The sequence below is a fragment of the Corynebacterium casei LMG S-19264 genome, from assembly GCF_000550785.1.
In the GTDB taxonomy this organism is placed as follows: domain Bacteria; phylum Actinomycetota; class Actinomycetes; order Mycobacteriales; family Mycobacteriaceae; genus Corynebacterium; species Corynebacterium casei.
In genome coordinates this window covers 2,756,624-2,814,294 of record NZ_CP004350.1, presented here as the reverse complement: position 1 = coordinate 2,814,294, position 57,671 = coordinate 2,756,624, and the positions used below count along the sequence as shown (strand labels likewise).

Sequence of the window (57,671 nt, the reverse complement as noted above, 5' to 3'; positions counted from 1 at the left end):
GTCTGCGCCGCGACCGCCCGGTGATTGTCTATGACGAAGGCCGTGGCCTTTTTGCCGGCCGCACCTGGTGGATTCTGCGCTGGGCTGGCGTTAAGAACGTGCATATCCTCGATGGCGGAATGGCGAATTGGCGCCGCAATAAGCTGCCAACGCTCACTGGTCCGGGCAATATCTCCGTCGAATCCGACCAGGTGGTAAACCCGCAGCATCACATGGTCGCGAACTTCAATGATGTAAAGAACCACTCCGGCCTGCTCATTGACACCCGCGAAGCCAACCGCTTTGCTGGTCGCCGTGAAAACCTTGACCTCAAGGCCGGGCACATCCCGGGCGCGGTCAACGTACCTGAGCGCAACCTGCACCACCCGGACCGCACCTGGAAGACGAAGGAAGAAATCCTCGAGGTCTTCAACCAGGCTGGCATCACCGCGGACAATGTCAAGGACGCGATTGTCTACTCCGGCTCCGGCAACCACTCAGCCCTAGCGCTGGCCGCGATGGAGTGGGTTGGTCTGACTGGTGCTCGCCACTATGTCGGCGGCTGGTCCCAGTGGTCTGCGGACCCATCAAACCCGGTGGAACGCGGCGACCGCACGGCGCTCAACGTCTAATCCCCACCCACGCAGTAAAGTGGGAAGGCGATGGCTACAGTACTTCTCCTTCTCTCCCTCGCCACGGCCGCAGCGGCCGTGGTCTTGTGGCGCGCTGCCAGCAAGCAGGAGCAGCCCGCCCCAGAGCTAGAACCTGCGCCCGAGTCTCAATCAGTAGCTCCCACCCCAGAACTGGCATCAGAGCCCGCGTTAGAGCCTGAGCCCGCGCCCGAGCTCACCGCAGAACCAGAACCGGAACCTGCGCCAGCGCCCGAACTCGAACCTGAGCCAACTCCGGAGCCAGAACCAGCGCCGAAGCCTGAGCCGGAGCATCACGCGCGGCTGGTGCTGCCGGGCGCGTTCAAGCGCGAGCGGCGCAGCTGGGCGGAGGCCAAGAACTTCGAGTTCCTCAAATCTGATGAGTACCTCGAGGATGAGTGGGCGCGCGGGGCGGCATCGAATGGTGCGTCGCCGAAAGACATCGTGGCAGGCAACGTCTTTGGCCACGAAATGCTGCTCATGGACCTTGGCGGTGTCAACGTCATGGCCATGCGCACCGGCTCTGCATCGGAGGAAGTCATTGACTTTCGCCGCCATGGCGCGCTGCAGCAGGAATCCTCGGAGGACCTGCTCGAGGCATTTTCCACCGAAGAGTTCACAGCCCTTGCCACCGATACTGCCGTGGCGCAGCGCATGCGCGATATCCGCGTGAACGTCGCACTCGAGCGCATGCCCAAGGACGTCACCGGCATCTGGATGGAATCTGAATGGGTGCTCGCCCAGACCACCAAAAACGCCTTCTCGCAGGTATGGGATGACATGCTCGCCCCGCTTGCCTTGCTTGCCGATGCCGCACGAACCCTCCCACCACGACCTTCAGCCAGCAATGCGCTGCGGATGGAAGACGGCGACCCCACCCGGCCCGCACCACCCACCGGGCCGGTCGAGCTATCTGGCCTGCCGGCGATTCGCACGGTCACTGACCACTTCGAACACCCGCCCGTGCAGCGGCCCGAAGAACCCATCGTGTTGCCGACACGCGCCATTGATGACTCCCGCGGCGACTTCAATGAAGAAGACACCACCGCGCATGACATCGGCGCGGATGATGTCGACGCCATCGGTGACAACACCCCAGATAGCCCGCAGAAAAACGCCAACGATGTGCGCATTACCCGCCAACAAGGCACAGATGCTTCAATCTTTGAAGACTATTCCGAATAATTAACCTGCATACCCGCAAAACAGAAAGGCCCTACTTCCCATGAGCTTGGACCCACAGCTAAAGAACCGCCTGGCAGAACTGGTCAAGGAATTAGCCGTCGTGCACGGCAAAGTCACCTTGTCTTCCGGCAAGGAAGCTGATTACTACGTGGATTTGCGCAGGGCGACGTTGCAGCATGAGGCGTCACGGATCATCGGCAAGCTATTGCGTGAACTGACCTCCGACTGGGACTACGTTGCCGTTGGCGGCCTGACCCTGGGCGCTGACCCGGTGGCGACCTCGATCATGCACGCTGATGGCCGCGACATCGACGCGTTTGTCGTGCGCAAGGAAGCAAAGAAGCACGGCATGCAGCGCCGCATTGAAGGCGCGAATGTTGTGGGTCAAAAGGTGCTGGTTGTGGAAGATACCACCACAACCGGCAACTCCCCGCTGACCGCCGTGGCTGCCCTGCGCGAAGCCGGCGCTGAGGTGGTTGGCGTGGCCACCGTCGTCGATCGCGCCACCGGTGCCGCTAATGTTATTGCAGCAGAGGGCCTGGAATACCGCTACCTGCTCGACCTCGCGGACCTGGGCCTGTAAATGACAGGGCCTACCGAATGGAATGAAGGCCGCCACGGTGTCGGGCCGTGGGAAGGCGAGCTGCCCACCGATGAGCGCTATGACGCCGAGTTGCTTGCCGATGGCGACCGCCGCAACGTTGTTGACGCCTACCGCTATTGGACGCGCGAAGCGATTGTGGCTGACATTGATAGCCGCAGGCACACGCTGCACATCGCCATTGAGAACTTTGAGCACGATGCCAACATCGGCACCGTGGTACGCACCGCTAACGCATTTGCCGTGGATACCGTACACATTGTGGGGCGTCGGCGCTGGAATCGCCGCGGCGCAATGGTCACCGACCGCTACCAGCATTTGATGCACCACGACTCCGTCGGTGAGCTGATGGAGTGGGCACGCGAGAACGACTTAGCTGTGGTGGCCATTGATAACACCCCCGGAAGTGTTCCGCTGGAAACCGCCGAACTACCCGAGCGCTGCCTGCTGCTTTTCGGCCAAGAAGGCCCCGGTGTTACCGAAGAAGCGCAGGCGAGTGCCAAGATGACCTGCTCCATCGCACAATTTGGTTCCACTCGCTCCATTAACGCGGGTGTAGCTGCGGGGATAGCCATGCACGCCTGGATTCGCCAGCACGCAGATTTATCGCGCGCATGGTGATATAACTTTTGTAACGATTACAACACGAGGAGTGATAATACCGCCGTGGAAGAAAAATGGTCGCATCGCGCTGACCTCGCTGAAGCCGCAATTTACGAACGCCATGCATCGGCCGTCTGGTCCTTGCCGCGCACAAACCTGGCCGTCGTGAGCTGGCCCCCCGTGTCCAAAGAGCGCCTGTTTGTGCACTGGCACTACTGGTGGCAGGCACATTACGTGGATTGCCAAGTGGACGCGGCGCAGCGCAACAACACCAAAACACGGCGCAAGCGCATTGCTGATACCCTGCGCGGCATGCGGCGGCGCAACCTCGCCGCGCTGACCAAAAACCGTTACTACGATGACAAACTATGGCTCGCGTTGGCGATGGGGCGTGTGGCGAAGCTGCCGAAGATGTCGCGCCCGAAGGCGCTGCCGGCGCTGCAAAACAACATCCTGGACGGCCGAGATAAGACATTCGGCGTGCTGCCCTGGCGCGAAGGTGAGACCTTCCTGAACGTGCCAACCAATGGGCCTGCGGCAATCATGCTGGCGCGCATGGGCCGCATTGATGAGGCCCGGCACATCGTGGACTGGATTTATGACAATTTGGTCGATGATGACGGTTTCATCATGGACGGCATGCGCATGCGCATGGACGGCCCGGAGCTGGTGCGTAACATCCACCCGTATTGCCAAGGCGTTGTGCTGGGCGCGTGTTTGGAGATTGCGTTGGCGTTGCGTGAAGAGGCCGGAGTGGGCTCGTTGGAGCAAATAGATTCAGTTCGCGACGCAGAGCTTGCCGATGAAACAATGCGCTATCTCACCCGCATCCGCGGCCTGGTGCAGGCGGTGGCATCGGACATGGCAACCCCTGCCGGCGTGATTGATTGGGACACCGGCGACGGCGACGGCGGGCTGTTTAAAGGCATCCTGGTGCGTTATCTGGCGGACGTGGCGGTGCGTTTGCCGGCGGATTCTCCAGCGAATCGCGCGACCCGCAAATTGGCGGGCAGGCTGGTGATAGCCTCGGCGAACTCGGTGTGGGAGCACCGCCTGGAAGTAGACGGTTTGCCGATCTTCGGCACCGACTGGACCGCTGACGCGCGCCTGCCCCACAACTACGGCATGGGTGCGACGTCACTGGGCGAGAAGGTCGGCGTTATCCGTATCGCCGAACGTGATCTTTCGGTGCAGTTGTCGGGCTGGATGCTACTGGAAGCGGCCGCGCGCGTGGCCGGATCTTTGGAACAAAGCTAATCTCACAGCCGATCAGGCGGCGCAAAGTGATTCACACAGGCATACTAGTTGGTGACATTTCGTTCCACGCGTAAGAAGGAAGATTTCATGCCAATTGCAACTCCTGAAATTTATAACGCAATGCTTGACACCGCCAAGAAGGACGGCTTTGCGTTCCCGGCAATCAACTGCACCTCTTCGGAGACCATCAACGCAGCGTTGAAGGGATTCGCGGAGGCAGAGTCCGACGGCATCATTCAGTTCTCCACCGGTGGTGCCGAGTTCGGCTCCGGTCTGGGTGTGAAGAACAAGGTTGCTGGTGCGCAGGCACTGGCGGCTTTCGCCCACGAGGCAGCGAAGCACTACGGCATCAACGTCGCGCTGCACACTGACCACTGCCAGAAGGAAGTACTCGATGAGTACGTGCGCCCGCTGATCGCTATCTCCCAGGAGCGCGTTGACCGCGGCGAGTTGCCACTGTTCCAGTCCCACATGTGGGACGGTTCCGCAGTTCCTATCGATGAAAACTTGGAGATCGCACAAGAGCTGCTCGCCAAGGCGAAGGCAGCGAACATCGTGCTTGAGGTTGAAATCGGCGTCGTCGGCGGCGAAGAGGACGGCGTTGAGGCGAAGGCCGGCGCGAACCTGTACACCACCGAAGATGACTTCGCGAAGACCATTGATGCGCTCGGCACCGGCGAAAACGGCCGCTACCTGCTGGCCGCAACCTTCGGCAACGTGCACGGCGTATACAAGCCAGGCAACGTGAAGCTGCGCCCAGAGATTCTGGACATGGGCCAGAAGGTCGCTGAGGAAAAGCTCGGCCTGTCCGCTGGTTCCAACCCATTCGACTTCGTCTTCCACGGCGGCTCCGGCTCCGAGAAGGAAAAGATCGAGGAAGCACTGCGCTACGGCGTCATCAAGATGAACGTGGACACCGATACCCAGTACGCGTTCACCAACCCAATCGCGCGCCACATGTTCGGCAATTATGACGGCGTGTTCAAGATTGACGGCGAAGTAGGCAACAAGAAGGTCTACGACCCACGCTCCTACATGAAGAAGGCAGAGCAGTCCATGTCCGAGCGCATCATCGAGTCCTGCCAAGACCTGAAGTCCGTTGGCAAGTCTGTTTCTAAGTAAGTTCTAAGTAAGAACCTTCGCTAGTTGTTCGACTAAGCTCGTTGAACATGGCAGGAAAGGGAAAAGGCACGCACGGCGGCAAGATCAACACCCGCGAGAGATTGCAGGTTGTTGAGCATTCGCTTCGCTCACGCATCAACCGTGTGCGCACCCGCTTTCCGTACATCATCCAGGCCACCATCGGTGCTGGCCTGGCCTATTGGGTGGCCCACGAATTGGTGGGCCACCCACAGCCGTTCTTCGCCCCCATCTCCGTGGTCATTATTCTCGGACTCTCCGGCGGCGACCGCTTGAGCCGCGCTTTTGAGATGGCGTTCGGCGGCATCATGGGCGTTGCGGTGGGTGACTTGCTGTTCCACTCCACCGGATACACCGGCGCGCTGCAGATCACGCTGATTGTGCTGGTCGCGCTGATACTTGGTTCGCTGCTGACAAAATCTGTGCTGGTGAGCAACCAGATTGTCATCGGCTCGATTTTGATTGCCACGATATTACCGCCCGATGTCTCCAATGCTGGTTTCGACCGCGCGATCGACGCGCTCATTGGTTGCATCATCGGTATCGTGACCATCGCGCTGCTACCTAGCTCGCCGCTGACCAACGGGCGCAATGAGATTTCCAAGGTCCTGGCTATTATTTCCTCGGTCCTCGACGATGTCGTTGAAGGGCTGCGCAACAAAGACCACGCGGTTATTGACCAAGCGATGGAAGCCGTCGAAGGCTCCCAAACCGAAATTAACTCCATGCTGGCGGCCGCCAAGTCCGGCAAGGAAGTCACCAACGTCTCTCCTCTGATGTGGAGCTCGCGCCGGCAACTGCGCTCCTTTGAGCGGCTGCTGGAGCCCGTGGGCAACTGCGTGCGCCTGGTCCAGGTGCTGGCGCGCCGGGCCGACGTGCTGTGCGAGGACGGGGATAAAGTCAGCGAGAAACAAATCGAGCTGCTCGAAGAACTCGGCGACATCGCGCTTGGCCTGTCCACCGTCTATGAGAAGAAAACCAAGGTCATCGAGGCCCAGGAAATCCCTGCACTCATTAACCGCCTCCGCGACGTCGCCGCCGAATCCGGCACCGAAGTGCTGGATAAGCATTCAGTACTCTCGGCCTATGCCATCCTCGCGCAGACGCGCTCGGTGGCAGTTGACCTGATGATCGTCTGCGGCATGTCGCGCGAATCCGCAGTCGCGCAGCTCAAGCCGACCTCCAAACACCCAGCCTTCCCGCCCGAAGTATAAAAGGCGCCGCTATTCAGGGCGGATGATTTGCAGGTCGCGCAAGTGCCGGTAGAAGGTCGAGCGCTGAACGGGACGCTTGCCTGAAACACCATCGACAATCACGCGCAGCTCGGGGCCACCAGCCTGCAGGGCACGGCCCGTGCGTGCTGAGGATGGATCCAACTGGCCTAGCTCCGGGGTCTTGGCGAATTTGCGCTTAAAACGCGCAAGAAGGCCGGTCTCGGCGGTGTCCTCGGTGACATCCAGGCCCAGCGCGCGGGGGTTAGCGACCGGCGAAATAGCGGTCGCGGCGAGGATACCGGGCGCATCCACCATCGGCACCAAACGTGCGCCAAAGGGCGAATTCTGATCTGATTCACCGCGCGCGATGGTGGTGTCATCCACGATGATTTCACCCATCATCGGCCCGTTATCCCACGCGCTAACCGTCGCGGAACCGGCCACGGCAAGGCCGGTGTCATTGCGAATCAACGGCACCGGGCGCACCGCACCTTCCAGCGCGAGCTGCATCGCTGCATCCACGTCGGTTGGGATATTCCAATTCTGCGCGGCAGTGCTTGCCAACGCCGCACCACCAGAAGAGGCAGGGACATAACCCACCTCAGCCCACATATAATCCGCGCGCATCATGCGCGTAAGCACCGCCGATAGCGCGGCGTCGTTGCCAACAACAATGATGCGCAAGGGATCATCGATAGGCTGTGGCGCGAACTGCGGCGCACCCAAGTGCGAGACATCAGGCTGCCGGGCAATCTCATCCAATGAGGGCGTGGGGTCCTCGGGCAAAATAGCGGCCGCGGCGGCATCGATAGACTTCAGCTCCTGGCGCGTCGGAATAGCCGACACCTGCGAAAACTCCACATCAGGAATCTCTACCTCACCACACCGCAAAATATGGACGTGCATGGCTAAATACACTATCACCCGTCGATAAAGGTAGAGTTAACGCGTATTTAGCCTCAAATGTAGGAAGTGAATAACCATGGCAGCAATCGTTATCGTCGGTGCCCAATGGGGCGACGAAGGCAAAGGCAAAGCAACTGACATCCTGGGCGGCCGCGTGGACTACGTGGTCAAGCCCAACGGTGGTAACAATGCTGGCCACACCGTGGTAGTCGGCGGCGAAAAGTACGAGCTCAAGCTCCTGCCCGCCGGCATCCTCTCCGAAAACGCCGTGCCCGTGCTTGGCAACGGCGTAGTTATCAACCTCGAGGCACTCTTCGAGGAAATCGAAGGCCTCGAAGCCCGCGGCGCCGATGCCTCCCGCCTGCGCATCTCCGCCAACGCTCACCTCGTTGCGCCTTATCACCAGACCCTGGACCGCGTGCAGGAACGCTTCTTGGGCAAGCGCGCCATCGGCACCACCGGACGCGGCATCGGCCCGGCCTATGCCGACAAGGTCGCACGCGTAGGCATCCGCGTCCAGGACATCTTCGACGAGTCCATCCTGCGCCAGAAGATTGAATCCGCGCTGGACATCAAGAACCAAATGCTGGTCAAGATGTACAACCGCAAGGCAATCGACCCTGAGACCATCGTCGAGTACTTCCTGGCATACCGCGACCGCCTCGAGCCAATGGTCATTGACTCCGAATTCGAGCTCAACGCAGCACTCGATGCCGGCAAGCACGTGCTCATGGAAGGCGGCCAGGCCACCATGCTTGACGTTGACCACGGCACCTACCCATTCGTGACGTCGTCGAACCCGACGGCGGGCGGTGCATCGGTAGGCTCTGGCATCGGACCAACCCGAATCACCAGCTCCTTAGGCATCATCAAGGCGTACACCACCCGCGTGGGCGCCGGCCCGTTCCCCACCGAACTCTTTGACAAGTGGGGCGAGTACCTCCAGGTCACCGGCGGTGAGGTCGGCGTCAACACCGGCCGCACCCGCCGCTGCGGCTGGTATGACTCCGTGATTGCCCGCTACGCCACCCGCGTCAACGGCTTCACTGACTACTTCCTGACCAAACTCGACGTGCTCACCGGCATCGGCGAAATCCCAATCTGTGTGGCCTACGACGTGGACGGCAAGCGCTTCGACGAAATGCCACTGACCCAGTCGCAGTTCCACCACGCGCAGCCAATCTACGAAACCATGCCAGCCTGGGAGGAAGATATCACCGGCTGCACCACCTTCGAGGAGCTTCCACAAAAGGCCCAGGATTACGTCCTGCGCTTGGAGGAGCTGTCCGGCACGCGCATGTCCTACATTGGTGTCGGCCCGGGGCGTGACCAGACGATTGTGCGCCACGACGTGTTGGATGAGAAGTAAGGAGCAGCCTTGGATTCCTATATCGGTAGCCCATTAACGTCCAACGCTGTCCGCGTGCTGATGCTCGGCGGCGGTGAGCTGGCTAAGGGCCTGGTGGGGGCGTTTCAGAACTTGGGCCTGGAGGTTCATGTGGTTGACCGCTACGAGGGATCGCCGGCGCAGCAGGTGGCGCATTTTAGCTACACCGCGGATATCGATAATGAGCAGGCGGTGCTTGACTTGGTTGAGCACGTCAAGCCGCAGTTCGTGGTTCCGGAGGTAGAAAGCGTTGCGGCAGAGGCATTGCGGGTGCTTCACGATGACTCCGCGGTCACCGTTGTTCCCACCGCCCGGGCGTGTGAGCTTACGCGCGACCGCAAGAAGTTGCGGGAGGTCGCTGAGCGCATTGGCTTGCCGACGACTGCCTACAAGGTGGTTGAGAACTTCGCCGATTTAAAGGCGGCGGTGGATGAGTTGGGTGTTCCTTGCATCGTGAAGCCTGATGTGATGACCTCGGGCCGCGGCCACGTGCTGGTCAAGGACAAAGACCAGCTGAAGGACGCGTGGAATAACGTGCGCCGCGGCACGAAGAATTCGTGGGTTGTGGCGGAGCAGTTCGTTGATTTTGACTATGAGGTCATCATCATGGCGGTGCGCTCCATTGACCCGGAGACCGGCAAGCTGGCCACGTGGTTCTCAGAGCCGATTGGTTATGAGCATGACCGCGGCAATCTGGTGGAGTGCTGGCAGCCCAAGCGTATGAGCCAGCGCGCGTTTGAGAATGCGCGTTCGGTTGCGGCGCGTATCTCGAATGAGCTGGGCGGCCGTGGAATTTTCGCCGTTGGGCTGTTTGTCGCCGGTGATGATATTTACTTCTCTTCTGTCACGCCGCGCCCGTCGGACAAGGCGATGCTGACTGAAGCCACGCAGCGTTTCTCCCAGTATGAGCTGCATGCGCGCTCGATTTTGGGTCTGCCGATTGACATCACGCTGACCTCGCCGGGCGCGAGCTCGTTGATTCACGCGAATGATGAAATCACCGAAGTCACCTACACCGGCGTGGAAGACGCGCTGCAGGTTGCCGAGACGGATATTCGGTTGTTTGGCAAGCCTTCGGCATATCCGGGTCGCCGCATGGGCTTGGTCATGGCCACGGCTGACAATGTCTCCGAAGCCCGCGACCGCGCCGCCATCGCCGCCTCCAAAATCGTCGTCGGTTCCGCGCCCGTCCCCGCCGCCGCGGATCCGGCAGAGTCTGAGGACGGGTCTGAAGCAGAGCCACAGCCAGACGGGCAGGCAGGTGCGCAGGCTGAAGCGAAGGCAGACGCGCAGGCTAATGAGCAGGCAGAAGCCACGCCTGAGCCAGGCTCGGAGCCATCGGCTGGGACTGAATCTGGAACCAAGCCAGCATCAGATGAGGCCAAACGCTCCGAGTGAGCTGTTGAGGTGCGTGTTTTCTAGCTCCCGGCCACCGGGGCTGCGATAGCGCACCCTGCCGCCTTCGCGGTGGACGCGGCCGTTGCGCGGTGGGGCTTTGGGGTTATCGTCGTTGACGCCGTTGTGATACTTGCACAGCATGGTCAGATTGGTGGGTTTGGTGTGCCCGCCCAGGTTATGCGGGTGGATGTGGTGGACTTGGCACCTATCGGCCGGCACGTTGCAATCGGGCCACGGGCACACGAGGTTTTCGGCGGTGGCCAAGATGCGCTGTTTCGCCGAAGCGAAGCGCGCCGAATACAGATTCACCGGGCCATGGACCGGGTGGAACAAGCCGGCGAAGATTTCGCTGCCGAGCTGCCCGGCCATAAGCGCGGAGAGCATCTCGGCGCCGGTCATGGTGGTGCCATCGGAAAGAGCGATGATGACATCGTTGCCTTCGCCACGCAGAACTTTCACGCAGTCTTCCAGCCCGATTGCAATCACCGTGCGATACGCCGGCGTCATAAGCCCGGCACCTGAATCCAGATGCTCCCACAAGGAGTCTAAAAGCTCCCGCGAGCGCTTCTTGGCTACGGTTTGGCTCCCTGGGGCCGCGTTGGAAGCGCGGACCTCGCTAACGGCGTCGAGCGTCTTCTCAAAGTCCGTGATGCGCCGCTGTGTGTCCGTGACGGTAACTGTGCACATGCCGTCCTTGGGCCGGCTAAAGCGCATGCCGGGCTTCTTGGGCGTTGGCCCCAAAAGCTCGGCCACGCGCGCGGTTGCATAGGCGTTGACTTCCTCATGCGAACCGGTCATCGCGACGAGCTCCGCGCGCAACTTCCACGCTTGCCCGCGGGCGGTGAGACGGGTGGTGTGGCGGTTTATCATCGTTAAGCGAGCAATGCTCAATCCCGCCCGCTCGGCCGCGGGGATTGTCTCGCGCTGCAACCGCGGCGAATCCGCCGGGGCCAAAAATGCCTTGCCGGTACGCTTCCACGATTTCACTTCCGAGAGCGAAAATCCCAAGCCCGCAATGTCATACGCGCTGCGCTCATGACACAGGCGCATGACTGCCACGCCGTTGGCGGCAAACTGCGAAAGTACTTGGAAGATGTCCATGTCTTCGACCCTAAACCGCACGCGCAAACTACGTCTAGTCCCAATTCGCCAGCCTGTGGATAACTGCGTTGACGCGTCACCTAACTGGCCTAGTTATCCACAGGCCGGGGTAAAAACGCAGGAAAACGCAAAAAGCGCGGAAGACCGCAAAGTCTCCCGCGCCTAACCGAGCTGAGGTTTAAGCCTGTGGTCCAGCGTGACGAACCATGTCGTCCCACTCCACAATCTTCACGCGCTCGCGCTCAAACTCTTCACCAGCCGCGCGCTCAGCAGCATCCAGTCGGCCCCAGCCTTCCCAGGTGGTGACCGGAACGCCGCGGATCTCCAGCAGGTTAATGATGTCCTCTGGGTCGCGCTTATCAGCAGCGGTGAGCTTGCCGGAGGTGTAGTCCTCCACCAGCATGGTGGTGGTGTCCTTCGCATCCGACTTGGTGTTACCAATCAGGCCGATTGGACCACGCTTGATCCAGCCGGTGGCGTACAGGCCAGGAATGGATTCGCCGGTGGAGGAGTCGATGACGTGGCCGCCGTCGTTCGGGATGACCGACTTCTTTTCATCGAAAGGTACGCCGTTGACATGCTGTGGGTGGTAGCCAATCGCACGGTAGACGGCCTGTACTGGCCAATCGGTGAACTCGCCGGTGCCGGTGACGTTGCCGTTGCCGTCGAGCTGAGCGCGCTCGGTGCGGATTGCTACAACGTTGCCGTCCTCGCCCACAATCTCGGTTGGAGATTCGAAGAAGTGGATGTAAATCTTGTGCGGAGCATCGCCTGGCTCGCGCATGGCGTAGCTTTCCAGCGTCTGGCAGACCAAGTCAACGGACTTGGTTTCGCGGCGTGCAGCCTCGGAAGCAGCGTCGTAGTCGATGTCTTCTGGTGCGACGATAACCTCGATGGTTGGGGACTCGTCGAGCTCCTTGAGCTCCTTCGGCGTGTACTTCGCCTGCGCTGGGCCGCGGCGGCCGAATACGTGAACTTCCTTCGCCTTGTTTGTCTTCAAAGACTGGTAAACATTGTCCGGAATCTCGGTGACCAGCAGCTCATCCGCGGTCTTCGCCAGGATGCGGGAGACATCCAAAGACACGTTGCCCACGCCAATCACAGCGACGGACTCGGCGCTGAGGTCCCAGTCGCGGCGGAAGTTAGGGTTGCCGTCATAAAAGCCCACGAATTCGGCGGAACCGAAGCTGCCGTTGAGTTCCTCACCAGGAAGACCCATGGCCTTATCCTGGGTAGCGCCGGTCGCGAAAATGATCGCGTCGTAGTATTCGTGCATTTCATCGACAGTGATGTCGCGACCAACCTCAATGTTGCCGAGGAAGCGAATCTCGTTCTTCTCCATTACGTTGTGCAGCGACTGCACAATGCCCTTGATGCGTGGGTGGTCAGGGGCTACGCCGTAGCGGATGAGGCCGAAGGGGGCCGGCATCTTCTCAAACAGGTCAATCTGAACATCCAGGCTGGACTTGACCAGCAAGTCAGAGGCGTAAATGCCGGCTGGGCCGGAGCCAATGACAGCGATTCGGGCTGGCTGATTGGACGCTTGAATGTCCGCGGTGGTGCTCATCGGGGTGTTCGTCTCCTTGAATTTGCGAATAAATTTTAAGTTTACGTTGTAGATTAGGCTACGTCTGTGGTAACTATCACGTCTCACCTAGGCTTTTAGAGCCAGCCAGGCACTGTTTAGCCAGTGTATTGGCGGTGTGAGCGGGGTGCATAAAAATCCGTGAGCTTTTCGTTTCTCACGTGCGCTTCGGGCTACTCGGATAAGATTGAACTCGTTGCTTCACGCCATGATACGAAAGGTCTACTTCCAATTATGCCTGAAACCCGTTCGGCGCTTTTGAGTGCGCTTGGTTTGAGTTTTGAAGAGATTGATACGGCCGCGTTGGTCGCTGAGGCGGGGGTTCCGCTGATGCGCTTGGCGGATGCGCCGCCGAAGGTTGCAGAGATTGTTGCTGCACAGCCGCTGGCTGATGGCCCAAAGTTGGTTGAGGGCTCGGGGGACTCGCATTTTGACGCGGTGGTTGCCGCGGCGTTGGGTGTGCCGCTGGTGATTATTGCCCGTGATCATAGCCGGGCGGCGATGTTGGCGGAGCGGCACGCTAAGGATGTGCACGCGACGGTGGCGGGTGTTTTTACGCCAGAGCAGCTTGCCGATGTCCCTGCGTTGCTTCGCGCCATCAACCTGAATGTGCAGCCGGTGATGTCGGCGCCGGTCTTTGAGCACAATTTGCTGGCGCAGGCCAAGAGCATCGGCGCGCATGTGGTGCTGCCGGAAGGCGAGGATGACCGTATCTTGTTGGCGGCCGGCGCGCTGTTGGGTAAGGGCGTGGTGCGGTTGACCATCCTGGGCGACCCGGAGGATTTGGAGTCGCGCGCTTCGCAGCTGGGCGTGGACCTGCATGATGCGACGCTGCTGGACCACACGCGCTCACCGCTGCTAGAGGAGTTCGCAGCGGAGTTCGCGGAGCTGCGCAAGTCCAAGGGCGTGACCTTGGAGCAAGCGCGAGAGACGATGAAGGATATTTCCTACTTCGCAACCATGATGGTGCACCGTGGGTTGGCAGATGGCATGGTCTCCGGTGCGGCGCATACAACGGCGCACACGATTAAGCCGTCGTTTCAGATTATTAAGACGGTGCCGGAAGCGTCAGTTGTGTCCTCCATTTTCTTGATGGTCATGCGCGGGCGTTTGTGGGCCTTTGGCGACTGCGCCGTGAATCCAAACCCGACTGCGGAGCAGCTGGGGGAGATTGCGGTGGTTTCAGCCCGCACGGCGAAGCAGTTTGGTATCGATCCGCGTGTGGCGATGTTGTCTTATTCCACCGGTTCTTCCGGCGCTGGCCAGGACGTGGAGCGCGCGGTTGTGGCGGTGGAAGTGGCAAAGGCGTTGGATCCGGAGCTCAAGGTTGACGGTCCGCTGCAGTTCGATGCCGCTTGTGACCCAGGTGTCGCTGCGAAGAAGATGCCGGGCTCCGAAGTCGCGGGGCACGCGAATGTGTTCATTTTCCCTGACCTGGAGGCAGGCAACATTGGCTACAAGACTGCACAGCGCACGGGCAATGCCCTGGCGGTCGGACCAATTTTGCAAGGGCTGAACAAGCCGGTCAATGACCTCTCCCGCGGTGCGACGGTGCCGGATATCATCAACACGGTGGCTATCACCGCGATCCAGGTGGGAGGCCAATAATGTATTGCCTTGTCATTAACTCGGGTTCTTCGTCGATCAAGTTCCAGATTGTAGATCCGCAGTCCTCGGCCACGGATGAGCCGTTGGCTTCCGGCCTGGTGGAACAGATTGGGGAGCCAACGGGCGCGATTAACGTCACAGTCAAGGGTGAGAAAACCCGCGAGGAACTGGAAGTTCCTAACCATACGGCGGGCCTGAAGCGCGCGTTTGAGCTGCTCGATGAAGCGGGCGTTGGCCCGACCCAGCTGGAGTTCGTTGCGGTGGGGCATCGCGTGGTGCATGGTGGCAAGCTGTTTTCGGAGCCAGTGCTTATCGATGATCAAATTGAAGCCATGGTCGAAGACCTCATTCCGTTAGCGCCGCTGCATAATCCAGCCAACCTGGATGGCATTCGCGTGGCACGAGAGATTCTGCCGGACCTGCCGCACGTGGCGGTGTTTGATACGGCATTTTTCAACCACATGCCGCCAGCGGCAGCGCTGTACGCAATCAACAATGAAGTTGCGTCGAAGTACGACATTCGCCGTTATGGTTTCCACGGCACTTCCCATGAGTTTGTCTCCCAGCAGGTTCCGCAGGTACTGGACCGCGACTCGGAGCACACGCGGCAGATTACGTTGCACTTGGGCAATGGTGCATCGGCAGCCGCGGTGCACAACGGCCGTGCGATTGATACCTCGATGGGCTTGACGCCGCTGGCAGGCCTGGTCATGGGCACGCGCACGGGTGATATTGACCCTGGCATCATCTTCCACCTGGCGCGCGAGGCGAAGATGAGTATCGATGAGATTGATATGCTGCTTAACAAGAAATCTGGCGTGAAAGGCCTGTCGGGAGTCAATGACTTCCGCGCGTTGCGCGAGATGATCGAAGACGGTGATTCAGACGCGTGGCTGGCGTACAACATCTACATTCACCAGCTACGCCGGTTTATTGGCTCTTACATGATTGCGCTGGGCCGCGTGGACGCGATTAGCTTTACCGCAGGCGTGGGCGAAAATGACATCGAGGTCCGTGCGGATGCGCTGGCTGACCTGGAGGTCTACGGCATCAAAATTGATCCGGAGCGCAACGCGGTGCGCTCTAGCGAGCCGCGCGTGATTTCCACGGATGACTCCACCATCAAAGTCCTGGTGGTTCCCACCAATGAGGAACTGGCCATCGCGCAGAAGTCCGCAGCGCTAGCTGGCGCTCGCTAACGCTCGCGCCGGGAAGAGCGAGGAATCGTTTGAAGCCCGTTCTAGGAAGCTTTAGCTGACTAGAACGTTGTAACCGGGCGGACCTGGTTGGCCAGGTCCACCAGCGCGTAGCGGTGGCGGCTAAATGGTGCCTGGCGGGCAAGCGCGCGCAGCGTATCGGCTAGGCCGTAGCGCAGGCCGCGCTCTGTGAACGCGTACTCGAACAGGTCATTAGGCGAGGCGGCTGCCTGCAGCTTGGAATCGCGCAGGAAGCTTAAGCCCGCGGTGATGACCGCGATCTTGATCTGCAAAAAGCGCGGTTCATTCGTCGGGATTTCTTCCAGGCGGCGCGCGGCACGGCGCACGCGGGATTCGTTGACGTCTTGGGAAATCAGCTGCACAATCGTGGTCAACCGCGCCATGCGCTGGTGGCGCGAGGCATTGGGCACGCGATCAAGCGTTGCCACGGCCATCTCCACCTGGTTTTCTGCGCGCAGCAGGCGCGCGAGGCCAAAGGCTGAGGACACCGTCGTCGGGTTGGTGGCCCACACCGTGCCGTACAGGCGCAGCGAGTTAAAGCGGATGCGCTTCGGGTCTGAGGAAATGTGCTCCCAGATGGTCTGATCCACGAAGTATTCATCGTCCAACTCGTACAAGTTGGACGTAATATTTGCACACGCGCGTGCCACGGCTGGCTCCAGAAGCTGCTGCTCGGAGTAACCCATCGACTGCAAAAGCAGCTCATTGACCGCTGCTAGCGCCAGCTTTGGTGCCGCCTCGCCCGGCAGAATCTCCAGCATGTTAGAAAAGTGCAGCTGCGAGGCCGTGAAATCTTCCAACAGCAGCTGGGTAACACCGGAATACCACTGGAAACGCCAATCTTCGCCCAGCCGGGACTCGAGCTTTTCCAGCCACTGCTTCGCCTGGCCCGTGTAACCCAAGTCCAGCATGGAACGCACAACGCCGAATGGAATCTCGGCGGATTCTTCATACTCCACCGTCTGCATCGCCTGGCGCAGCGTCTCCAACGCTTCCTGCGGCTCGGTGTAGGAATAGCCCTGCAGCAACGCGGCACCCACATCGTCTCGGTCTAGAAGCGGCGTCGGCAGTGCGGAGACTACCTCGGGGGCGGTGATGCGGACGGTGCGCTCAATGCCATCGATAAGCTGGTCTGTGCGAAACACCAAGTGCTTGGTGCCGAACGTCGAACGCGCCGGCGAGAACAACGAATGCTGCGCCGGATGCTGAATCCCATCGCGGATAGCAATGATTTCGCGCAACACCCCGTAGAGCTGCGTGCGCATCTCGCTGATGTCCTTGAAACGCTTCTTCGGATCCGGGTTCGTGGCGCGCTGCAACAGGCGGTAGAAAGACACGTGCCGGCGCAGACGCGGCTCCTGGGTGGGGTTGGGAATCCCCGGCAAGAACACGCCGTCTTCGTGCGGCAGCTTCAACGTCAGCGCCGCGAGCGTGCGGCCGATGGTGTAAATATCACTGGAGACCGACGGGCCTTCCGTAGGGACTTCCGGCGCCTGGAAACCCTTGGTGCCGTAAATATAGCCAAATGCGCCGATACCAGACACCGCGCCTAGGTCGATGAGCTTGACCTGGTCCTCGGTGACAATGATGTTGTCCGGCTTGAGGTCGTTATAGACCACGCCGCGCGAGTGCAGGTAATCCAGCGCGGGCAACAGTTCCAGGATGTAGGCAATCGCGATGGTAAACGGAAGTCGGCGCTCTGGCAGCGCATTGCGGCGCTTGCGCAGCGAAGGCCCGCCGACATACTCCATGACAATGAACCCGCCGGGCACGCGGGCGTCGTCGATGAAGTTAAAAATTTTCACGATGCCCGGGTGTGTAATATCCGCCAGGAATTCGCGTTCGGCTTCGGCGGCTGCGGTTTCATCGGCAGACTTGTGCGCCTGCATGCCTTTGAGCACCACCACGCGTCCGGACACGAAGTGGTCATTGGCCAAGTAAATCCAGCCCATGCCGCCGTGGGCAATAACGCCCAAAATCTCATACTGGCTGGCCACAATGTCGCCGGGTTTAAGCTGCGGCGGTGCGAGCTTCTTTTCTTTAGTGGCCTCCGTCGGGTCCATCAGGGCGTATTCGGGGTCGGTGGGGACCACATAAGGCAAAGACACCATACCGTCGGCGACTTCGCGGTTGGTGCGCGCGGCCAGGCGCAGCTCACGGAAAGTATCCAGCGCCTGCTGGCGGGAGCGCTGCGAGGTGTCAATCAACGCCGAGGCATTCCCACGTCGCTTTTCGCGCTTATCGCGCAGCACGCCGAGGTCTTTAATAAGTGCTGCAATGTTGTCGGAGTCGGTGAAAGATTCTTCGGAGTGCCCATCCGTATCATCATCGTCATCGGCGAAAGGGTCAAAGGCAACGGCGGAGGTGCCTTCGTCTTCGTCCTCGAGCTCATCATCAGCAAACGGGTCATAAGCTACGGCTTCGGTCGCAGCAGCGCCTTCCGATGCCCCCACCTGCTTCAACAGCGCCTCAATCTCTACATCGTCGCGCTCTTCTTCGGCATCGGCAGCAGCTGCTTCTGCCGCGGCCGTGGTGTTGACTTCCTCTTCGTCATCATCGGCGAAGGGGTCGAAGGCGACTGCCTCGGTGCCCGGCTGTTCCTTGCCTTTTGCGGGGTCGAGGTAGTTGAGTTCATCATCAGAGAAGTTATGAGTCATGACTCGTCCTCTTCATCACTATCTTCATCGGTATCTTCATCGATGTAGGTGGGTGCCGGAAGCGTCGGCGTGGGCAGGTATTCGCCGAACCATTCATTAAATAGCGATTGCCAGGTGCCATCGTCCTGGATTCGGTCGAGGGTGGAATTGACCTGGCGGATTAGTCCGCGCGAATCATAGTGCTGATCTGGCTGGCGCACGCCGATGCCATACATTTCGGTATCCAGCACTTCGCCGACGATGGAAGAGTAGGGGTCCTGCGCCATCATTCCGGACAGCAGCGTGTCATCCACGATGACCGCATTAGCCTGCCCGAGCTGCAGCGACATCAGACAGTCACCCCAGGAACGGGTGATGAGTAGGTTAGAATTGGGCGCGAAGTCCGTGATTTTATCCAGCGCGGTAGAGCCTTCGACAGAACAAATCGTGCGGCCGGAGGTTTCGCGGATGGAGGTGATACCGGAGCTAGTCAGCACCAGCATGCGAGTGTCAGTGGCCATGTAAGGCTGGGAGAACGCGATGTCTTTTTCGCGGTCGGGTGTAATGGTCATGGTGCGAATGACAATATCGACGGTGCCGTTGGCCAGCGCCTGGGTGCGCTCAGCGGATTCGAGGAAACGGAAGTCCACGCGGTTGCGATCCCCGAAGATGTCCTCGGCGATTTCATAAGCCAAGTCAACTTCAAAGCCCTGGAGCTCACCCGTGGCCGCGTCGCGGTAAGACAAAAGGTTGTGCGACTGGTCCACGCCGACAATTAGCCGACCGCGCTCGATGATATTCGGCACGCGTTCTTCCGGATCTTTGTCATCGGGGCGGTAGGTGCCTTTCAGCTCCGCGTCGAAGTTGGTTTCTTCCGGGGTGTATTCGGATGCCGGAATCCAGCGGGAGCTCACTGGAAGCGGCGGGCCGGCAATCGGCGCGGTCAGCGGGTCGGAGTTCATGGCGCGGGGCAGCTCGTTGGTTTCTTCGTCTTGCTGTAGCGCGGGGTCCGGCGGGAGTTCTTCGGCGTCGCGGGACACGCACGCGGTCAGCGTCAAGGACGTGGCAAGAAGTGCTGCGAAGATAGCGCGTGAGGTTTTCATTAGAGGTACTCCTGCAGACGCGGGCGAATGCCCAGCCACACGGCGAAAATTGCGAGCACGGTGAGCACCATGACGGCTGAGGCCACAAAGGTCATAGCGGCCAAACCGTCGGAGATATACGCGCGCATGGTTTCACGCGAATCCGCAATCAGCTTGGTCAGCGCATTATCCAACGCGTTAAACGCCGATGCCGCGGTAGCTTCCTCACCGGCATCCGGGTTCGGCGCGGTGGCTAAGTGCAAGGCGTCATCGTAGCGGCCGGTGCGCAGCGCGGAGACAAATTCATCGTGGGTTTCGCTCCACGCGGTCAAGGACTCGCGCGCGGTGTTCACGGCAATCTGGGAGCTGCTCAAATCCTCAGTGTCGGAGGAGGCGGTGGCTTCGAATTCTTGCAGTGCCTCGCGGATGGAGGTTTCAACCTGGCTAAACGGTACGGAGTCGGTGTCGGATCCGCGGCGTACCAGCGCCAGGGTTTCGGCGGTGCGGGCTTGCTGGCCGGCAATTCGCGAGGCAGTTAGGGAGCTCCACGGGTTGGAGGCTTCCTCGAAAGCTTGGGAGCCGGCGGTCCAGGTGGCGACATTCGCGATGGAGACCCAGAAGATAGCCAGTGCCATCAGCGAGGTTGCGGTGACAAAACCGCGGTTGAGCCGGCGCCGGGTAACGCGCCACAGCCACCATTGTGACAACAGCAGGAAGAATACTGCCGCGAACAGGCCGGATAGTGGCACCCATTGCGGCGCGGTCAGGCTGCGTTGTTCATCGGCGACTTTGCCGGAGGTGATGGTAAACAGCCGGGAGGCAGCGGGCAGAATTTCTTCACGCATGACTGCCGATGCATTCGACATGTATGCCGCAGACACCGCATTGGACATGCGGTGGTTGGCGCGCGCGGTTTCCACCATGCCGGTGTAGACGGGCAGCTCGCGCTGGATGAATTGCACGAGCTGGCGGATTTCGTGGTCATCTGCCCCGGCGCCTTGCACGGCTTGGGTGGCGGAGACGGCGGCGCGGTCAATGGCTTCGTTGTACTTTTGCCGGCTTGTCGATGACTCGACGCCACCTTGCACGAATCCCGTCGACGCGACGGTGTCCGCGAGGGAGAGGGAAGTGTACAAATTGTGGGCGGCATTCGCAGTGGGCTCGGTGACCGTGAGTAGCCTGTCGAGGTCGTCTTGGCGCTGGGCCGAGGAATTAGACATCGAAACACCCGCGGCGGCAATCGCGACCGACAGCAACACGGTGACAGCAAACATGCGACCTGGGGTGGTGGTCATGAAATTCCAGATGCGGCGAATCATCCGCGCCGGGCCCGCAAAGGTGGACAACGCGAGGTGCGTCGCCGGATTAAATACAGGATTTGAGGGTTCGGTGACCTCATCCAACCAGTGGTCGTGAGCGCCAGGATCGGCGGAACCACCAGAGGAGATTCCCTCCTCAATCTGCTGTATATCCCGCCTAACGGTCATTGCTTAAGACTAACGCAATCAAAGTGTGATATTCCACCCACCGCAGCGATTTTTGTGAAAGTTGGGACTTGCGTGACTTTCCTCGCGGGTCAACGGTGCTCGCGTAGGATGTAGAACTATGGCAGGAAGGCAATCGCTACACGCAAATGGTGATGGTTGGGCAGCTGGACCGGGTGGCGCCCGTATGTGGGGACGCTACGGCGCGGCTGGTTTGTTTCTTGTAGCTTCATCCGACCGCGGCCCGATGGTGCTGATGCAGCACCGTGCGGCGTGGACCAATTTTGGGGATACGTGGGGTATTCCCGGCGGCGCACGCGACTTGAATGAGACCGTCGAACAGGCGGCAGTGCGCGAAACGGTAGAAGAATGTGCAATTGATCCGGAACACATTGAGGTAGTCGGCGCAGAGGTCACCGCTGGCCCTTTTGATGCGGCAGCAGGACTACCAGGTGGCTGGACCTATACCACCGTTATTGCGCGTAGCAAAGATGGAAAAATGCTTTCTACCACAGCGAATGAAGAATCTTATGAGCTGCGGTGGGTGCTGATTGAGGAATTAGAAGACCTTCCACTGCTGACACCTTTTCGGCAGGCATTGCCGCGGATTAGGCAATTAATTGAGCCGCTAATTTAAGGGGTAAACGGTGGGGCACATGGTCATGGCCGGGCATTTTATGGCAACGTTGGTCGCATGATTGAAGTACAAGGATTGACGAAACAATACAAGTCAGTCCGTGCGGTTGATGACCTCTCTTTTGAAGTCAAGCCCGGGAAAGTTACTGGGTTTCTAGGTCCAAACGGCGCGGGCAAATCAACAACCATGCGCATGATTGTTGGACTTGATGAGCCAACCGCAGGTAACGCGCTCATTCATGGCACCTCTTATTCGAAGTTGAAGAACCCGTTGCGCACCATCGGTTGTTTGCTCGATGCCAAGGCGGTGCACCCTAACCGCTCGGCGGCAGCGCATTTGAAGTGGATGGCGCAGTCCAACGGCATTCCGACCTCGCGCGTTAATGAGGTCCTCGAGCTGGTGGGCTTGAGCGATGTGGCCAAGAAGAAAGCCGGCGGCTTCTCTCTTGGTATGGGTCAGCGTCTGGGCCTGGCCGGCGCGATGTTGGGGGATCCGGAGATTTTGATTCTGGACGAGCCAGTCAACGGCCTGGACCCGGAAGGCATTCGCTGGGTGCGTTCGCTGGTGCGTGCACTCGCAGCAGAGGGCCGCACGGTGCTGATTTCTTCGCACTTGCTCTCGGAGATGGCGCTGACCGCGGACCACTTGGTGGTCATCGGTCGTGGCCAGCTGATTGCTGACCAGCCGACCTATGACTTTGTGAAGGAACACTCGGCATCGAACGTTATTGTGCGTACTGATTTCCTTACAGAGTTCTCCGGCGCGCTCGAGGAAGAAAGCGTGGAGTTTTCAACATCAAAGGATGAAGAAGGCCGCGAGACGCTGATTATTCCGGAGCAGTCCACGGACTTTGTGGGCAACCTGGCCTACTCAGTCGGCGTGCCGCTGACGGAGCTCACACTCAAGCGCGCTTCTTTGGAGGACGCGTTCATGGACATGACCAGTGATTCTGTGCAGTACCACGCTGAAGCTCCAGCTGGAAAGGAACAAAATGATTCTTAATACTTTCCGCTCAGAGCTGACCAAGCTCTTTTCCACTCGCTCGGTGTGGTGGACCACGGCTGTGTTCTTCGTCCTCGCTATCGGCTGGACGTTGATTATGACGTTGACTACCAACTCGCAGCCGGCGGATATGCAGATTCCATTGCCTCCGTCCACGCTGCTCACGGTGGTCTACACCCTGGCGATGCCAGTGCTGCTCATCCAAGCGGTCATGATCATCACCACCGAATACCGTTTCGGCGTGCAGACCAATACCTACATGGCGAATCACAACCGTGCCATGGTGGCGCTGGTCAAAGCGGTGATGTACAGCATTATTGCTGCCATCCTCGTGGTGCTGGGAATCCTGAGTACCTTGGTGATGGCGAAGATGACGCTGGGCGGCGAGATGGGTGAAAATTTCGAAATTTTCGATGACTTCACCAAGCGCGCCTTGTGGGTCTTCCCACTGGGTATGGCCATGCTGGTGTTCTTCGGCCAAGGCCTGGGTCTGATCATGCGCCAGACCACCGGTGCGGTGGCTATCTCCCTGATCTTTCACTTGGGTCTGGACTCGATGGTGCAAATGATTCCCAAGATCGGTGAGGACATTGTGTACTTCATGCCGTTTAGCGCGCTAAACACCTGGATCATGGATGGTCCGGTTGATAATGCACTCTGGGATTCCAACACGGGATCCGCGCTGGTCTTCGCAGCCTGGGCTGCGGTGGCCTGGATTGTGGGTGTAGTTATGTTGGTCAAACGAGACGCATAGATGGCAATCTCTTTACTTCTCGCACTGGCGCTGTTGTCCGCAACAGCGCCTTTTGCGACGGATATGTATCTTCCTACGCTGCCGGCCATCAGCGAGGAATTCAACGCACCTGACTCCGTGGTGCAGCTGACCTTGTCGGGATTCTTCGTCGGCATGGCCGTGGGCCAACTGACGGTGGGCCCGATTTCGGATGCCATCGGCAGGCGCAAACTGCTCATCGGTGGTGCGATAGTGGCGCTGGTCGCCTCAGCCATGGCGGCACTCGCGCCAAGTATTGCCGTGTTCGTTATCGCGCGTGTGCTGCAAGGTCTCGGCGGCGGCGCCTGCGTGGTGCTCTCCCGCGCGATGGTGCCCGACCTGCTCTTCGGCCGGGAAGCCGCGAAGACTTTCTCCATGCTGATGGCGATTTTGGCCATCGCGCCGGCGATTGCGCCGATTGCGGGTGGTCTGCTGGCTGAGCCTATTGGCTGGCGCGGTATCTACTGGGTGCTGACCGCACTGCACGCAGCGCAGCTACTGGTCGTGCTGCTCATCGTGCCGGAGACCGGCGGAAAAAGCCCCGCCGGCGGGTCTTTCCTGCGGCGCGTGCTGGGCAACTACGCCAGTGTGCTCAAGAGCTTGCGCTTCTGGGGATTTTTAACCTCCATGGCCTTCGCGTTCGCGTCGATGTTTTGCTACATCGCCGCCTCCGCGTTCGTCTTCCAATACGAGTTCGGGTTTAGCCCGCGTGCCTATGCCGCAGCGTTCGCCCTGAATGCTGCCGGTATGTGCGTGGGTAGTTTTGTGAATTCGCGCTACATCGACAAGCTAGGCACCAAAAAGATGCTGCTCGGTGGCGTTGCGATGGCTGTCACCGGCAACGTCTTGCTGTTTATCGTGGCGATGAGCGGTGCTGGCGTTGGCTGGCTGATGCTCGCGCTGCTGCTGTGCGTCTCGCCGAACGGTGTCATCATGGGCAACTCGACCGCCATGGCTACCGGTGTCATGCGTGAGCGCGCCGGGTCTGTCACCGCCATCATGGGCTTCGGCCAGTCTGTGCTCGCTGCTGCGGTCGGGCCCATCATGGGCTTGGGCGGCAACACGGCGCTGACGATGAGCATCGGTATGTTTATCTGCATCCTCATCTCCGGCTGCGGCGCGCTGCTTGCCACCCGGGGCTACAGCGATTAGTCGACGCAGCGTCTATTCGCTGTAACGAGTATCTGAAACGAGCTTCTATTATTCGCTTCAGTAACAACCTGCTTCTACTCGCTTCAGTAACCATCTGCGATAGCAGTGGTTACTGAAGCGCGGAGGTAAGCCGCATGACGTTATCGATGTAGCGGCGGAAGAAGCCGCGCTTGTTCCACTCTTCGAGCGTGAGCTCGTGGGAGACGGCGCGGTAGTTGGCGGCGAGCTCGTTGAATTCGGTGATGAGGTCGCCTTGGGCAACCAGCATGGTGGACTCATAGTTGAGGCCGAATGAGCGCATGTCCAGGTTAGAGGAGCCGAAGGCGGCGAGTGGGTGGGACTTAAGCCGGATGCCTTCATCGGTTTCCTCTGGGTCGGCGCGGCCGGCATCGGGGTCTGCGAGCACGAACTTGGAGTGCAGCACAAAGGGCTTCGGGAACTGGTAGATGTGGATTCCGGCTTCCAGCAGGGACTGGTAGTAGGAAGATTGCGCGTGGTCGACCATGAACTGGTCGGCGCGCTGGGAGACATAAAGCTCCACACGCACACCGCGGTAGCAGGCGGTGGTCACGGCATCGAGCAGTGATTCATCCGGCACGAAATACGGCGAGCAGATAATCAACCGACTTTTCGCGTGGTGAATAAGCGAGATGAACATGCGCAGGTTTGGCACCGTGGAATAGCCGGGCCCGGATGGAATGAGCTGCACATAGTTGGTATCGGGAGTCTCACCGGTGTCTTCGAGCTCGGTGAGCATCTCAATATACTCGCCAGATTCGGTGTACCAGTCCACAGCAAAGACCGCCTGCAAGGAGACCACGATGGGGCCGGTGAGCTCCACCATGTAATCAATCCAGTAGCGGTCGGTGGTCTTGTACTCGCGTTTGATCAGGTTAAGCGAGCCGATGAATCCGCGCTCGCCGTCGATGACAACCAGCTTGCGGTGGTTGCGCAGGTCAGGCCGGCGAAAACGCGCCTTGTGAATCTGCAGTGGCAGCATAAGGCGCCAGTCCACGTCGATTTCACTGAGTCGCTTGCCGAGTGTGCGGTAGCCCTTATATTTGAGGCTGCCGATTTGGTCGAAGAGGAACTTCACCTCCACGCCGCGTTGACGCGCGCGGGCGAGTGCTTGGAAGAAAGGATCGGTGGTCTCGTCCCAGCTGGTGATATAGATTTCGACGTAGACGTAGCGCTGCGCTTGGTCGATGGCATCGGCCATGGCTTGGATTGACTTGCGGTAATCGGCATGGATGCCGAGGTTGTGTCCGATAACGGCTGGGAAGCCGGTGAGGTGTCGGTTGAGCTTGATGATGGATTCGACTTCCGCTTCGAGCTCTTCGAAGGGGTGGTCGGTGACGTCCTTGTGGGCGTCCTCGATGGCATCATTGGCTTCTTGCTGAATACGGTGGCGGCGTCGGTTGATTTGCGGCGAGCCCATGAGCAGGAACAAGGGCAGGCCGATGAATGGCAGCAGCAAAATTGCGAGCAGCCAAGCTGTTGATGAAGAGGGGCGGCGGCCTTCGGGGACGAAGCCGATGGCAAAGATTTTGATGGCGTAGTCGAGGACGAAAAACGCCATCTGCCAAGCGCTTAGATCCAAAAATGGGGACATAGGAATGTGTTAACGGACGGAGTCGAAATCGGGCAGGTCATAATCTGCCCACAGCAGGAGGTGGTCTGAGGTGCCTTTTTCGGCGCGTTCTTTCCTGTCGACACCGGCACCGGTGACCTTGTCCGCCAGTTGCTGGGTGGCCAGATGGAAGTCGATGCGCATGCCTTCGTCTTTTTGGAAGCGCAGGGACTTGTAATCGAAGTAGGTCCAGCGGTCTTTTTCGGTGAATTGGCGGGTGACCTCGGACAGTCCTGCTTCTTCGAGACGCTGGAAGGCAGCGCGCTCAGGTTCGGTGACGTGCGTCTTGCCGCGGAATAGTTCCAGGTCCCAGACATCTTCGTTGCGCGGAGCGATGTTGAAGTCACCGGTCAGCAGCAGCTTCTCGCGCTTTTTACCGTCGGCGTAGCGGGCTAAGGCGTAGAGAAAGTCCAGTTTGTAGTCATAGTGACGCTGAGTGATTTCGCGGCCGTTGGGGACATAGAGCGACCAGATTTCTACGCCGCGAATAACAGCGCCCATGGCACGCGCCTCAGGTGCCTGCTCGGTGGCTTCATCATTGTGATAACCCGGCTGGCCAGGAAAGCCGGTGAAAACCTCGGCGGGTTCTTCGCGGCTGACAATCGCGACACCGTTCCACTGGTTAAGGCCGTGGAAAACCACGTGGTAGCCGGCGTCCTCGAACAATGCGCGGGGGAATTTGTCATCGGCGACTTTGGTTTCTTGCAGGCACAACACATCAATGTTGTGCTTGTCCAATAAGTTTAGTGCCCGCTCCCCGCGGGTACGTACCGAGTTAATATTCCACGTGGCAATCCGCATGATTTACAGGTTACCTGGATTGACCTTGATGTAGCGATGCCGGTGGTGCTCAAGCAGCCCCAATTTTTCATACAGGGCCACCGCGCCATCGTTACCGAGGCTGACTTGCAGGTACGCCTTGTCCGCGCCTTCGGTCTGACCCCACTTCAGCGCGGCGGAAACTAGGCGCGCTGCTAGACGCTGGCGGCGCGCTGACTCATCTACCTTCACGCACGCGATGCCCAGCCACTTCGCGCCGTCATCGGATTCTGTGATTGTTGCGCGAAGTACCGCGCCCAGGGCGGTGTGGAAGAAGGCGAGGGTGGCATCGGCAGGCGACTGCGTCGCAAGATCACGTGCTGCGTGGTCAGAGATGTCCAACCACTCGGGCGTTGCGGTCTTGGTGATGTCCACGTCTAGGCCCTCATCGAGATAAGGTGTGATGTCGCTGAGATCCCCCAGCTCGCGGGTCATGACGATCTTTTCCACATCGATGTGCTCGTGCGGCAGCTTCAATGCTGAATTGCCAATGCGCTCTGGAACCAGCAGGACGCACGGCTGGTTGTGGCTGGCGTAAAAGGCCATCATCTCCGCTATTGGTGCTGGTTCAAAGCCCGCGGATGGGCCCAGCGGAACCGCAGAATTGGTGCGCATGGTGGTGCCATCACCGGAGCGCATGAACCACTGGCCATTGGACGTCCACTGGTTGTGCGCACCCTGATAGGACAGCGCGGAGGCGACCTCGACGTGGCGGATATCGGAATTTCGCACCGTGCGCGGCGAAAGCTTCTTCACCACGTAGAGCTCAACGGCCGGGATGATAACCTCCGGCAACGCGGACGGGAACCCGCCGACCATCTGCGGGCGGATGGTCAGGGGCTCAACCGCCACGACATGACCGATGACATCGCTGTGCCCGCCGCCTTTAAATTTGCGGCGCGCAACAACGCGGTCATCGACGCGTATGGGATCGGAGCGAAATGCCTTAGCCATAATAATGTGGTGTCTTAATCTTCGTCGTCGTGGCCGAAAGGATCGGCGCCTTCGCCGGGCAGCCAGGTCAAACCCGGAACATTCCAGCCATTGGCCTTAATGGTCTTCTTAGCAGCGCGCTTGTTACGGCCAATCAGAGTATCGGTGTAGACGAAACCATCCAGGTGGCCGACCTCGTGCTGCAGACAGCGCGCGAAGAAGCCGGTGCCCTCGACCTCTATGTCCTCGCCCTTCTCATTCAGGCCGGTGACCTTTGCCCAGTCCGCGCGGCCGGTGGGAAAGCCCTCTCCTGGGACGGAAAGACAGCCTTCGTCTTCGCTGCCGTCATCGGCTGGCATGGTCTCTGGGATCTCTGAGGTCTCCAGCACGGGGTTGATAACGCAGCCGCGGTGCATGTGGCCGTCATCATCAGGGCAGTCATACACAAACAGGCGCTTGCTAATGCCAACCTGGTTGGCTGCAAGCCCTACGCCGTTGGCTGCGGCCATGGTCTCATACATATCTGCAATGAGGGTTTGCAGTTCAGGGGAATCAATAGGTTCGGTGACTGGTTCAGTGGGGTTATGAAGAACAGGGTCGCCGTGGATCACAATTGCGCGGATAGTCATGGCATACAGTTTAGGCATGACTAGCGCACACAACAGTAACGGGCTTAATGATTTGAGCGCGATTGATCAGCAGATCCTGGACTTTGAGGCGCGCGCCCCGAAAACCATCGCCCTGAAAGAAAAAGCTATTCGCGCTGAGCTGGATATTTCGCCGGTGCGCTACCACCAACGGCTCAATGTGATTGTTGAGCTGCCGGCTGCGTTGGCTTATAACCCGGTGTTAGTGAAAAGGCTGTTGAGAAAACGTGGAGAACGCGAGGATATTCGGCGTGCCGCACACGGAAACCCTCAACCTGAGCATTAGTGTTACTCATGTGACTAATGAGACTGTAGATAATTCCGCACAAGAACCTACCCAACCATCTGACGGCGCTGAAGGTGGCACTGCTGCTGGCACCACGTTGCCGTTGCGCGGCTTTGCGATGGTGCTAATCGCCGTCGCCGTCATGTTCGGCCTGTGGGCGCTCTACGCCTTTACCCAAGATAATGGTTCTGAGCAGGCGGCTGAAGACACCAACCAGCAGTCTGAGCAGCAGGCGGGCGATGCAAATGCGCCGGAACCAGGCACCGTTGGTGCTGATACCGCGCAGCAGTCCGCGGAGGCGATCGCTCCTGAAAACAACGAGGGTGCTGAGGGCGCCGGGGCTGAAGGAGCAGAGGGTGCTGAGAGCGAAGGCCAGCCCGCCGATGCTGAGCGCGAAGGTGAAGGACGCGAGGGGGCATCGGGAAGCACTGGCTCCGGCAACGCTGCTGCGCCCGCACCGTTGAAGATTAACGTGCTCAATAACTCTGTTACCCAGGGTCTGGCGGCTGATGTCTCCGACCGCCTGCGTGCTGACGGCCGCGAACTGGGCGAGGTGGGTAACTTCGCCGACGATGTTCTACCAGAGACTACTGTGTTCTTTCCCGCTGGTAACGCCGACGCAGAACGCGTTGCTCGCGAGATTGCTGATGAATTCAACGGCGTAGCACGCGAGAACATCGACACTCTGCCTGATAACACCCGCGATGGTGTCACCCTGGTTCTGACGGAGAACTAGCAAAGAGGAATGTAATCCGGCCCGGAAGACCCGCGGCTGGGTACGATAGACTAGTGAGTAACACGGAATACGCCGAAGAGACCTTCGCCCGCTCCCCGCAGCCAACGCTGGGGGTCGAGTGGGAAGTAGCGCTGGTTGACCCCTCAACCCGCGACCTTGTCCCCCGTGCGTCCGAAATTGTGGATGCCGTTGCGCAGTCCGCGCCGGAGATCCACCTGGAGAAGGAATTTCTCCAAAACACCGTTGAGCTAGTCACCGGCATTTGCCACAGCGTTCCTGAGGCAATAGCTGAGCTTCACACCGGAATCCGCGCGGTTCAGGCCGCAGCGGAAGAACGCGGAATGCGCGTGTGGGCATCCGGCGGGCACCCGTTCTCGGATTTTCGCAAGAACCCGGTCTCAGAAAAGCAGACTTATTCGGAGATTATTAACCGCACCCAGTACTGGGGGCAGCAGATGCTGCTGTGGGGCACGCATGTGCACGTGGGCATTTCCCACGAGGACCGCGTGTGGCCAATTATTAACGCGTTGATGACCAAATATCCGCACCTGTTGGCCATTTCGGCGTGCTCACCGGGCTGGGACGGGATTGATACCGGCTATGCCTCCAACCGCACCATGCTGTACCAACAGCTGCCGACCGCCGGCATGCCGTACCAGTTTGAGAACTGGCAGCAGTGGCAGGACTACATGCGGGACCAGTCCATTTCCGGCGTGATTAACCACACCGGTTCCATGCACTTTGATATTCGCCCTGCCTCCAAGTGGGGCACTATTGAGGTGCGCGTCTCGGATGCGGCGTCGAATCTGCGCGAGCTTTCCGCTGTCGTGGCGCTCACGCACTGCCTGGTGGTGCACTATGACCGCATGATTGATGCCGGTGAGCAGCTGCCAACGCTGCAGCCTTGGCACGTGGCCGAAAACAAGTGGCGCGCTGCGCGCTACGGCATGGATGCTTTGGTGATTGCCTCGCGTGAAACCGATGAACGCTGGGTGGAAGATGAACTCACCGACATGGTGGAGCAGCTAACACCGCTTGCGTGCGAGCTGGGCTGTGTGCGGGAGCTGGAGTTGGTGCTCGAAATCATTGAGCGCGGCGCCGGTTATGAGCGCCAGCGTACGCAGTTTGAAACCAGCGGCGACTGGAAGTCCGTTGTGGATATGACCTGTGATGAGCTGGATACGCTCACCCCGCTTGGTTTCTAAGCGTGATACTTAGAAACCGGAAGGATCTTGCTTAAGCCGAACGCTTTTTAACAGCGTCCAACAGTCCTGTCAGGGCGTAGCAGGCAATGAAGATGATGCCCGTGCCGGTAAAGGCGAGCGCGCCCCAGGAATGCGCGTCATCCATACGTTGGTAAGACGTGCCGTCCCAGACAACCTTGGCGACATAAGGCAGCGCGAAGATAATCATCACCACGAAGGACGCAAGACCTGCGAACTGTGCGCCGAAGATACCTTTGAGTCGATGACCCAGCCAGTCATTGACCGTGAGCAAGATAGCCAACAGCAGCGGCAACACCCATACCCAGTGGTGGAACCAAGAAAATGGGGAGACGAGACACGAAGAGATACCGGTGAGCGCCATCGCGACGGTCGTATTGCGGCGCTTGCACGCGATGTAGACGGCAAAACAGGTCAGTGCGAATACGATGAGCACTGCGAGAATCCACCAGATGCCGCCCTCAATGCCGAACTCACGCTCCATTAGCGATCGGATTGATTGCGCGCCGGGGTTGGTGTGGTCGCCCACGCGGGAGGAGTCAAAGATAGCGCGCATCCAGAAGTCACTGGCGTCAGGAATGACCCAAAAGCCAACTGTGACGGTAACTAGGAAAGTCAGGATGGAAATGCCAGCGGCCCACCAGCGGCGCTGGAACAACAGCACGAGGCCGAGAAACGCCGGGGTGAGTTTCAGGCCGGCAGCTAGGCCGATTCCGATGCCGGGCAGGCGGTGCTTGGGCAGGAAGTCGAGAGCGACCAGCAACATCAAAAAGATGTTGATCTGGCCAAAGTGCAAGGTGCCCTGGAACGGCTGGCAGGCCAGAGCAGCAACCGTCAGCAGCGCACTGAGCAACCAGTTGACGGGGTGGAAGCCGTAGCCGCGCTCGCGGAAGACTAAGAGGAAAATGAAAAACAGCGCGAGCCCCATACCGAGCTGCCATAGGATGATGATCCAGTTGTCGCTGATATAGCTCAGCGCCGTAAACACTGCACCAGCAAATGGTGGATAAGTAAACGGCAAGTCCCCGATATATGCGTTGTCATAGAGCAGCTGGCCATCGGCTACTTCAGAGCCAGCTAGCACGTAGATTTTCAGATCCAGCGGCACGCGCCACTTCAGCGCGTGCTCCCCGTCGAAGTTGAAAATCCGAAAGACTGTCCACACAGCAAATACCGCCAGGGCAAGCGCTAAGGAGGGAGCCCCCCAGATCTTTTTCACAATATCTATCCTTACAATGCAAGTTTGGCCTATTCAGCCAAAAAGGGTACGCCGTGAAAGTAACGCACCCAGTGCGCTACTTGCGCCGCATCTGCTTGGAGGCAGGCTGGTCATTACGCGACATGTTGGCATCGTCGGAGTAAAGACCTTCGCGGCGCGAAATACGCGTCATGCGCTGAGCCGTAACCGGGCTCGTTGCCATGGCAAAAACTACCAGCAGGAACAAGATACCTAAGTCGCCGCGCTCAGCGACGCCAAAGGATTCTGATCCCGTAACGCGAATTCCAGCTCCCAGAATAGTAAACACTAGGCCCACAGTTTGAGGTTTTGTGACGAAGTGAATACGTGACATTGGATCCTGGAATCGCGCCACACCAATCGCGGCGGACAAAACCAGCAGGGCACCTGCGAAAATAAGGACGAGGGAGACGATATCGGCAATTAGTGCGTAACTCATTAGTTGTCCCTCTTTCTAAAGCGTGTGACCGAAACGGTGGAGATAAAGCCCAGCAGCGCGACCACCAACATGGCGTTCGACACCGTGGTATCAAGCGTCCAACAAATGTAGACGGCCATGGCGCACTGGAACATCGCGATAAAGCCGTCCATACCAACCAAGCGGTCCATGGAGTTTGGACCTTTGACAATACGCCAGGTGGTCAGCAGGAAGGACACGACGAACATCGCCGCGGCGATGGATAGAAACGTGTTGTAGAGTGCGGGATCCATTAGGCGTGTTTCCCTTCGAAGATGGAAATCATGCGGCGTTCCAGGCTGACCAGGTTGCCGATTTCACGGTCGATATCTGACTCGGTAGTGGCGTCCAGGACGTGCACGGTGAGCATGCGGTTAGCAATATCAATCTCCGCCACGGTGCCGCCTGGTTGCAGGTTGTACATGACGACGGCGAAGCTGAAGACCAACTCATTTTCCACGCGCATCGGAGCGCGCAAAATAGCGTTCTTTGGCTTCTCACCCGGGCGAACCGCAACCCATGCGACCTTGACCGAAGCCCACAGCAGCTCACCCGTCCAGACGAACAGGTAGCGAATCAGCCGGCCCCAAGAGACCTTGACGTCACTAATCGGCATGGCGGGCAGCGGCAGGAAGAAGACAATGCCGAGGCCCACGAGCATGCCGCTGAAGACATTAGCCCAGGTGACTTCGCCCATGAGCAGACACCACATGATGGTCAGCCACAGAACAAATGTTGGGCGGAAGCGGTGGCGTGCGCCGGTTAATAGTTGACTCACTGCTCATCCTCCCCAGACTCGGTGGCGTTATCGGTGCCAGTATCGCTATTTGTATTTGAACCATTGGCTGCCGGTTCTGGTTCGGGCAGGAGGTGGTCGCGGTTTTCAATGGAGTCCCCATCGACATAACGATCTTGCGGATCCAGGTGACGGGTCGGGTTGTCATAGTGCTCACCCAAGACCGCATCTTGGTAGATGGTTTGGTCTTGTGCGGACTCCGCAGAACGCGAAGTAATGCCGGAGACCGGACCCGCCACGAAGGTAATCACGGTGGATGCGGTGACCAGCAGCGCGGTGGAAGCAAACATGCCAAATGGCAGGCGGCCCACATCGGCTCGTTCGGAGTATTCGACTTCGTCGGTGATATCGGCAAGCGGTGCGGGACGCGCCAGCGCCACGTGGCCCTCTGGGGCGTCTGCGCGGTCGCGGAGGAAGCCCTTGGACCAGACCAACACCATGACGTACAAGGTCAAAAGCGATGTCACAACGGCGCCGCCGATAAGAACCCACGCCAACCAAGAGCCTTCGTTTGCGCCGGCTTGTAGAAGCAAAATCTTGCCCATGAAGCCAGAGAACGGCGGGATTCCGCCGAGGTTGATGGCAGGGATGAAGTACAGAATCGAAATAACTGGTGCTGTGTACAGCAAGGAACCTAGGCGCCGCAGCGATGAGGTGCCGGATTGCCTTTCGATAAGGCCTACCACCAGGAACAGGGCTGTTTGCACCAGAATGTGGTGTACGGCATAGAAGATCGCACCGGACAGGCCCTGCGCGGTGCCCAGTGCGACACCAAAGATCATGTAACCAATATGGCTGACCAGAGTAAAGGACAACAGACGTTTGATGTCGGTCTGCGCCATGGCGCCCAAAATACCAACAATCATGGTGGCAAGTGCGACCCACATCAGCAGCGTATCCAGCGAGCCATCAGTAAACACCGCGGAGCGCATACGGATAATCGAGTACACACCGACCTTGGTCAGAAGGCCTGCGAAGACCGCGGTGACTAGCGCCGGGGCGGTGGGGTAGGAGTCGGGCAGCCACGCATCAAGCGGGACAACAGCGGCTTTGATGCCGAAAGCAACCAGCAGCACGCCGAAGATAGCGGTGCGGGTGCCTTCCGGAATATCCGCGATGCGGATACCAATTTGCGCCATGTTGACAGTGCCGACTGCGGCATAGGTCAGACCGATGCCAAGCAGGAAGATCATGGACGACACCATGGAAACCATGACGTAACCAACGCCGGCACGCACACGAGCTGGCGACGCACCCAAGGTCAGCAGCACATACGAGGCCACCAGGAAGATCTCGAAACCGACGTAGAGGTTGAACAAGTCACCAGCCAGGAAGGAGACGTTCACACCCATGGTCAGCAACATATAGGTGGGCAAGAAGACCGTGACAGGTTCATCCTCGCCACCATCGCGGACACCCTGGGAGATGGCGTACCACATCACGGAGAAAAGCACGATGGAGGAGGTAAACAGCATGACCGTGGACAAACGGTCCGCGACCAGGGTGATACCTACTGGTGCGTCCCAGCCACCGATCTGCAGCGTTTGGATGCCATCGACATCAGCAACTGCCAACAGCGTCAGGCTGACCAGTGAGGATAGCGCGAGCATGATGAACGCAATCTGCGACTGCGCGCGGCGGAAGCGTGAGAGAAGCAAAGTCAGTGCCGCACCCGCGACTGGAATAAGCACCGGCATCGGAATGAGATAGGTGATGTACGGCAGGACTAGTTCAACGTAGGAAGCAATGAGATCACTCATCCTTGACCCCCTTTACGGGCTCCTCAAAGAAGCGCGGACCGAAGGTGTCGCCTTCCTTGGTGGCACGGCCCGTGGTTGGGTCCGAGGACGCATCGTGGTCCGGTGCCGCCGATGGACGCGAAGCAATCGCAGCGACTGCTGCATCATCCATGTCGTTCTCAATAACGTCATCAGTACGGTAGCGGTACTGGCGGTAGGCGAGGGTCAAAATGAATGCCGTGAGCGCCATCGAAATAACAATCGCGGTCAAAATCATTGCCTGCGCCAGCGGGTCAGCAATATCTTCGCCATGCGGCGCAGACTCGCGGCCCATAATTGGCGGTGAACCAGCCGGTCCGCCCGCCTGAATAATGATCAGGTTGACTGCGTTGCCGATAAGAAGGATACCCAGCAGCATCTTGGTCATCGCGCGGTCAAGCACCAGGTAAACACCCGCGGCCATCATCGCGCCGGAGGCGAGGAGAAACATGAGGTTGGCTTCCATTTACTTCTCCTTTCCTTCAGCGTTATCAGTGTTATCAGCGTTCAAGGTCTTGCTCACAGGGCTGGCATTCGCCGTGGGCCCCTGCGACGGTGGGTCGGGTTCTTCCTTGTGCGGTGGAACCTCAGTCGGCATGGAAATTTCTGCCGTACCGGTGGTATCCGCACTGCTGGTGCCCGCGCCAGCCGTGGTCTGTGCAGCGGCAACTGCTTTGGCTTTTGCCTTGCGCTGGCGGTTCTTACGCGCAAGGGAGCGGGCGCGGTCACGGGCACGCTGCTTACGAATCTCTTCTTCCTCATCCAGCTTGCCGCCGATGGAGTGAAGAATGTGCAAAGTCAGGCCAATAACCACCAGATAGACACCAAGGTCGAAGACCAGGGCGGAAGGCAAGGAGACCGAGCCCACCAGTGGGATATCAATGGAGCCATAAGCCGAAGCCAAAGGCGGCATGCCCCACAGCATTGGGCCAATGGCAGCCGCGATGGAGAAGATAAGACCTGCACCCATGATGCGTCCGCCATCAATAGGCAATGCCTCTTCCAACTCAGCACGGCCGCCAGCAAGGTAGCGCAGAATCAGCGCGAGCGCGGCAACCAGGCCGCCAGCGAAACCGCCACCAGGGGCGTTGTGGCCAGTGAAGAAGAAGTACAGCGACAGCGCAATCATGGATGGGAACAGCACGCGGGTGGAAACATCCACCATCAGCGAACGGTTGAGCTGCTGCTCAGTTTCCACACCCGCAGCCAACCAGCGACGCCCTGTCACGCGCAGCGTTGGGCGGCGGGACTCACGGGTAAAGGACTGGGTGCGGTAAATCAGCGAGGCCACACCAGTTGCGGCGATAACCAGAACGGTGATTTCACCGAAGGTATCCCACGCACGGATATCAACCAGAAGCACGTTCACAGCATTGGCACCATGGCCAATTTCTTGCGCGAGATCCGGCATGTGGATGGAGATGGACTGCTCCGTGCGCGCGTTGACAGCGAACATGGTCAAAATGATGGTGAGCAGGCCAACGGCGATGGCAAGCCACGCGCGCAGACGGTTGTGGCGAGGTTCGCCGCGCCACTCCGTATTCGGTGGCATCTTACGCAGCACCAGCATGAACAGCACCATGATGATGGTTTCCACCAGCAACTGGGTCAGCGCCAAGTCAGGGGCGCCGTGCAGCGCGAAGATAAATGCCAGCGAGTAGCCGGTGATACCCACGATGATGACGCCGGACAAACGGTTATGCGTAATGGTGGCAGCAACCGCAGCAGCAATGATGATGAAGGCGGCGAAGAATTGCCACGCATTTTCCGCAACAATCATGCGGACATTAGTCAGGTCACCGAAGACAATGGCAAAGGTAGGAAGCAGAATCAGACACACAAAAATGGTGGTCAGGTTCAGCTGCAGGGAGCCGCGCTGCGTATTCGCAGTGATGCGCAGCGAGAGATTACGCAGGCCCACCAGCATCGCGTCATAAGCATTATCCGCATTACCAAGTGCTGCATACTCGCCCTGGAATGGCTTGAGCAGGTGACGCTGCCAGTGCACGAAGCAACCAGCGATGATGATGACGGTGGAAATACCCAGCGCAATGTTGAAACCGTGCCACAGCGCGAGGTAAGAGCCATCTTCACCATAGAGCTGGTCCAGGTGCAGGTTGATGGCATCGGACATGAACTTCGGGAACAGGCCAAAGAAGATGGTTAGTGCGGACATGATGGCCGGAGCAATCCACAGCTTCGGCTCAATCTTGTGCATCTTTTCTACGGCCCCAGAGGTCTCACCATTCTTGGTGCCAAACGCACCCCACAAAAAGCGCAGGGCATAAGCCATGGTGAGGACAGAGCCGATGATGATGGCAACCAGCATGAGGCTGCGCGGCATGCCAATGAGCAGGTCCTCATGCATGACGGCTTCGATGATGGCCTCTTTGGTGACAAAGCCAAACAGCGGTGGGATACCAGCCATGGACAAAGCCGAAATAATGGCGAGGACAAAGACCAGCGGTTCCTTGCGGGCCAAGCCGGATAACTTCGGAATCTCACGGGTGCCGGTGGCGTGGTCAATCGCGCCGACAATCATAAACAGCGTGGCCTTAAACAGCGAGTGCGCAAAGGTCAACGCCAAAGCGGCCATCATCGCTTCGCGGGAACCGATGGCCATGACCCCGATGATAAAGCCCAGCTGGGACACGGTGCCGTAAGCAAGAACCAGCTTGAGGTCGATCTGTTTCAGCGCCATCCAGCCGCCAAGCAGCATGGTCATCAAACCAATCGGGATGACCACCAGGTGCCAGGAAGAAACCTCATTGAACTCAGGCGCTAGGCGTGCAACCAAGTAAATGCCGGCCTTCACCATGGCTGCCGAGTGCAGGTAAGCAGAAACCGGGGTCGGCGCAGCCATCGCGCCAGGAAGCCAGAAGTGCAGCGGGATATTCGCGGACTTCGACAACGCGCCAGCCAGAATCAGACACAGCGCAACCGTGATGTACGGGGTCTGCGCCCAGCCATCGTAGGTGGCAATTTCGCTGAAGTGCCACACACCGGTCTGGCGGCCGAGGATAATGATGCCCACCAGCATGGCCAGGCCACCAGCAGCGGTGATCATCAGCGCCTGGGTTGCAGAACGGCGCGAAGACGCGCGCTCGCCGTAGTACGCCACCAGCAGAAAGGACAGTACGGAGGTGATTTCCCAGAAGACGTACATCAGCAGCAGCGAGTCAGAAATGACCAGGCCGTACATCGCGGTGGCGAAGCCGGTCATCTGCGCGCCGAATAGCGTCAAGCGCAGCGGGACGGTATCAAAATAGCCCCAGCAATACAGCAACACTAGCGCGCCGACACCCAAAATGATGAGCGAAAACAGTGCGGAGAGGCCGTCGAGTTGAAAGTCAAGATTCAGGTGCGCGGCGGGCATCCATTCGATGCTTGCCTTGTGGTCCAGGTTTCCTGAGACCATTTGTTGCACAACCCAGATGAAGCCTCCGGCAGGCACGAGAGCCAAAATTCCGAAGGCGGGCCGTCCAAGCGTGTGGATTAAAAAGGGCGCACACACCGTCGCGGCGATTAGAGCTAACAGCAATATCAGCACAGTATTCGGTGCTCTCCCACTTAAGTTAGCGAAGCACGAGTGCTCCTTAAAACGGACAGGGTAGGGGCCAACAGTTTTCCGTTTATCGACTTTCAACCCGCGCTGTCCCAGCGGCGGCAAAGCTAGCGTTATTAAGTGCTATTTCACCAGGAAATACTGCAACATCTAAGGAATCTCCACCATGAACTTGTGCGCACCGGGGTGAGAGCGTGCCCAAGGACTCATGCTGGGGCGGCGTCGATAGAAAACGGCGCGGCCAACACGGTCAATAGTAGCGTGACGTGCGGAATTTTTTAAAAGGTAAATTCAAATTACACAGTATTATATGGAGCGATTGCGCTCTTTCTGTTGCCCAATAGTTGACATGACGTTTCTGTGAATTCGCTTTGCGCTGGTGCGTTGCACGTCATAGCCCTGGCGGCGTTGTTGGACGCAATGCTTGCCGATGCTTCGAAAAAGAAAACGTTAATTTTGCCACATATAGGTGTACCCGCACGGTGGTTGCCCGCTTAAGCGGGCAACCACCGTGCGGGTACGGCGAAAGCGAGCATTCACCCTAGGAGCGGCGAAAGCGCGTGAGGAAAAGCGCTTCGGTTTGAACCATGTGCTCAATCTCGGTGGGGTCCACGGATTCCTGCGGGGAGTGGATAGCGGACGTCAGATCCGCTGCGCCGAAGAGCGCGATTTCAGAATCGGGGAAGGCCCCGTGCAGCTCCACGGTGAGCGGAATGGATCCGCCGGTGCCGATTTCGCTGGCGTCCATGCCATAGGCATCAGACATGCACTCGCGCAGCAGGTTGAGGATTTCCCCGTCTTCATCGGCGGCATACGAGCGGTTGATGGCCAGGATCTCGGCATCCAGCTGCGCGCCCCACGGCGTGTGGTCTTGAAGGTGTTTAAAGAGCAGCTTCGCGGTCTTTGCCGTGGTGATGCGCTTGCCTTCTGAGTTGCGCTGGCGTGGTGGCACGCGCAGGTTTAAGTGCGCTTGGGCCGTAGCAGGAACCGCGTTGATGGCGTCTTCGACCGGAGTGGAGGAAAATCCAGTGATGGATACTGCGGGGCGCGCCCAGATAAAACTTGCGATATCGCCTTCTGGAAGCTCAGTTGCTTCAAGCATTCCGGTGTCAGCGCGGAATTTGTCTTCGGGGTATTCCTCGCCGTCCCACACGCCGGTGCAATCCACACCGTCGATGACGCAGCGGCCTTCGTCATCCCGAACGGAGTCAAGCGCGCGGATAAGGGCGGCGACGGCATCGACTGCGGCGCCGCCGAACTTGCCGGAGTGCACCGGTGCTTCCATCGTTTCGCAGTGCACACGGATCTGCGCCGAACCACGCTGTAGGGTCACAATCGACGGCACACCTGGCTCGGTGTTACCGGTATCAACCACGAAGATAGCTTCTGCTTCGAAGAGCTCAGGGCGGTCCTCGAGTAACTGCTTGAGACCCAGCCCACCGTTTTCTTCCGACCCTTCAATAACAAACTTGATGGTGGGAAGATTCGGCTCATCCTTGATAAGGCGCAGCACCTCTAGGTGCATGGCGATATGCCCCTTGCAGTCCGCGGTACCACGGCCCCACCAGCGACCATCGCGCTCAGTAACTTCGAGTGGCTCATTGTCCCACTCTTCACGTGGGCCGAGCGGCACGATGTCATGGTGGGCATACAACAACACCGTGCGGTCATTGTTCGGATCGCCTGCAACCTCACCGAGCACGGCGAGTGATTTATCCACGCCCTCAATGATTTCAGCGGTGGCGCCGACTTCTAAGAAGGCATTTTTGACCCACTCTGCGGATGCCTCGTATTGCTCACGCACCGAGGCGTCCACATGGACGGATTCAAACGCAACCATCTGCGTGAGGTCATCGAGGATTCGTGTCCGAGAAGGGCTAAACATAGCAAATAGCTTAGCCAATCAAGATATGACCAGCGGATTTGGCGTGGCGTATCCGCGAAACTTACTTATAAGTCTGCAGGAACAATGCTTCCGCGATAGCGATGTGCTCAATCTCTGATGGATCCACGGATTCATTAGGCGAGTGGATAGCGCACTGTGGTTCTTCCACACCGAACAGTGCAATTTCCGCATCCGGATGCGCGTCCTGGAGTTCCACAGTCAGAGGAATGGATCCGCCCATGCCCATGGTGGTGGTTTCCTTGCCGTAGGACTCAGACAGGGCCTTTTCCAGGATCTTCAGCGCTGGCTTTTCCAAGTCAGTTTCAAAGCCGCGAGCGGCCTCGATGATGTCTGCGGTGAAGTGCGCGCCAAATGGCGTGTGTGCCTTCAGATGAGCAACGACTGCTTCCGCAATTTCTTGTGGATTAGCTGCGGCTGGCACGCGCACATTGAGCATTGCTTCAGCGGTTGCTGGAACTGCGTTGACCGCGCGGTCAACCGGGGTGGAGGTAAAACCAGTAACGGTGACTGACGGACGTGCCCACACCAAGTCACCGGCATCAGTGTTGTCATCGCCAGCGATTTCGGTGCCCTCCAGCAGGCGTGCATCCTTGCGGAATTCCTCGGCTGGGTAGCTGCGACCTTCCCACTTCGCTGTGGAATCGGTGCCTTCAATGACGGTGGCACCCGTGTCATCGTAAAGCGAATCCAGCGCACGCATCAACGCCTTGACGGCATCTGGTGCGGCGCCACCGAACTGGCCGGAATGCGCCGGACTGGACAAGGTGTCCATCTGCACGCGAATCATCGCCGAACCACGCAAGGAAGAAGTCAGCGTTGGCTCGCCCACGGCCCAGTTGCCGCAGTCGGCGATAAGGATGGCATCGGCAGCAAATGCCTCCGGCGTCTTAGCAATCAACTTGGACAAGCCTGCACCGCCCATTTCCTCTGAACCCTCAATCAGCACCTTGATGTTCAGATCAGTGCCGCCGGTCTGCTCCAAAGCGCGCAGGGCAGCCAGGTGCATGACCACATTGCCCTTGCAGTCAGCAGCACCGCGGGCATACCAACGGCCGTTGCGCTCTGTCAGAGTGAATGGATCTGAATCCCACTTGGCTTCATCACCAGCTGGAACCACGTCATAGTGGGAGTACAACAGGACGGTCTTCGCGCCCTCTTTGCCAGCGCGCTGACCCAACAGCGTCACCGAACCATCCTCGGTAACATGCTCTTCCACCTCGAGCCCAGCCTCGGTTAACGCCTTGCTGACCCAGCCCTTTGCTCCATCCATCTGGTCTTTGAGCTCAGCAAAGGTGTGGACAGAATTAAATTTCACCAGCTCCGATAGCTGCGTGAAGATTTTCTCGCGGTCACTTTTAATGATCTCTTTAATATCAGTCATGACCACCAACCTACACCGCAGCCGCATTCCATTAGGTGGAATGGGCGAAGGAATTAGCCGAGAAATTTCCTTCCTTTATATATAAGGTGAAAACCAGCCGAACTAACGCCGGCTGAGGCGGCAAATCCACCACTCGGAAACACTCTGGCAGAGGTCGCGGTGCACTGCTAAATATTTAAGCCAGCATGGGATCGCAGGTGAGCAAATTATTGCAGATCTCTAGTAGCGGTTTTTCTTGCACTCGAGGGGTGAGAGTGCCAGAATGGTTGCTGACACCAGGTTGAGGTTGGTACACACTCACCAATCCTGCCGTCGCGGGCGCCTGCGTGACCTACAAACCTTGAGTGAAACCCAATCTAGGAGATTAAACACTATGGCAAAGATTATTGCCTTCGATGAAGAGGCACGTCGTGGTCTTGAGAGTGGTCTCAACACTCTGGCAGACGCAGTAAAGGTAACGCTCGGCCCAAAGGGTCGCAACGTAGTCCTGGAAAAGAGCTGGGGCGCTCCAACCATTACTAACGATGGTGTTTCCATCGCTCGCGAAATCGAGCTCGAGGATCCATACGAGAAGATCGGCGCAGAGCTGGTCAAGGAAGTTGCTAAGAAGACTGATGACGTCGCTGGCGACGGCACCACCACTGCAACTGTTCTGGCTCAGGCACTGGTGCGCGAAGGTCTGCGCAACGTAGCCGCTGGTTCTAACCCAATGGGCATCAAGCGCGGTATCGAAGCAGCAACCAAGACCGTTGTTGACGCGCTTCTGGCTTCCGCTAAGGACATTGAGACCCAGGAGCAGATTGCTACCACCGCTGGTATTTCCGCTGCGGACCCAGCTATCGGTGAGAAGATTGCTGAAGCTATGTACACCGTTGGCAATGGCGCGGTGAACAAGGATTCCGTTATCACCGTTGAAGAGTCCAACACCTTTGGCGTTGACCTCGAGGTTACTGAGGGTATGCGCTTTGATAAGGGCTACATCTCCGGCTACTTCGCAACCGACGTTGAGCGTCAGGAAGCAGTCCTGGAAGACCCTTACATCCTGCTGGTCTCCTCTAAGATCTCCAACATCAAGGACCTGGTTCCTGTTCTGGAGAAGATCATGCAGTCCGGCAAGCCACTGCTGATCATCGCTGAAGACGTTGAGGGCGAAGCACTGTCCACCCTGGTTGTGAACAAGATTCGCGGCACCTTCAAGTCCGTTGCAGTTAAGGCACCAGGCTTCGGCGACCGCCGCAAGGCAACCCTGCAGGACATGGCTATCCTTACCGGTGGCCAGGTTATCTCTGAAGAAGTTGGCCTCTCCCTTGAGGCCGCTGACCTTCCACTGCTGGGCCAGGCACGCAAGGTTGTTGTCACCAAGGACGACACCACCATCGTTCAGGGCGCTGGCGCTCAGGAGCAGATTGACGGCCGCATCAAGCAGATCCGCGCTGAGATCGACAATTCCGATTCCGACTACGACCGTGAGAAGCTGCAGGAGCGCTTGGCTAAGCTGTCCGGCGGCGTTGCAGTTCTTAAGGTTGGCGCTGCAACCGAGGTTGAGCTCAAGGAACGCAAGCACCGCATTGAGGACGCAGTCCGCAACGCGAAGGCTGCTGTTGAAGAGGGTATCGTTGCCGGCGGTGGCGTAGCGCTGCTGCAGGCTGGAACCGCTCTTGATTCCCTCGAGCTCACCGGCGATGAGGCAACCGGCGTGAACATTGTTCGCTCCGCACTGTCCGCTCCACTAAAGCAGATCGCTTTCAATGCTGGTCTGGAGCCAGGCGTTGTTGCTGACAAGGTTTCTTCCCTGCCTGCTGGCCAGGGCCTGAACGCTGCTACCGGCGAGTACGTTGACCTTATGGAGGCTGGCATCAACGACCCAGTGAAGGTAACCCGCTCTGCACTGCAGAACGCTACCTCCATTGCTGCACTGTTCCTCACCACCGAGGCAGTAGTTGCTGACAAGCCAGAGCCAAACGCTCCAGCTATGCCAGACGCTGACGCAATGGGCGGCATGGGCTTCTAAGCCCGTACCCCGCGTCTAACCAGCGCACCGCGTCTCTACTGAAGCACTTCAAGCTCATCGTTTCCTTACTTAGGAGGCGGTGAGCTTTTTGCGTGCCTACAAAGCCTTAAAGGAAGCTGCCAAGCCTCTTGGTGGCCCGACTTACACTCTGAGCGTCCTAAGTCCACACAAGCGCGCATTTACGGGCATATGCAGGCAGATTAGTTTCAGAAAGGATCTTCCTAGTGTGTCATTGGAGGCTCCTGGGAATACTTGCGCTATGTCCGGTTAAACAGGGGCTTAAAGGAATATTTCGAAATGATAACAAGCTATTTCCCACAAGGGGCTTACCAGTGGCGACAGCTCTTTTATTTAACCGACTGAACTTCAATTTTTGATGTGTAAACCGCGACACGAGATCCGCTAGGTCGGCCAAGTCTTGCCAGAAACACCCCAGATATAGCCCCGGATTGGGGTAGAAAATCGGGCTCCGCAGAAAAACTTTCACCCTGATTTCCGGTTCCAGGAGTGCTATATATCGACCCGTTATGTCCGGGTGTTAACGCGAAACCCACACTTGATCCAAATTCCTTCGCGGATCACAGTCATAGCCGCAGGTCAACTATTAGTTTTAGTGTTCAAAGAATTTTGGAAATTTTTCAAGCGAGCGTGAAACGTGAGGCATGTGGGGTCGTGAGCGTCATTCTGGAAAGAAATAGACATTGCAATTCAGCTTGAAAAGTAACTGGTTTGTGACAAAATAGTTAGTTGTGACGCCCGCTAGGGTGTCTGCAAATCCGCAAACACCTCCGGGCAAGAGTCCGGACTTCACATAAGGAGATCAAAATGGATCTGTCTTTCGTTCAGGAGCAGCTCGACACCTTCGCTACCTTCGCTGGTGCAATCGACGACTTCCTTCAGATTCCTGCTAAGTTCTTCGGCGGCCTCGTTGAGTGGTTCGGCGAGTCTGAGACCGAAGGCGTTTCTAACGTTGAGGCTGACTGGGATGTAACCAAGGGTGCTTTCGGCTCCTCTTCCTCTGACGAGGCTCCAGCAGAGTAATTCAGCTGCCGACTGGCAACTAACTAATCATTCATCTTTGCCAGTGGGCGGCTAAGTAGTCCGGCTCACTGCACTTCCTAAAGGAGTTAAAATGGAATCCTTCATCGCTAACTGGGCAACCCTGTCTTCCGACGGCATCCTCGGCACCGCTCTTCCACTGCTGGCTGAGGCTGGCAAGTGGGCTGGTGCTGCTGCTAACCTCATCGGTCTGGTTATCTAATTAACCACTGCATAAGCAGTTTCTAAGTTGAAACCCCCGCTCTTTGAGCGGGGGTTTCGCTGATCCTAGGTGTACGGAAAATAACCCCCTACTCAGCGCGCCTGAATTACTTTTAACGATTAAACTAGCCACCATGGCTGATATTAAAGACGATGAATTACCAGTAATCGATCTGGCGAAGACCGACGGTTATGTGGTTGATGACTCGGACGAAGATGATCCAAGTCTGATTATGCCGGACGGCTCTGCGGTTCAAACATGGCGCGAGAATTACCCTTATGAAGAGCGCATGTCCCGCGAGGAGTACGAAATTACCAAGCGTGCTCTGCAGATTGAGCTGTTGAAGTGGCAGAACTGGACCAAGGAAACTGGTCAGCGCCACATTATTCTGTTTGAAGGCCGTGATGCTGCTGGTAAGGGTGGCACTATTAAGCGTTTCAATGAACACCTCAACCCACGTGGCGCGCGCACCGTGGCTCTTGAGAAGCCTTCACCGCGTGAGTCCACCTCCTGGTACTTCCAGCGTTATATCCAGCACTTCCCAGCCGGCGGAGAAATCGTCTTCTTTGACCGTTCTTGGTACAACCGTTCCGGTGTTGAGCGAGTCATGGGCTTCTGCACGGAATCCCAGCATGCTGAATTCTTACGTGAAGTACCGATGCTGGAAAACATGCTTCTTGGTTCCGGTATTTCACTGACCAAGCTGTGGTTCTCCGTTACCCGTAAGGAACAGCGCACCCGCTTTGCTATCCGTCAGATTGACCCGGTGCGTCAGTGGAAGCTTTCCCCAATGGACCTTGCTTCCCTGGACAAGTGGGATGATTACACCCGCGCGAAGGAAGAACAGTTTCGTTATACCGACACTGATGAATCCCCTTGGATCACCATCAAATCGAATGACAAGAAGCGTGCGCGTATCAACGCCATGCGTTATGTCCTGAGCAAGTTCGAGTACACCAACAAGGATCACTCCGTTGTTGGTGAGCCTGATGAAAACGTTGTTAAGCGTGGACGTAATCAAATTGGTGACTAGTTTCGCCTAGATGTCAGTCAGGCTTAAAGGAAATGGTCGCTCCGAGAATTACGGAGCGACCATTTTGCTTTTCTGGGTAAGTACTAGCGAGCGGTGACTTTGCCGAACAGTCGGGCAACTGGTGCCAACAGTGATGGACGCGCTGCAATCCAAGCAGCAGCGATGACAACCAGCGAACCTAGGAAAATGAAGAACCCAGTCCAGTTGTCGGCGTACACAGTCGGGTCAACGTCACCCTGCGACGCGTACATGGTGTTGAGGTTTCGCAACAAGCCGGTGCCGATGACCAGTACGACGTGGATGACGATGAAGATGACGAAGAACAGCATCACTGGTGTGTGAATCTTGCGGGCCAGAGATGCTGGGTAGAGCTGGGAAGCCTTGGTCCAGTTCTTTGACCAGAAACTGCTCATGCGGAAGCCGGAGATGATTGCCAGCGGCGCAGCGATAAAGACAACTGCAAAGTAGGAGAGCAACTGCAGTGCGTTGTAGTGAACCCAGCCATTTTCAGTTGGCCAGTCCAAGGTCAGGTACTGCAGTCCAGCGGACAGCGCATTCGGGAAGACATCCCAGCTGGTTGGGACAATCCTCATCCAGTGCCCAGTAACGAACAACAAGATGATGAAGACGATTCCGTTAACAACCCAAAGGATATCGAGAGTCAGGTGGAACCACAGCGTCAGGCTGATCTTCTTTTTAAAGCGCTTTGGCGTGACATATGCGCTGGGCTTGCGTTCGTATCGGATTTGGATGCCGGTGCGAATGATCAGCACCATGAAGAACACGTTGAAGAAGTGCTGCCAGCTCAGCCATACCGGAATGCCAACGGGTGCGCTTTCCGGAAGAGTGGAGTGTCCGTCATAGCGTTCCAGGAAGTTCGCACCGAAATCAGTGCTGAAGAAGTAGCGCGAACCGAATACAGCCAAAGCTAGTAAGACGGCGAGGCCGAGAACTACAACGATGCCTCCGCCAATCCACTGCTTGCGTGTGAACTGTCCGTAGCTTTTTTCTTCCGATGCCGGCTTGACAGCCTTATCGGTCTTTGGCTGTTGTTTCGTCGCAGTCGGTGCAGTCTGTGCTGTCGCGGGCTCTTGTGGTGCACTCGGCGCTGCGGCATTTGGTGCAGCTGGGGCACTCGGAGCACCTGGAGCTGCGGGCGCGCTAGGAATGCTGGAATTGCTAGCGACACCAGGCGCTGGAATTCCGGGGGCCGAAGGTGCAGTCGGAATTGACGGAACCGAAGGAGCAGATGGCGCACCTGGTGCACTGGGTGCTGCTGAAGGGTTGCCTGCCGGAGCTACCGGAACTCCTGGAGCTGATGGCGCACCGGGTGCGGAGGCCGGTGGACCTGGAACTGGAGGCGCAGCATTCGCTGCAGACGGGGCAGTTGGCGCTGCTGGTGTCGATGGCGCACTTGGAGCACTAGGAACGGATGGCGCGGCCGGTGTATTAGCTGCTTTCGGCGCTGCTGGGACGCTCGGTGCTGCTGGCACAGCGGGAGCGGTTGGAGCGCTTGGCGCAGAAGGAGCTGCTGGAACGGAAGGCGCACTTGGTGCAGCTGGAGGAGCGGCTGCGATTGGGGCCGCTGGCACACTTGGAGTTACGGGAGCTTCTGGCGTTGCGGGCGCGCTTGGTGAAGAGGCCGCCGCCGGCGGTGTTGCTGCAGATGGAGCTGCCGGCGGATTTGCTGAGCTCGGAGTTGATGGTACCGAAGTCGCAGGAGCGGCAGGAACAGCTGGTGCTGCAGGAGCACTTGGCGTAGGTGGCGTGTTAGTGGCAGGTGGAGTCGAAGCGCTTGGCGCGGACGGAGCTGCGGGTGCGGATGGGGCGGCCGGCGGGGCAGGAGGTGCGGGAACCGAAGATTGTGGTTGCTCGCTGCCTTCCTCGTGTGGGGTTCCACCGCGAAGATTGCCGGTCATAGTTAGCCCTTTCTCTGCTCCATCGCTTTTAGCAAGTCGCTCAACTTCGTGCGCGGAAGTTTTCGTGCCTTATTAATAGTTTCTATTGTCATCGACGAATACGTGCCCACCAAATGCGTGCGCGCAACACAGCGGCCTAAGATGCCGAACGTGGCGGTGAAAGCCGACAGGTTAGTCTGCCCACTGGTTGGCACACGCCACAGTGCGACATAGCAACAACCATGGGGAAATCATTGCTACCAGCACTTTAAGTATCATGGGGTGCGGCAATTGACTCGTCGAAGTCTCTCATTGAACCTACACGGTAGGGTACAAAATCGAATTTTGAGCGCGCACATTAATTCAGGCAGGAGCACTGCCAGTGGTGCTTCTACCTGTAAATCGCGTGGAAAATAAAAGGGGAACTAGCGCATGCCCATGCGGATAGCACCATCAAGGCGGATGGTTTCACCATTGAGCATGGGATTGCGGATGATGGACTCAACGAGTTGCGCGAATTCCACGGGTTTACCAAGTCGTGCGGGGTGCGGAACTTGCGTGCCTAAAGAAGCTTTGACCTCATCCGACATGCCGGCGACCATCGGGGTTTCAAAAGTACCGGGAGCAATGGAAACTACACGAATGAGTGCACTGGCAAGGTCACGCGCAATCGGCAAAGTCATGCCAGCAATGCCGGCCTTGGAGGCAGCATAGGCGGCTTGGCCCATTTGGCCATCGAAAGCCGCAACTGAGGCGGTATTGATAATGACGCCGCGTTCCTCATCCACGGGCTCATTTGCCAACATGGCTTGGGCTGCCAACCGAATCACATTAAAAGTGCCCACCAGATTGACGTTGATAACCGCAGAGAATTTATCCAATGGGAAAGCACCTTTAGAACCGGCAGTCTTAAAACCGTTAAGCATCCCAGCGCAGTTAACCACGATCGCAAGGTTGTTGTTCTCGTTCGCAATATCAACGGCACCCTGAACAGAGACTTCATCGGTGACATCGGCGGGCGCAAAGACCACATCACCATCAATGGAGAGGAGAGCATCCTGGTTTGCTTGCGGAAGATCGATAACGACAACGCGGGTACCGGCGGCTGCAAGCGCGGTGGTGGTTGCCAGGCCAAGCCCGGATGCACCGCCGGTAACCAGAGCGGTCTTATGTGATATCTGCATGTCAAAAACTCCTTCTGCGGCAACTTCCCACATTGCCGCGTAATGAGAATGCGGCGGATTACAGGGCGTGCTGAATTTGTGAGGCTAACTCTAAAGACCCTGCGCTGAGCTATCTAGAGTTTGCAGAAACTGCCAATTTTCACCGGCTTAACCGCAGGAAAGCTGGGGGTGAACGGCGTTTGTGACTCGGGCAGAAGAAAGGCGCAGCACCCAATAGCTGGGAGCCGCGCCTTCACATTGAGCAGATTTTACTTCATGGGCTCAATCGGGTTGCCTTGCCACGTGGTGTGGCCGGGGACCTGGTCACCGCGCATTACCAGGGAGCCAGGAGCAACGGTTGCGCTGGTGTGAATGTGTGATGCGGGTAGAGACACGGAGTGGGCCGCCAGGGTGGCGCCGTCGTCCAAGGTCACGGTGTCCAGACTCATCACGCGGTCCTGGAACAGGTGGGTTTGCACAACGGTGCCAGGGCCAACGGTTGCGCCAGCGCCGACGTAGCAAAGGTCAGTTTCCGGGAACCAGTAAGACTCAATCCATGCACCGCGGCCAATCTTTACGCCGAGCAGACGCAGGGAGGTATTGAGCTCAGCTGTGCCCATGGCGTGGTTGAAGAACCATGGCGCAGCAACGGTTTCCACGAAGGCGTCTTGCAACTCATTGAGCCAGACGAAAGAAGACCACAGTGGGTGATCGGCAGGCTTGTGCTTGCCCACACACACCCACTTGACCACGATGGTGATGGCCATAGCGATGATGCCAGCAGCAATCAAAATGACACCAGAAAGCAGCCAAGTCAGCCAAAGACCAACAGAGTTGAGCAAGACAACCATGGCGCTAAGCACCGCGGCGAGCAACATGGCCGATGCTGCAGGGGCAAACAAGCGCAGGGTTTCAATGACACCGCGTGCCACCTTCGCCCACGCCGGTGGGTTGTAGGTCAAAGAGTCGCCGGTGCCTACCGATGCCTCCACGCGGCGCATTCGCTCCGGCGGGGATCCCCACCAGTTGGTGCCGGCCTTGGCCTTCTTTGGCGTGGACGAGAGCACTGCCACCAGGGAGTTCTTGCCCAGCTTGCGGCCAGGTGCCGTAATGCCAGAGTTGCCCACGAAGGAACGCTTACCCACCTTGGCTAGCCCAGAAGACATCCAGCCGCCGCCAAGTTCATAGCCGCCGATGAGTGTGTCATCGGCCAAAAAGGCGCCGTCTTTGACTTCGGTGAGCTTTGGAACCATGACGGCAGTGGAGATTTCCACGTCCTTGCCAATGGTTGCACCCAAAGAGCGCAGCCACAGCGGGGTCAGCTGACCTGCATAAAGCGGGAACAAAACTGTGCGGGCATCATCCATGAGCCTTTCAACAGCCCACAGGCGCCAGCCACGTGCTGAACGCACGGGGAAGACACCCGGCTGGATGCCGATGGAGAGAATGCGAACACCAAGCCAGGTCTGCACCATGTAGAAAGCAAACGCGGCGATAGCCCCGACTGGTGCGAAGAGAACCGCGCCGACAAAAGCGTTGCCATCGGTGGCTTGGACCAGGCTGATAATCACAAATGCTGCCAAAGCAATCGCCACTAACGGCTGGGCAGCGAGCAACATGGAGGTCGCACCATAGATTGGTACCCACCAGGAACGGCGCGCCGGGGAGTGATCAGGGAAGCGGTGCTTGGAACGGCCAACCTTCTTGGCAGGAGAGCCAGACCAACGCGCACCGGCCTTGACCTTCTTATTGCCAGTGACTGTGGAGCCTGCCTCAATATGGGCTTCCTCGCCGATGACAGAGCCTGGCATCAACTGGGAACGAGCACCAACGCGTGCGCCTTCTTTAACTTCAATGGCACCAACGCGCAGGATATCGCCGTCGAGCCAGTAGCCGGAAAGATCCACTTCAGGCTCAATGGCTGCGTGATCACCCAAGGTCAACAGACCTGTAACCGGTGGCAGGGAATGTAGGTCCACGAACTTGCCCACCTTGACGCCGAGCAGACGCGCGTGGGTAAGAACCCAGGTTGCGCCAGCAATGGAGCGCGCACCGGAGGCATCAGCCCAGCGTTCCGCCGCCCAGATTCGCAGGTGCACTGATCCACCGCGCGGGTAATCACCAGGAGTAATACCGGCGGTGAGAAGTCGCGCGCCCAGCGCGCCAATCGGGATACGACCCAAAGGAGAGGCAAAAAGGATGAGGAAAGCAATAACAACTGCCCACGGGGTTTGCGGTGCAAAATCCACGCCAAGTTCTGCTGCGATGTTGGAACTAAACAACAACCACGCCAGCCAGTTCGTCGAAGCCAGCGTCATAGCTGGTAGCTGCCACAGAAACTGAATCAGTCGCGTGCTAACGCCGACCGGCTTTACGTTGCGCTCGGTGACCTGGTTGGCTTCCGGCGCTGTGGCGTCAATGATTTCAGCCAACGACCCTAGACGCGGGTGATCGTAAAGGTCACGCACGGCCACGGTGGGGAATCGCTCGCGAATACGGCCGACCAAAGTCGCAGCAGCAAGGGAGGTACCGCCAAGGGTAAAGAAGTCAGCATCTTCGTCTTCAACGGATACACCCAGCACGTCAACAAAAAGCTGCGCCAGCCATTCCTCAGTCTCACTCAGGCCAACTGCTTCGATGCCAACACCTGGAAGTGGCCACGGCAGAGCCTTCTTATCCACCTTGCCGGAGGTACGAATTGGCAGTTCATCCATCACACAGATGCGTGGTACAAGTGCTGCTGGCATGGTTTCAGCCAGGCGTTCTTTCGCCGCGCGGTGGTCGAAGCCTACTTCAGGGTCTTCGAGGGAAACGTAGCCGACCAGCACGGATTCGCCAGCGGCGGTCTTGTTAACGGCGACCGCGGAGTTGTACACGTTTGGCAAGGCTGCGACGTTGGCTTCGACCTCACCGAGTTCAATACGGCGGCCACCGATTTTGACCTGGTCGTCCACACGGCCGACAAAGTACAGGCCGTCTTCTTCCAAACGCACGTGGTCACCAGTGCGGTAGGCGCGCTCCCAACAAACAGAAGGCAGAGGTGCGTACTTCTCAGCATCCTTTTCAGGGTCGAGGTAGCGGGCAAGACCGACACCGCCGATGACCAGTTCGCCGACTTCGCCAGGAGAAACTGGATTGCCCTCGGCATCGATAACAACCAGGTCCCAACCGTTGAGTGGCAGGCCAATGGAGACCGGGTGGTCAGGTTTGAGCATGGCTGCCGATGCCACCACAGTTGCCTCAGTAGGACCGTAAGTGTTCCACATTTCACGGTCCTCAGTGGCCAAGCGGTTTACCAGTTCCTGCGAACATGCCTCACCGCCGACAATGAGTAGACGCACGTTATCGAGGGCTTCAGCAGGCCACAGGCCAGCCAGTGTAGGCACGGTGGAGACCACCGTGATGTCACGGCGAATAAGCCACGGGCCTAAGTCCATGCCGGAGCGTACCAATGAGCGTGGTGCGGGAACCAGGCAGGCGCCGTGGCCCCAGGCCAGCCACATTTCTTCACAAGATGCGTCGAAGGCAACTGAAAGCCCAGCCAGAACCCGGTCTTCTGGGCCAAGAGGGTTGTCCTGCAGAAACAGAGCTGCCTCGGCGTCCACGAATGCCGCTGCGGAGCGGTGAGTAACAGCAACGCCCTTCGGCTTGCCTGTTGAACCAGAGGTGAAGATGATCCACGCTGTGTCATCCAGGTGCGGTTCATCTTGATCCGTGCCGGTGGACGGGTTGAGCTTGCGAAAGCCCTCATCGGTGAAGATGCCATTGATGCCAGCTTCGCCGAAGACCATATCGGCGCGTTCTTCCGGGTCATCTGCATCAACCGGGACATATGCCGCGCCGGCGGCTAGGGTGGCCAAAATGGCTAGGTACAGATCACGCTGACCAGAGGTCATGCGGATACCAATATGGTCGCCGCGTTTGACGCCGTGCTGGCGTAGTTCCGCCGCCCACGCTTCGACATCTTCGATCAGTTCGGCGTAGGTCAAAATATCGCCATCATCGATGGCGGCAGCCTCAGGGTTATTCGCCGCGGAGTCGCGGACAACATCCCAGAGGGTTCGAGGGGCAGGAGCTTTGTCTTTTAAGAGATACTGGTCAGGAATAGTGGCCAGGAGGTCGCTCAATTTAATGACCCTCATCTTCCGAGTCAGCAGCAATGATGGCCTGCGCCAGTTTACGCAAATGCTTTAGCTGCTTAGACGTGGAATCATTCAGCGCCTCATCCTCAGCGGCTGTGACCAGCTTCGCCAACTCGGCGTGGGTCTTTGTACCCTTCTTGGTGGAGGCAACAATCTGACGGCGACGGTCTTTTGGATCGCGCTCGCGCTTTGCCCAGCCGCGCTTTTCCAGCGCGTCAATAAGACGCACCATGTCGGATGCGTCAATGGCAAGGGTTTCAGAAAGATAGGACTGGGATGCGGCGTCTTCTTCAACAAGACAGGTCAACACCCAGTACTCGCGGATGGTGGTTTCATGCGCGGCTAAGGCGACATCAACACAGTCGCGGGTGCGACGGCGCAAACGCTCCAGCTGGAAAGAAGGAGATTGCAGCAGTGATGTGGGCACATTGTGCGAAGTAGCAGAACTCATAAGACGATAGTAACCCGCCTACCATCAGTCGTCTAAATGATTGTGGTTATCCACTAATTCTGAAAACTGTTCCCATCAGGAGGTTTAGGTCATCTGAGGATTCTCTGATGCCTCAAACTTCCGAATATAGGAAGCTCCGGCAATGAATCCGGAAAAGCTGTTAAGCGTTCTACTTAGCTTCCGGAGTCTCCATTGGTAGGCCCTGCTCGCGCCACGCGTCGGTGCCGCCGACAACGTTGATGACGTTGTCCCAGCCCAAAGCGTGCTCGAGGTACTGGGCAACCTGCTGGGAGCGGCCGCCGGCTTTACAGATGACGTAGACATCGCGGTCTGGATCGATTTCCTGGTAGCGCTCCGGGATGTCTGCCATCGGAATGTGCTTTACGCCGCGCGCATGGTCAACGGCGTATTCGGAATCCTCACGGACATCAATAAGCTGTGCGTCGGACGGAACATCTTTTGGTGATACCTCATACACAGTTCACCATCCTACGTCGATGTTCGTGAATTTTATTGTGCAGTGTCCAAGAAAAAGTGCGGGATCGCAAAAGCCCAGGTATCCGAACTCACAGTGTGTCAGTGAGTCAGAGATACCTGGGCATTTGCTACGGCGAAACTAGAGCTTCTGAAGAGCGCCTTTCGTATCGCAATTAGATAATGAGGCATTCTGCGTAGCAGAAGCCGAATTATCTAATTGCCGTAACGCTCGATGGAAGCCTGGTGGATGGCTTCAGCTTCAGCCTTGTCGCCCCAGCCGGAACCGTTAACTTCCTTGTTTGGCTCCAAGTCCTTGTAGCGGGTGAAGAAGTGCTCGATTTCGTCCTTGAGGTGCTGCTCAACATCGCCGATGTCCTGGTAGCGCTCGGAGCGTGGGTCATCCACAACGCACAGAAGCTTGTCGTCGCCGCCGGCTTCGTCGGTCATCTTGAATACGCCGAGGATGCGAGCCTTAACAATGACGCCTGGGAATACTGGCTCAGGAAGCAGGACCAGTGCGTCCAATGGGTCGCCGTCTTCGCCCAGGGTGTGGTCAATGAAGCCATAGTCTGCTGGGTAAGCCATTGGGGTAAACAGGTAACGGTCCAGGTAGACCTTGCCGGTCTCGTGGTCGACCTCGTACTTATTACGCGAACCCTTTGGGATTTCAATGGTTACTTCAACGCTCACGATTGACGCGTCCTTTCCTTAATAGACAAGAAATACAAGCAATTTCTCACTGCGGGTTCCGAGGGGTTGGTGCACGCAGCATGCTTGGATGAACAGTTCCTCGCATAGTCTACCTTTTGCGGCTTTCAATGACCCCGCGCGCTAGGCTAAGTGGCGATGAAAGCTAAACACGTCGCCTGGATCGCAGTCACAATCTTGACCACCGCCGCTGTCGGAACGACCGCCGCGTTGGGTGTTGCTGTGCATCAAGAATACAGCGCACTCGACCATGGTCAGGCCCCGCAGGCCCCGGCCGCGCAGCAGTTGGTGACACCACAAGAGCCATCGGACGTTGATACGTCCGGCATGGCCGCACGTCTGGAGGAGAAGGCGAAAAGCCCGGCGTTGCCAACCTTAGGTGCGCAGGTCATCAACACCACTGATGGGGAAGTGCTGTGGGAGCACGATGCCACTACGCCGTTGATTCCGGCGTCTTCGACCAAGGTGCTTACCGCCGCGGCGGCTGCGCTGAGCATTGAAGATGATTCGCGGTTGACCACGGAGGTGCTGCGCGCGCCGGGCAGCAACACTGCAGTAATTAAGGCTGCTGGTGATGTATGGATGACCACGGAGCAGATGGATGAGTTGGCGGAGCAGATTCTGGCCAGTGGTGAGGGCATAGATACTGTCTTTATTGACACCAGTGTGTGGTCGGGCGATGAGCAGGCACCGGGCTGGGACCCAGGCAATGTTGATGGCGGCTTTGTAGCGCCCATGCAGCCAGCGATGCTTTATGGTGGTCGCATTGGGGACACCGTTGGTGATGTGCCGCGTTCACACACCCCGGCGTTGGATGTAGCCAATGCGGTAGCCACGCGCATTGATGCCCCGAATGTGGGCACGGGCCCTGTTCCAGAAGGTGCAGAGGTTATTGCATCGGTAGAGTCAGAGCCTTTCGCGCAACGCGCGGAGCAGATGATGAAGCACTCTGACAACGTGATGGCCGAGGCCATCGGCCGTGAGCTGGCCATCGCTACCGGCGCTGAAGCCAGCTTCGAAGGTGCCACGGAGGCAACACTGCAGTTGCTAGCCGATTCCTCTTTCAACACCGACAACATCACCATCCACGATAATTCCGGGCTGTCCGAAGACAACCGCATCACCGCAGACCTTCTCACTCACATCGTGGCGGATGCCGCGACAGAAGATACTCTGCGTGAAATTTTAGGCTACCTGCCCGTCGCAGGTGGCGAAGGCACCTTGGCTGACCGCTATGCAGATTTGTCCGGGCGTGGATTCGTCCGTGCGAAGACCGGTACTTTGACCGGGGTGTCCGCGTTGAGCGGCACCGCGCTGGGTAACTCCGGCAATGTTTACGCGTTTACCTTCTTGGTCAACGACGGTGACATTCTTGGGGCACGTGCTGCACAAGACGCTATGGCCAGCGTGCTGCGGGACTACTAGAAGCAAGCAGCAAACGATGTCCGCCGATGATCTAGGAAATGCAGAAATCCCACCTTTTTGGCCCCGGAAGTCACCGCACTTTCGCGAAGTACGTACTGCCGTAAAACAAGCACTGGAAACGCTGGAAGCATTGGGCGCGCTATCCGGGCAAGCCTTTGTAGCTGGGCGTAAATCACCACAAGTGATTTACGTCGGGCTGTCAGGTGGGGCGGACTCGTTGGCGCTGGTGGCAGCGCTGTGTGCGCATACCCGTGGGACGGATATGCGTGTGCATGCGCTCTGTGTGGATCACGGATTACAAGCTGGCTCCCGGGATGTGGCAGAGAAAGCGGCCGCGCAGGCACGCGCGTGGGGAGCGCTGGCAACCGTTATTGCCATTGATATTGATAGAGACAGCCCAGCTGGGATGGAAGCCGAAGCACGCTGGGCCCGCTACCGAGCCATTGCTGAGGTTGCCGGGAAAGCCGCAACTCAGCCCGGTCCGGTGATGGTGGCGCATACGGCGGAAGACCAAGCTGAGAACCTGTTGTTGTCCAGCCTGCGTGGGCATGCCAGCGCCATGAGCTTTGCCACCGACATTGAAGGCGTACAGGTACTGCGGCCACTGCTTAATATTCGCCGTGCACACACCCAAGGCGCATGCGCGGAACTTGGAGTCAGTGTGTGGAATGACCCGCACAATTACCGCGAGGATTTTCGCCGTGTGGCCATCCGCAAGCAAGTTTTGCCAATGCTGTCAGAGATCATTGGCGGCGACGCCATCGCTCCCTTGGCCGCAGCAGCACGTGATGTGGCAGCCGATGATGAAGTGCTGAACTCCCTTATCCCACAGGAGTATGACAAGGGTGAGGGGAGCATCGAAAAGAGTGAAGAGCTGGACTGCAACGACCTCAGCCTGCTTGCCCAGCCTGTGCGAAAGCGAATAATTGCCCGCTGGTTAGTTGCCAAAGACATCCTTGTCACGCGCGCCGGGCTAGACGGAATTGACGCTTTATGCAGCGCCTGGAGCGGACAAGGCGGGGTAGCGGTGGCTGATACATACACAAAAATCCCACATAGTAGGTTGGAAGTCGTGCGTGTTGGTGGCAAACTGAGACTATTGCGTTTTAACG

Annotated in this window: 49 protein-coding genes and 1 pseudogene (2 of these 50 running past the window's edge); 25 read left to right on the top strand and 25 right to left on the bottom strand. The window is 58.2% G+C overall.

Translation table 11 applies throughout. The features are described 5' to 3' along the window. The 7 genes from CCASEI_RS12840 to CCASEI_RS12810 form a co-directional block, all read left to right on the top strand. Nucleotides 1-611, top strand: the 3' portion of a protein-coding gene (locus tag CCASEI_RS12840) for a sulfurtransferase (protein WP_025388201.1). 244 nt of this gene lie to the left of the window's left edge; the window shows 611 of its 855 coding nt (coding positions 245-855); its start codon lies off the left edge, out of view; it ends in the stop codon at nucleotides 609-611. A 30-nt stretch (nucleotides 612-641) separates the two neighbouring features. Then, nucleotides 642-1,814: a type III secretion system chaperone family protein gene (locus CCASEI_RS12835; RefSeq protein WP_025388200.1), complete on the top strand. Its 1,173-nt coding sequence runs from the start codon at nucleotides 642-644 to the stop codon at nucleotides 1,812-1,814. A 40-nt stretch (nucleotides 1,815-1,854) separates the two neighbouring features. Further along, on the top strand, nucleotides 1,855-2,397 hold the full coding sequence (pyrE, locus tag CCASEI_RS12830) for an orotate phosphoribosyltransferase (protein WP_025388199.1): 543 nt from the start codon (nucleotides 1,855-1,857) through the stop codon (nucleotides 2,395-2,397). Then, entirely contained in the window at nucleotides 2,398-3,036 is a 639-nt protein-coding gene (locus tag CCASEI_RS12825) for a TrmH family RNA methyltransferase (protein WP_025388198.1), read from the top strand. A 45-nt stretch (nucleotides 3,037-3,081) separates the two neighbouring features. Beyond that, a complete protein-coding gene (locus CCASEI_RS12820; RefSeq protein WP_025388197.1) occupies nucleotides 3,082-4,275 on the top strand; it encodes a glycoside hydrolase family 76 protein in 1,194 nt (397 codons plus the stop codon). A gap of 87 nt (nucleotides 4,276-4,362) precedes the next feature. Beyond that, nucleotides 4,363-5,397 (top strand): class II fructose-bisphosphate aldolase, encoded by a 1,035-nt coding sequence (gene fbaA, locus CCASEI_RS12815; RefSeq protein WP_006822610.1) that lies wholly within the window; start codon nucleotides 4,363-4,365, stop codon nucleotides 5,395-5,397. 47 nt (nucleotides 5,398-5,444) lie between these two features. Further along, a complete protein-coding gene (locus CCASEI_RS12810; RefSeq protein ID WP_025388196.1) occupies nucleotides 5,445-6,629 on the top strand; it encodes an FUSC family protein in 1,185 nt (394 codons plus the stop codon). 9 nt (nucleotides 6,630-6,638) lie between these two features. Here CCASEI_RS12810 and CCASEI_RS12805 read toward each other — a convergent pair whose 3' ends face one another. Then, complete coding sequence (locus CCASEI_RS12805; RefSeq protein ID WP_025388195.1) at nucleotides 6,639-7,535, bottom strand: diacylglycerol kinase catalytic domain-containing protein; 897 nt, start codon at nucleotides 7,533-7,535, stop codon at nucleotides 6,639-6,641. Nucleotides 7,536-7,611: 76 nt separating this feature from the next. Between CCASEI_RS12805 and CCASEI_RS12800 the strand changes: the two genes are divergently transcribed. Together CCASEI_RS12800 and purT are read left to right on the top strand one after the other, a co-directional pair. Further along, complete coding sequence (locus CCASEI_RS12800; protein WP_006822613.1) at nucleotides 7,612-8,904, top strand: adenylosuccinate synthase; 1,293 nt, start codon at nucleotides 7,612-7,614, stop codon at nucleotides 8,902-8,904. A 9-nt stretch (nucleotides 8,905-8,913) separates the two neighbouring features. Beyond that, nucleotides 8,914-10,098 (top strand): annotated as a pseudogene (purT, locus tag CCASEI_RS12795) (formate-dependent phosphoribosylglycinamide formyltransferase); the annotation flags it as partial. Between the two features lie 195 nt (nucleotides 10,099-10,293). Here purT and CCASEI_RS12790 read toward each other — a convergent pair. Further along, on the bottom strand, nucleotides 10,294-11,421 hold the full coding sequence (locus CCASEI_RS12790) for an HNH endonuclease signature motif containing protein (protein WP_025388193.1): 1,128 nt from the start codon (nucleotides 11,419-11,421) through the stop codon (nucleotides 10,294-10,296). Between the two features lie 178 nt (nucleotides 11,422-11,599). Beyond that, nucleotides 11,600-12,988 carry an FAD-dependent oxidoreductase gene (locus tag CCASEI_RS12785; RefSeq protein ID WP_025388192.1) on the bottom strand — a complete coding sequence of 463 codons (1,389 nt, stop codon included), beginning with the start codon at nucleotides 12,986-12,988 and terminating at the stop codon, nucleotides 11,600-11,602. A 252-nt stretch (nucleotides 12,989-13,240) separates the two neighbouring features. On the opposite strand from CCASEI_RS12785, the gene pta reads away from it, so the two are divergent. Then, on the top strand, nucleotides 13,241-14,614 hold the full coding sequence (gene pta, locus CCASEI_RS12780) for a phosphate acetyltransferase (protein WP_025388191.1): 1,374 nt from the start codon (nucleotides 13,241-13,243) through the stop codon (nucleotides 14,612-14,614). Next, entirely contained in the window at nucleotides 14,611-15,813 is a 1,203-nt protein-coding gene (locus CCASEI_RS12775) for an acetate kinase (RefSeq protein ID WP_025388190.1), read from the top strand. Before pta ends, CCASEI_RS12775 begins: the two co-directional genes overlap by 4 nt. A 59-nt stretch (nucleotides 15,814-15,872) precedes the next feature. Here CCASEI_RS12775 and CCASEI_RS12770 read toward each other — a convergent pair whose 3' ends face one another. Genes CCASEI_RS12770 through CCASEI_RS12760 form a run of 3 tightly spaced genes read right to left on the bottom strand, consistent with a single transcriptional unit; the run spans nucleotide 15,873 to nucleotide 21,036 of the window. Beyond that, nucleotides 15,873-18,488, bottom strand: a complete 2,616-nt coding sequence (locus CCASEI_RS12770; protein WP_025388189.1) for a serine/threonine protein kinase — start codon at nucleotides 18,486-18,488, stop codon at nucleotides 15,873-15,875. Next, nucleotides 18,485-19,570, bottom strand: a complete 1,086-nt coding sequence (locus CCASEI_RS12765; RefSeq protein ID WP_025388188.1) for a glutamate ABC transporter substrate-binding protein — start codon at nucleotides 19,568-19,570, stop codon at nucleotides 18,485-18,487. Before CCASEI_RS12765 ends, CCASEI_RS12770 begins: the two co-directional genes overlap by 4 nt. After that, nucleotides 19,570-21,036: a hypothetical protein gene (locus CCASEI_RS12760; protein ID WP_025388187.1), complete on the bottom strand. Its 1,467-nt coding sequence runs from the start codon at nucleotides 21,034-21,036 to the stop codon at nucleotides 19,570-19,572. The genes CCASEI_RS12765 and CCASEI_RS12760 overlap by 1 nt, the downstream gene beginning before the upstream one ends. 118 nt (nucleotides 21,037-21,154) lie before the next feature. Between CCASEI_RS12760 and CCASEI_RS12755 the strand changes: the two genes are divergently transcribed. From CCASEI_RS12755 to CCASEI_RS12740, 4 genes are read left to right on the top strand one after another with little or no spacing between them, the layout of a single operon-like run. After that, nucleotides 21,155-21,670, top strand: coding sequence for an NUDIX domain-containing protein (locus tag CCASEI_RS12755; RefSeq protein ID WP_006822621.1), 516 nt, complete (start codon nucleotides 21,155-21,157; stop codon nucleotides 21,668-21,670). Nucleotides 21,671-21,727: 57 nt separating this feature from the next. Next, nucleotides 21,728-22,672 carry an ABC transporter ATP-binding protein gene (locus CCASEI_RS12750; RefSeq protein ID WP_006822622.1) on the top strand — a complete coding sequence of 315 codons (945 nt, stop codon included), beginning with the start codon at nucleotides 21,728-21,730 and terminating at the stop codon, nucleotides 22,670-22,672. Continuing rightward, the gene (locus tag CCASEI_RS12745) at nucleotides 22,662-23,426 is read left to right on the top strand and encodes an ABC transporter permease (RefSeq protein WP_025388186.1); all 765 of its coding nucleotides are present in this window, start codon (nucleotides 22,662-22,664) and stop codon (nucleotides 23,424-23,426) included. The genes CCASEI_RS12750 and CCASEI_RS12745 overlap by 11 nt, the downstream gene beginning before the upstream one ends. Next, complete coding sequence (locus CCASEI_RS12740) at nucleotides 23,427-24,596, top strand: multidrug effflux MFS transporter (protein WP_025388185.1); 1,170 nt, start codon at nucleotides 23,427-23,429, stop codon at nucleotides 24,594-24,596. It begins immediately after the preceding gene. 109 nt (nucleotides 24,597-24,705) lie between these two features. Here the strand turns inward: CCASEI_RS12740 and CCASEI_RS12735 are convergent, their stop codons facing one another. Genes CCASEI_RS12735 through CCASEI_RS12720 form a run of 4 tightly spaced genes read right to left on the bottom strand, consistent with a single transcriptional unit; the run spans nucleotide 24,706 to nucleotide 28,607 of the window. Beyond that, nucleotides 24,706-26,208: a phospholipase D-like domain-containing protein gene (locus CCASEI_RS12735; RefSeq protein WP_025388184.1), complete on the bottom strand. Its 1,503-nt coding sequence runs from the start codon at nucleotides 26,206-26,208 to the stop codon at nucleotides 24,706-24,708. Between the two features lie 9 nt (nucleotides 26,209-26,217). Then, nucleotides 26,218-27,027 carry an exodeoxyribonuclease III gene (locus CCASEI_RS12730; RefSeq protein WP_025388183.1) on the bottom strand — a complete coding sequence of 270 codons (810 nt, stop codon included), beginning with the start codon at nucleotides 27,025-27,027 and terminating at the stop codon, nucleotides 26,218-26,220. A 3-nt stretch (nucleotides 27,028-27,030) separates the two neighbouring features. Further along, nucleotides 27,031-27,999, bottom strand: a complete 969-nt coding sequence (locus CCASEI_RS12725) for an N-acetylglutamate synthase, CG3035 family (RefSeq protein WP_025388182.1) — start codon at nucleotides 27,997-27,999, stop codon at nucleotides 27,031-27,033. Nucleotides 28,000-28,013: 14 nt separating this feature from the next. Beyond that, on the bottom strand, nucleotides 28,014-28,607 hold the full coding sequence (locus CCASEI_RS12720) for a peptide deformylase (RefSeq protein ID WP_006822628.1): 594 nt from the start codon (nucleotides 28,605-28,607) through the stop codon (nucleotides 28,014-28,016). A 16-nt stretch (nucleotides 28,608-28,623) separates the two neighbouring features. Here CCASEI_RS12720 and CCASEI_RS12715 point away from each other — a divergent pair, with 16 nt between their 5' ends. The 3 genes from CCASEI_RS12715 to CCASEI_RS12705 are packed head-to-tail and all read left to right on the top strand — an operon-like array spanning nucleotide 28,624 to nucleotide 30,852. Continuing rightward, nucleotides 28,624-28,911 carry a DUF3263 domain-containing protein gene (locus CCASEI_RS12715; protein ID WP_038574769.1) on the top strand — a complete coding sequence of 96 codons (288 nt, stop codon included), beginning with the start codon at nucleotides 28,624-28,626 and terminating at the stop codon, nucleotides 28,909-28,911. 10 nt (nucleotides 28,912-28,921) lie between these two features. Beyond that, nucleotides 28,922-29,647: a LytR C-terminal domain-containing protein gene (locus CCASEI_RS12710; protein WP_025388180.1), complete on the top strand. Its 726-nt coding sequence runs from the start codon at nucleotides 28,922-28,924 to the stop codon at nucleotides 29,645-29,647. A 53-nt stretch (nucleotides 29,648-29,700) separates the two neighbouring features. After that, nucleotides 29,701-30,852, top strand: a complete 1,152-nt coding sequence (locus tag CCASEI_RS12705) for a glutamate--cysteine ligase (RefSeq protein ID WP_025388179.1) — start codon at nucleotides 29,701-29,703, stop codon at nucleotides 30,850-30,852. Nucleotides 30,853-30,883: 31 nt separating this feature from the next. On the opposite strand, the gene CCASEI_RS12700 is transcribed toward CCASEI_RS12705, so the two are convergent. From CCASEI_RS12700 to CCASEI_RS12660, 9 genes are all read right to left on the bottom strand, one after another. Continuing rightward, the gene (locus tag CCASEI_RS12700; protein WP_025388178.1) at nucleotides 30,884-32,089 is read right to left on the bottom strand and encodes a glycosyltransferase 87 family protein; all 1,206 of its coding nucleotides are present in this window, start codon (nucleotides 32,087-32,089) and stop codon (nucleotides 30,884-30,886) included. A 76-nt stretch (nucleotides 32,090-32,165) separates the two neighbouring features. After that, complete coding sequence (locus CCASEI_RS12695; RefSeq protein WP_025388177.1) at nucleotides 32,166-32,546, bottom strand: monovalent cation/H(+) antiporter subunit G; 381 nt, start codon at nucleotides 32,544-32,546, stop codon at nucleotides 32,166-32,168. After that, entirely contained in the window at nucleotides 32,546-32,818 is a 273-nt protein-coding gene (locus CCASEI_RS12690) for a monovalent cation/H+ antiporter complex subunit F (RefSeq protein ID WP_006822634.1), read from the bottom strand. Before CCASEI_RS12690 ends, CCASEI_RS12695 begins: the two co-directional genes overlap by 1 nt. Next, a complete protein-coding gene (locus CCASEI_RS12685; protein WP_006822635.1) occupies nucleotides 32,818-33,342 on the bottom strand; it encodes a Na+/H+ antiporter subunit E in 525 nt (174 codons plus the stop codon). The genes CCASEI_RS12690 and CCASEI_RS12685 overlap by 1 nt, the downstream gene beginning before the upstream one ends. Then, on the bottom strand, nucleotides 33,339-35,120 hold the full coding sequence (locus CCASEI_RS12680) for a Na+/H+ antiporter subunit D (RefSeq protein ID WP_025388176.1): 1,782 nt from the start codon (nucleotides 35,118-35,120) through the stop codon (nucleotides 33,339-33,341). The genes CCASEI_RS12685 and CCASEI_RS12680 overlap by 4 nt, the downstream gene beginning before the upstream one ends. Next, complete coding sequence (locus CCASEI_RS12675; RefSeq protein WP_006822637.1) at nucleotides 35,113-35,604, bottom strand: Na(+)/H(+) antiporter subunit C; 492 nt, start codon at nucleotides 35,602-35,604, stop codon at nucleotides 35,113-35,115. The genes CCASEI_RS12680 and CCASEI_RS12675 overlap by 8 nt, the downstream gene beginning before the upstream one ends. Continuing rightward, nucleotides 35,605-38,688 carry a Na+/H+ antiporter subunit A gene (locus CCASEI_RS12670; RefSeq protein WP_025388175.1) on the bottom strand — a complete coding sequence of 1,028 codons (3,084 nt, stop codon included), beginning with the start codon at nucleotides 38,686-38,688 and terminating at the stop codon, nucleotides 35,605-35,607. A gap of 556 nt (nucleotides 38,689-39,244) precedes the next feature. After that, the gene (locus CCASEI_RS12665; RefSeq protein WP_025388174.1) at nucleotides 39,245-40,588 is read right to left on the bottom strand and encodes a M20/M25/M40 family metallo-hydrolase; all 1,344 of its coding nucleotides are present in this window, start codon (nucleotides 40,586-40,588) and stop codon (nucleotides 39,245-39,247) included. A 61-nt stretch (nucleotides 40,589-40,649) separates the two neighbouring features. Then, nucleotides 40,650-41,990 (bottom strand): dipeptidase, encoded by a 1,341-nt coding sequence (locus CCASEI_RS12660; RefSeq protein ID WP_025388173.1) that lies wholly within the window; start codon nucleotides 41,988-41,990, stop codon nucleotides 40,650-40,652. 373 nt (nucleotides 41,991-42,363) lie between these two features. Between CCASEI_RS12660 and groL the strand changes: the two genes are divergently transcribed. From groL to ppk2, 4 genes are all read left to right on the top strand, one after another. Next, a complete protein-coding gene (groL, locus tag CCASEI_RS12655) occupies nucleotides 42,364-44,001 on the top strand; it encodes a chaperonin GroEL (protein WP_006822640.1) in 1,638 nt (545 codons plus the stop codon). An 825-nt stretch (nucleotides 44,002-44,826) separates the two neighbouring features. Next, nucleotides 44,827-45,042 (top strand): PorH family porin, encoded by a 216-nt coding sequence (locus CCASEI_RS12650; RefSeq protein ID WP_025388172.1) that lies wholly within the window; start codon nucleotides 44,827-44,829, stop codon nucleotides 45,040-45,042. A gap of 91 nt (nucleotides 45,043-45,133) precedes the next feature. After that, nucleotides 45,134-45,262, top strand: coding sequence for a porin (locus CCASEI_RS15315; RefSeq protein ID WP_191072570.1), 129 nt, complete (start codon nucleotides 45,134-45,136; stop codon nucleotides 45,260-45,262). Nucleotides 45,263-45,395: 133 nt separating this feature from the next. Further along, on the top strand, nucleotides 45,396-46,295 hold the full coding sequence (ppk2, locus tag CCASEI_RS12645; RefSeq protein ID WP_006822643.1) for a polyphosphate kinase 2: 900 nt from the start codon (nucleotides 45,396-45,398) through the stop codon (nucleotides 46,293-46,295). Between the two features lie 83 nt (nucleotides 46,296-46,378). Here ppk2 and CCASEI_RS12640 read toward each other — a convergent pair whose 3' ends face one another. Further along, a complete protein-coding gene (locus tag CCASEI_RS12640) occupies nucleotides 46,379-47,221 on the bottom strand; it encodes a cytochrome b/b6 domain-containing protein (RefSeq protein ID WP_025388171.1) in 843 nt (280 codons plus the stop codon). A 97-nt stretch (nucleotides 47,222-47,318) separates the two neighbouring features. Here CCASEI_RS12640 and CCASEI_RS14845 point away from each other — a divergent pair, with 97 nt between their 5' ends. Beyond that, complete coding sequence (locus tag CCASEI_RS14845; protein ID WP_025388170.1) at nucleotides 47,319-48,290, top strand: hypothetical protein; 972 nt, start codon at nucleotides 47,319-47,321, stop codon at nucleotides 48,288-48,290. A gap of 328 nt (nucleotides 48,291-48,618) precedes the next feature. On the opposite strand, the gene CCASEI_RS12630 is transcribed toward CCASEI_RS14845, so the two are convergent. From CCASEI_RS12630 to CCASEI_RS12610, 5 genes are all read right to left on the bottom strand, one after another. Then, nucleotides 48,619-49,377, bottom strand: a complete 759-nt coding sequence (locus CCASEI_RS12630) for an SDR family NAD(P)-dependent oxidoreductase (protein WP_025388169.1) — start codon at nucleotides 49,375-49,377, stop codon at nucleotides 48,619-48,621. A 248-nt stretch (nucleotides 49,378-49,625) separates the two neighbouring features. Continuing rightward, entirely contained in the window at nucleotides 49,626-53,498 is a 3,873-nt protein-coding gene (locus CCASEI_RS12625) for a Pls/PosA family non-ribosomal peptide synthetase (protein WP_225868407.1), read from the bottom strand. Next, the gene (locus tag CCASEI_RS12620) at nucleotides 53,485-53,949 is read right to left on the bottom strand and encodes a MarR family winged helix-turn-helix transcriptional regulator (RefSeq protein WP_006822649.1); all 465 of its coding nucleotides are present in this window, start codon (nucleotides 53,947-53,949) and stop codon (nucleotides 53,485-53,487) included. Before CCASEI_RS12620 ends, CCASEI_RS12625 begins: the two co-directional genes overlap by 14 nt. 169 nt (nucleotides 53,950-54,118) lie before the next feature. After that, entirely contained in the window at nucleotides 54,119-54,427 is a 309-nt protein-coding gene (locus CCASEI_RS12615) for a rhodanese-like domain-containing protein (protein WP_025388167.1), read from the bottom strand. Nucleotides 54,428-54,639: 212 nt separating this feature from the next. Then, nucleotides 54,640-55,116: an inorganic diphosphatase gene (locus CCASEI_RS12610; RefSeq protein WP_025388166.1), complete on the bottom strand. Its 477-nt coding sequence runs from the start codon at nucleotides 55,114-55,116 to the stop codon at nucleotides 54,640-54,642. 156 nt (nucleotides 55,117-55,272) lie between these two features. Here CCASEI_RS12610 and dacB point away from each other — a divergent pair, with 156 nt between their 5' ends. Both dacB and tilS read left to right on the top strand, forming a co-directional pair. After that, nucleotides 55,273-56,559 carry a D-alanyl-D-alanine carboxypeptidase/D-alanyl-D-alanine endopeptidase gene (gene dacB, locus CCASEI_RS12605; RefSeq protein ID WP_025388165.1) on the top strand — a complete coding sequence of 429 codons (1,287 nt, stop codon included), beginning with the start codon at nucleotides 55,273-55,275 and terminating at the stop codon, nucleotides 56,557-56,559. A 16-nt stretch (nucleotides 56,560-56,575) separates the two neighbouring features. Further along, nucleotides 56,576-57,671: the 5' portion of a tRNA lysidine(34) synthetase TilS gene (gene tilS / locus CCASEI_RS12600; protein ID WP_025388164.1), read on the top strand. It continues 8 nt past the right edge of the window; 1,096 of the gene's 1,104 nt are visible here — the first part of the coding sequence; its start codon is at nucleotides 56,576-56,578; the stop codon falls past the right edge of the window.

Excerpts from the sequence above, each read along its gene's own strand:
- CCASEI_RS12835 (WP_025388200.1), top strand. The coding sequence starts at position 642 with ATGGCTACAGTACTTCTCCTTCTCTCCCTCGCCACGGCCGCAGCGGCC.
- pyrE (WP_025388199.1), top strand. The coding sequence starts at position 1,855 with ATGAGCTTGGACCCACAGCTAAAGAACCGCCTGGCAGAACTGGTCAAG.
- CCASEI_RS12825 (WP_025388198.1), top strand. The coding sequence starts at position 2,398 with ATGACAGGGCCTACCGAATGGAATGAAGGCCGCCACGGTGTCGGGCCG.
- fbaA (WP_006822610.1), top strand. The coding sequence starts at position 4,363 with ATGCCAATTGCAACTCCTGAAATTTATAACGCAATGCTTGACACCGCC.
- CCASEI_RS12810 (WP_025388196.1), top strand. The coding sequence starts at position 5,445 with ATGGCAGGAAAGGGAAAAGGCACGCACGGCGGCAAGATCAACACCCGC.
- CCASEI_RS12805 (WP_025388195.1), bottom strand. The coding sequence starts at position 7,535 with ATGCACGTCCATATTTTGCGGTGTGGTGAGGTAGAGATTCCTGATGTG.
- CCASEI_RS12800 (WP_006822613.1), top strand. The coding sequence starts at position 7,612 with ATGGCAGCAATCGTTATCGTCGGTGCCCAATGGGGCGACGAAGGCAAA.
- CCASEI_RS12790 (WP_025388193.1), bottom strand. The coding sequence starts at position 11,421 with ATGGACATCTTCCAAGTACTTTCGCAGTTTGCCGCCAACGGCGTGGCA.
- CCASEI_RS12785 (WP_025388192.1), bottom strand. The coding sequence starts at position 12,988 with ATGAGCACCACCGCGGACATTCAAGCGTCCAATCAGCCAGCCCGAATC.
- pta (WP_025388191.1), top strand. The coding sequence starts at position 13,241 with ATGCCTGAAACCCGTTCGGCGCTTTTGAGTGCGCTTGGTTTGAGTTTT.
- CCASEI_RS12770 (WP_025388189.1), bottom strand. The coding sequence starts at position 18,488 with ATGACTCATAACTTCTCTGATGATGAACTCAACTACCTCGACCCCGCA.
- CCASEI_RS12765 (WP_025388188.1), bottom strand. The coding sequence starts at position 19,570 with ATGAAAACCTCACGCGCTATCTTCGCAGCACTTCTTGCCACGTCCTTG.
- CCASEI_RS12760 (WP_025388187.1), bottom strand. The coding sequence starts at position 21,036 with ATGACCGTTAGGCGGGATATACAGCAGATTGAGGAGGGAATCTCCTCT.
- CCASEI_RS12755 (WP_006822621.1), top strand. The coding sequence starts at position 21,155 with ATGGCAGGAAGGCAATCGCTACACGCAAATGGTGATGGTTGGGCAGCT.
- CCASEI_RS12750 (WP_006822622.1), top strand. The coding sequence starts at position 21,728 with ATGATTGAAGTACAAGGATTGACGAAACAATACAAGTCAGTCCGTGCG.
- CCASEI_RS12745 (WP_025388186.1), top strand. The coding sequence starts at position 22,662 with ATGATTCTTAATACTTTCCGCTCAGAGCTGACCAAGCTCTTTTCCACT.
- CCASEI_RS12740 (WP_025388185.1), top strand. The coding sequence starts at position 23,427 with ATGGCAATCTCTTTACTTCTCGCACTGGCGCTGTTGTCCGCAACAGCG.
- CCASEI_RS12735 (WP_025388184.1), bottom strand. The coding sequence starts at position 26,208 with ATGTCCCCATTTTTGGATCTAAGCGCTTGGCAGATGGCGTTTTTCGTC.
- CCASEI_RS12730 (WP_025388183.1), bottom strand. The coding sequence starts at position 27,027 with ATGCGGATTGCCACGTGGAATATTAACTCGGTACGTACCCGCGGGGAG.
- CCASEI_RS12725 (WP_025388182.1), bottom strand. The coding sequence starts at position 27,999 with ATGGCTAAGGCATTTCGCTCCGATCCCATACGCGTCGATGACCGCGTT.
- CCASEI_RS12720 (WP_006822628.1), bottom strand. The coding sequence starts at position 28,607 with ATGACTATCCGCGCAATTGTGATCCACGGCGACCCTGTTCTTCATAAC.
- CCASEI_RS12715 (WP_038574769.1), top strand. The coding sequence starts at position 28,624 with ATGACTAGCGCACACAACAGTAACGGGCTTAATGATTTGAGCGCGATT.
- CCASEI_RS12695 (WP_025388177.1), bottom strand. The coding sequence starts at position 32,546 with ATGAGTTACGCACTAATTGCCGATATCGTCTCCCTCGTCCTTATTTTC.
- CCASEI_RS12690 (WP_006822634.1), bottom strand. The coding sequence starts at position 32,818 with ATGGATCCCGCACTCTACAACACGTTTCTATCCATCGCCGCGGCGATG.
- CCASEI_RS12680 (WP_025388176.1), bottom strand. The coding sequence starts at position 35,120 with ATGAGTGATCTCATTGCTTCCTACGTTGAACTAGTCCTGCCGTACATC.
- CCASEI_RS12675 (WP_006822637.1), bottom strand. The coding sequence starts at position 35,604 with ATGGAAGCCAACCTCATGTTTCTCCTCGCCTCCGGCGCGATGATGGCC.
- CCASEI_RS12665 (WP_025388174.1), bottom strand. The coding sequence starts at position 40,588 with ATGTTTAGCCCTTCTCGGACACGAATCCTCGATGACCTCACGCAGATG.
- CCASEI_RS12660 (WP_025388173.1), bottom strand. The coding sequence starts at position 41,990 with ATGACTGATATTAAAGAGATCATTAAAAGTGACCGCGAGAAAATCTTC.
- groL (WP_006822640.1), top strand. The coding sequence starts at position 42,364 with ATGGCAAAGATTATTGCCTTCGATGAAGAGGCACGTCGTGGTCTTGAG.
- CCASEI_RS12650 (WP_025388172.1), top strand. The coding sequence starts at position 44,827 with ATGGATCTGTCTTTCGTTCAGGAGCAGCTCGACACCTTCGCTACCTTC.
- CCASEI_RS15315 (WP_191072570.1), top strand. The coding sequence starts at position 45,134 with ATGGAATCCTTCATCGCTAACTGGGCAACCCTGTCTTCCGACGGCATC.
- ppk2 (WP_006822643.1), top strand. The coding sequence starts at position 45,396 with ATGGCTGATATTAAAGACGATGAATTACCAGTAATCGATCTGGCGAAG.
- CCASEI_RS12630 (WP_025388169.1), bottom strand. The coding sequence starts at position 49,377 with ATGCAGATATCACATAAGACCGCTCTGGTTACCGGCGGTGCATCCGGG.
- CCASEI_RS12625 (WP_225868407.1), bottom strand. The coding sequence starts at position 53,498 with ATGAGGGTCATTAAATTGAGCGACCTCCTGGCCACTATTCCTGACCAG.
- CCASEI_RS12620 (WP_006822649.1), bottom strand. The coding sequence starts at position 53,949 with ATGAGTTCTGCTACTTCGCACAATGTGCCCACATCACTGCTGCAATCT.
- dacB (WP_025388165.1), top strand. The coding sequence starts at position 55,273 with ATGAAAGCTAAACACGTCGCCTGGATCGCAGTCACAATCTTGACCACC.